A 57,671-nucleotide genomic window follows, 5' to 3' on the forward strand; every position below is an offset into this window, starting at 1 on the left:
TCCGCTGATCTAAGAAAGGCTTTATTTCAGGTAATGGATGTCCTAATTAAAACGCATCCTCAAGATGATCCTGTTTATCAGTTCTTAGATAAGAAACGGACTCAAGGCAAGCCTTACTATGTCTATATGACTGCAGGTGCCAACAAGTTTCTAAGAATCTACTACGGACGAGTGAAAGAATATCTTTCATCTCTTTCAGAATCCTAATTATCCACTAATATTTTCAGACCAGCACTGGTGTGGTGGTCTTATTTTGATACCCAATTTTCAACCTGTATAAAATTTTCAATGTTCTTTCAATTTAGCCTTGACTTTTTATTTGCAGGCTATTTTATTTTTCTGCTCGCTCAGCTCCAGTACATGATTCTCCGGAACCATAATCTCCATTGCCTTCTGAACATTCTCGATTTCCACATAATCCTGTTCTCCGCCGAACTCTCCATCCAGTGTCCACGGAATCTCTTCAACAGAATCAAAGGTAATTTTTTTTGTCTTAAATGTGTACATATGCTTTGTATCCACCTGCTCGATCAGGAGTGCTGCAATAATCTCCTGCAAAGCGATCGGATTCTTCGGTGTCTTGATCAGTGTCACTTCAAACAGTCCGTCGTCAAATACTATATTTTTCCCGACCATATTAGAAAAGCCGCCAACGGAACGAGAATTCGTCACCATACCGAAGATAAATTCGTCCTCGATAACTTCCCCGTCATGCTCCACCTTAATTTTATAGGAAGGAATGTTAAAGATTCTCTTTGCACCTTCCAATATATACGCCATATGACCAAGTACATTTTTTACTGCCTGATCTGTCTCATAAGACACATCTGTAAAAATTCCAAATGCTGCAATATAAACAAATACGTTGTCATTGAACTTTCCAATGTCGCACGGAAATGGAACTCCCTTCACCGCATTGTCTGCTGCCGCAAGGGGTTTTCTCGGAATGTGCAGACTCTTGGCAAAATCATTCGTCGTTCCTGCCGGAATATATCCTACCGGAACAACATCTTTTCTCATCTCACGGCGCTTCATCATTCCAGTCGCAACCTCGTCAATCGTTCCATCTCCACCGCTGCACGCAATCAGATCATATTTGCCAACTTCGTATTCCTTGATTTGATAATAAGCGTCCCTGTATGCCTGTGTCGGATGCACTGTCACTTCATATCCCGCTTTCACAAAGATATCAAGAACATCTGACAATCTTGGCTTTAGCATCTCTTTTCCTGCACGTGGATTATATACAAATAGAAGCTTTTTCATCTGACATTTCCTCCATGGTTTTACAATATATTCCAAAAAGAGGGCATGTGAGATGCCCTCTTTCGATTCCTCAATTATCTATGTATGTTATTGATTACTGTGCAAGCAGAAATGATTCCACTCCACTTACAGCCTGCTCCTCGTCGTCTCCCTCAGCAATGAGAGTAAGGTTGGTTCCTTTTCCCGGCTGGTGTGACTGTAATGCCATCATCCCCATAATACTTTTGGCATTAATCTTCATGTTGTCCATCTCAATGTACACCGTACTGTCATACTGACTTGCCTCCTGCACAAGATGTGCGATTGGTCTGGACTCCATGTCCAGGTCTGACTGAAGTGTAACAGGTTTCTTAATCATATAAATCCTCCTTAAACTAACCCCTTAACTTATCTGCCATCTTGCTAATCTTTCTCAGCCGGTGATTCACCCCTGATTTTCCAACCGGGTCTGCCATAAGACTCCCCAGCTCTTTCAGAGTTGCATCCGGATTCTCAAGCCGTGTAAGGGCAACGTCTCTTAATCCTTCCGGCAAATAATCCAAGCCAACTGTATCTCTGACATACACAATATCTTCCATCTGCCTTACGGCCGCCGATACGGTCTTGTTGATATTCGCTGTCTCACAATTAACTTTTCGATTCACTGAGTTACGCATCTCCTTCAGAATGCGGACATTCTCAAGTTCCATGAGGGCGATGTGCGCTTCCATAATGTTCAGGACATCCACAATCTGGGATCCTTCTTTCAAGTATACGACAAATGTCTTCTTACGCGTTACGATCTTAGCATCCAGGTCAAAGCTGTTGATCATATCTCTCACATACTCTGCCTGTGCAAGTTCCCCACACACAATCTCAAAATGATAAGACTTGCTCGGATCACTCATCGATCCTGCTGCAATGAATGCCCCCCTGATATAAGCACGCTTACAGCATACAGCCTGCACAAGTGCATTCTTTACCGCCAACAGTTCCCCCCCTGCCCAACGCATAAAATAACTTGTGCTTCCATTCGTCATATTCTTTCGGACTACGATGTCAGCTTCTATATTAAATGTTTTTGACATTAATGTAAAGCACTTTCTCGCTACCAGATAATTTTCTGATCGGAATCTAATCGTACATATACCATTTTTATCTTCTTCAAATTCCCCGCACATATGTAAAATCGCAGTCAGTTCTGCCAGATTACAATGCCGTGCTTTCGCGACATGCTCTGCGAGTTCTTCTTTTATTTTCCCCGAAAACGACATGATACTCACCTATTTTGCCTTCGTGATCGCATCTTTTCCGATATCACGGTGCTCAATGCGAACTCCATAGCTGTCTGTTTTTTTCAGCGCTTCATACAATTCATTTGCCAGTGTAACGGAACGATGCTTTCCTCCCGTACATCCAATTCCGATCACAAGCTGTGTCTTTCCCTCAGAAATGTAATTCGGTATGAGAAATTCTACCATATCCGTAAGCTTTGTCAAGAACTGTTTTGCTGTGTCGTTATTCATCACATAGTCTCTGACCGGCTGATCATTTCCACTCATAGGACGTAATTCTTCTATATAATATGGATTGGGCAGAAAACGTACATCAAACACCAAATCCGCATCATTCGGAATTCCATACTTAAAGCCAAATGACAACACCGTAATGTAAAGGTTCTTATATTCCTTGTTCTGGACAAATATCTTGTTCAGCTCTGCTTTCAGTTCTCTTGTAAGCATATGACTGGTATCTACAAGATAATCCGCTTTTTTCTTCAGGAATCCAAGAAGTTCTCGTTCTCTCTTCAGGCCATCTTCCACACGTCCGTCACTACCTGCCAGCGGATGAAAACGTCTCGTCTCTTTATATCTCTTTACAAGTACATCATCGCTGGATTCCAGATAAAGGATCTCATACTGGCAGCCGCCTTCATCCAGAACTTTTAGTACATTCGCAAGCTCCTGAAAGCTCTGTCCGCTCCGGATATCTACTCCAAGAGCGGCTTTATTCATCTCCGTACCCGGCACCGCCAGAAGTTCTGCAAATTTCGGAATCAATGGGACCGGCAAATTATCCACACAAAAATATCCCATATCTTCTAGCATCTTAAGTGCCGTACTTTTTCCGGCACCGGACATTCCAGTCACAATTACAAGTCTCATCTTATTCGTCCCCTAATCTCTTCACTTCCGGTTCCAGATCCACGCCGGAATTCTCCTTCACGCGGATCTGTACCTGTCTCATCAGTTCCATAATATCTGCTGCCGCCGCATGATCCCGATTGATTACAAAACCACAGTGCTTTTCGGACACCTGTGCTCCTCCGACCTGAAATCCCCGAAGTCCGGCATCCTCAATCAGTTTTCCTGCAAAATATCCTTCCGGACGCTTAAACGTACTTCCGGCACTTGGATATTCCAACGGCTGTTTCGTCACACGCTTCTCCTTCAGCTCATCCATATAAGTTTTGATCTTCTCTCCGTCTCCGCGCTCAAGCTTCAACACCGCCCCAAGCACAATATAACCTTTCTTCGCAATCACACTAGTGCGGTATCCAAGCTCCAGTTCATTACGGCCCAGTTCTATAATCTTACCTTCACCTGTAAGCGCTGTCACAGATTCCAGTACATCCTTCATCTCTCCGCCGTAGGCTCCTGCATTCATCACACAGGCACCTCCGATTGTCCCCGGAATTCCGGAAGCAAATTCAAAACCTGAAAGCTCTGCCCCCAGCGCTTTAGCCGCGATTCCTGAAAGCAATGCTCCAGCCTGTGCCTTTACAAGATCACCTTCTACCTTCACTTCATTCATTTCCTTATAAATCTGAACGATCACACCGCGGTATCCTGCATCAGACACAAGAAGATTACTTCCATTTCCTATAATATAATACGGCATTCCTGCTTCTTTACAGATACGGATCACATCTCTTACTTCTTCCTTCACCTTTGGTGTCACGAAGAAATCTGCCGGTCCGCCCACACGAAATGTAGTGTGACGGCTCATCGGCTCATCGATCAAAATGCTATCCTTTCCTATCACATTGTTCAATTTATCATAAAAGCTCTGATTCATAAAAATCTTCTCCTATACGAAACATTTTCGAATATCCTTATCATACAATAAAAAAGCAGGGAATTCAACGCCTGACATTCTTTACACTTTCACGGATTATAATTTCTGGTTGAAATGTAATACATTTTTTTATATGATTCGTACTTTCCACTTCATTTAATAATAGATTCATTCCCTCTACTCCCATTTCATAAACCGGCTGCCGTATTGTCGTCAAAGGAGTATCTAATATTTCCGAAAAGAAGATATCATCATATCCAACAACCGAAATATCATCTGGAACACTCAATCCATATTCTTTCAGTCCATTGTATACCCCATATGCAGACATGTCATTGAATGCAAAAATAGAATCTATTTCCAAGCCATGATTATAAAAATACTCTACTGCATTCTTTCCACTTTCTCTATCATAATTTCCTTCAAAAACCAACCGTTCATCATATGGTATCCCATATTCTTTCAGTGCTTTACAATATCCAAGCAAACGTTCCTTTGAATCCTCAAGTTCATCCGGGCCAGTAACACACCCTATCTTTCTATGTCCTTGTTCCAGCAAATAGTGCGTTGCTATATAGCCACCTTGCCTGTGATTAACAATTACAGAACTACATACCGATGCTTCTACATATCGATCTATCATTACAAATGAGATTTTTAATTTTTCAAGCAATTCTATGCTTTCTTGGGCTCTTTTTTTGTCACTATCCCGTGCCATGCAAAAAATAATTCCATCAACACCTTTATCAGCAAGAACCTGTATATATGATAAATCTCTCTCATGCTTATCATTCGTATTACATAAAATCAAATTCCTTCCTTGCTTCCTGCAGGTATCTTCCACTCCTTTTGCCAAAGTTGAGAAAAAGACATTACTAACATCCGATATAATTAACCCTATCGTTTGTGTTCTTTTCTTCACTAATCCAACCGCAACCTGATTTGGATGATAATTCAATTCTTCAGCAGCATCTAAAATAGCATTTCTGGTGCTTTGCGGAATTCTATTCGCCTTATTATTCAAAACCAATGATACTGTCGTCACCGAAAATCCTGTAAAATTAGCAATGTCTTTTATTGTTGTTCTCAAACCGATACTACCCTTTCTCACTACTTTTTTTCTTAATTTTATACCATATTGCATTCGAGTGGTTAAAATATTTTTCTTAAACACGAAATATATTCCATATAGTTTTTTAATTCAACGTATTCATTCGGTTTATGTGCCACATCCGGCTCCCCAGGACCATATAATAATACCGGCATCTCTGGTGTATCTCGAATAAGAATGGATGCATCTGTAAAAAAATTAATTCCAATAAATGAATTGTTATTCATTTTTTTAACCCATTCATTATCTTCCGAAATTTCAATTGGGAACCTGTCATTTTTCAACTCTATTTCTACTTTTAGAATATTCTCGGTCTCATTTTCATATTTTTGACATTCTTCCTCTGCTATTACAATAATCTGTTCTGTACTCATTCCGGGTACCGTCCTGATATCCATCAGAAACGTTGCCTTATCAGGCGTCATATTAGGAACTATTCCGCCTTGAAGCATCGTGATTTGTGCTGTTGCTTTCCCAAGCAGGTTATGCTCATGTTTACAAATTCTTCTTTTAATTTCTCGACATATTAAAAAGCCATATTCCACAGCATTAATTCCTTGTTCTGGATAAGCCCCATGGCTAGTTTTCCCATGGACATGCAATTGCAGCCATATACACCCTTTTTGAGCCATTCCCAATTTTAGTCCTGTCGGTTCACCTATCAGCATTAATTGGGCATTTTTTTGCATTCCATTTTCAAGCAAATATCTCGCACCCACTCCATTTTTTTCTTCATCGCAAGTCCCATAAAAAACAATCGTTTTTTCTGGCACATAATTTTCTTCTTTCATTTTGCACAGAGTCCATATCATACCTGCCAGACCACTTTTCATATCACTGGCACCTCTTGCAAAAATTTTTCCCTCCTTTTCTATTGGAGTTCTTGGATTTGTGTCCCATAATTGTTCATCACCATAAGGAACTGTATCCATATGTCCATTCCAAATAATGATTTCTGATGATTTTCCCTGTAATTTTGCAACTACATTTGCGTGTTTTTCATCAATGAATTGTATTTGTGCATCAATCCCACTTTCCACCATAAATTGTTGTATATATACAGCGATATCCTTTTCTGAATTTTCACCATTTACACTAGGAATACTTAACAAATTCATTAAAAATTCTTTTTCTGTCATTTTCATTATTTTTATCCTCCATTATAAAGCAAACGCCTGCAGCCTCAAAAGCCACAGACGTTATCCTCTATTCCGTAAGCCAGTCTACAATTCCAGCCCAGACATTATTATAATCTTCCCACTCACAAAACTCCGGCGGTGCCCAATGTGGAGCACAATCTGTTGTAAAAACGGCGCTCCGTCCTTTTCCATATTCTCCAAATGCAATAAACGGATCTCCTTCTATTGTCGCAACCACATCTGCCTCTGGTTTTGCAACGGTTTTGTTATAACCAAGAACTTCCGGCCAGTCACTTCCAACACCTTGCAGCGCTTTATGTTCCTTTATTGTCACCGGTTTTACTCCCTCACAATGCTCCATACGATCATCAACCGTCAATATTTCTACCGGAAGAACATCCTGCACTGCTGTATCATGCCATTTACCTTTCGCATCAACTCCAGAAAATGTCAAATATCCTCCAATCATAAGTAATGATCCGCCATCCAACACATAATCCCGGATAACCTTCGTTCGATTAGGCATTTTTACACTTTTGCTGAATGTAACCGCCGGAAGCAACAGCGTATTTGCTCCAATATCCGACAAAATTATGCAATCATATTCTTTTAACTCTTCTAATGAAAATGGAAATTTTTCTCCTGCAAGATGGTTCGGAAGAAATGTCACATCATAACCATTCGCTTCCAAGGCCTCGACGAGTCGTGTCTCTCCTGTCTCATATACTCCTGTAAAAAAACTGTCAAATCCTTTTGTATGAGTTGTATTACTCATCCATGATTCACCTGCTAATAATACTTTTTTACTCATAATTTTACCTTCCTTGTATTTATTTATTTTTTCCCCATGCAAGTATTAATTCTGCATATATCAAAATCGATTCTAAATACGCATCCATATCCAAATATTCGTTTACGGAATGACATTGTTCCAAATTTCCCGGTCCAAATTGAATGGTCGGACATTTTGCAACATTTTTCCATATTCTGGAATCACACCCAGATGGTGAACCGACAATATTAGGAGTTCTGCCTTTCGCTTGCTTATATCCTTCTGCAAATGCCTCAACAAATGGATGAGTTCTTTCCATTTCAAAGGCTCCACCTGCCTGATAAACACTAATTTCTGGCTTATGGTCTTTCAACCATTTATCGCCATTCGCAATGCCTTCAATAGTGTCTGTAAATTCTGATACTACTTTTTCATAACTCATAATTTCTGGCAAATAGTGAACACAAACCTTAAATTCGCATTCTCCTGCAACAGTAGAACCAGCTGTACCACCTTCTATTACTCCTACATTAAGGCTTGGAGCCGGAAGTAATGGATGTTTATATTCCATTAACCAACCATGTTCCAGTTCTTCTAATCCACGAATAAGTTTGATTGCTTTTTCGATTGCACTTACTCCAAGCCATTTGGCACCAGAATGATTTGCTTTACCTTCAATTTTTACATCGAAAAATACAAATCCCATGTGAGCAACAATCAATTCGTCGCTTGTACCTTCACATACGACAACTCCATCTGCTTTCTTTCCATTCATAGCAGCAAGCATCGAGCCATTGCCTCCGCCTTCTTCATCGCACACAGATGTAATTATCACATCTCCCGGAAGTTCTATTCCAGCATCTTTCAATAGTTTTATTGCCAGAACTGAAGCCATCAATCCGCCCTTCATATCTGCTGTTCCTAAGCCATACATTCTATTATCTCTAATATCCGGGCAATGTGGTTTTGTTATCCATTTACTCAAATCTCCCGGAGGCATTGTATCCATATGGCCATTAAACATTATGCTTTTTCCACCTTTTCCAGCAAATGTAGCATATACATTATAGCGATGATCATAATTATGACCCAGATTTCCTTCATTATAAAGCTGCAGACATTTTTTTATGGTCTCTTCTTCCAAAGCATCTTTTTCAATTTTATCTGCACCCATTTTTTCAAGCAACTTAATCAGATATTCCTGACCTTTTTCTTCTCTTCCACCATCAATTCCATGTCCCAAGTCCTGTGTGTCTATCGAAACTAGCTCTGACAAATATTTTATATATTCCTCTTTGTGCTCATTCAACACATTTTTTAGTTCTTTCATTAGATTGCCTCCTGTTTTACAACATTTAGGGAACTCTTCTTTCTATCTGTTGCTACTTTCTTTGAAATCATAGATATTGACAATACTACAATTGTAACTACATATGGCATTAACAGGACAAACTGTGAAGGCAATCCATATGCCTGCAGTCTGGCTCCAACAGAATCTGCCACACCAAACACAAGACAACCAACTGCTGTAAGAGCTGGATTTGCATGTCCAAAGTACATTGCTGCTACACCCATAAAACCTCTGTTACTTGTCATATTTTCTGTAAACATAGTACTATATCCCAGTGACAAATGAGCTCCGGCCAGGCCTCCTACCAAACCTGAAATAAGAATCGCCTGATATTTCATGGAAATAACATTTATTCCAGCTGTTTGTGCTGCCATAGGGAACTGTCCCACTGCTCTTAATCTCAATCCCCAACGGGTACGATATAATAAAAATGTCAAAATCAAGATTAAAACAATCATAAACCATTCCGTCACGGCCCAATCATTAAAAATATCTTTTAATATAGGAATATTTTTTATAAATGGAATATCCATTCGTGGAATTGCCTTCACATCTGGATCAGTAAATGTACCACTTGTATCAAAGATGACATTCAACATAAATTTAGTAATAGCAAGAGCAAATAAATTTATTCCCATACCAATGGCACAAATATCTGCTTTATATTTAATATGTCCCACTGCCATAATTCCAGATATCACAAATCCTGCCATCATGGCTGCTAAAATTCCCATAAGCCAGCTTCCAGAGAAATAACTGACTGCAACCGCTGCAAATGCTCCCGTCAGCATAATTCCTTCTGTACCGATGTTTAAAATATCAGCCTGTTGTGTAATCGCTGCACACAGCGCAGCATAAATAATTGGTGTAGCCGATCTAATCGATGCATATATCAAAGAGACACTAAAAATCTGTTCTAATTTCATGCATTTGCCTCCTGTTCTTTAACTGCCTTCTTCTTTTTCCGCTTTATCTTTATCTGAGACAACAATTCCATAGTTGCAATAATGATAAATACTGCTGTAATTGTATCAATAATAGATTTTGGCACACCGGTATTTTGTTGCATTCCCATAGCACCAGATTTTAATACTGCAAGGAAAAATGCCATAAATGGACCAAATACAATGTCATTTTTAACGATCAATGATGCCAGCATTCCATTTGTTCCCAAATTATATGCAAAATTATTTAAGAAATACCCATATGATCCAAGGACTTCTATGCAACCGGCAATTCCTCCAATTGCTCCACTTGCCATCATTGTTCCCACGAACACTTTTCTCGGATTAATTCCTACATATTCTGCGTGTTTTGGATTTAATCCAACGGTTCGGATCTTGTACCCGATATTAGTTTTATTCAACACAATTAATACTATAACAATTACGAAGATAGCAATAAACAAACCTACATTTGCGTTACTTGGTTTTAAAAATTTAGGTAATGTTACCTGTACAGGTGGGGTTTGTGCATTCGCTCCTCCAGCACTCATTGGTCCATTCACTAAATAAGAAGTAATATATAATGCGACTGTATTCATCAAAATAGTAGTACACACTTCATTTACATTGTATAAAGCCTTCAGTATCCCCGGAATAAAAGCCCAAGCAGCTCCTACAACAATTGCGCCTGCGAAACAAGCTATCAACAACAATGGCTTTGGCAAAAAAGTCCAATTAATTCCGATATATGCCGCTACAATTCCTCCAAGAAACACTTCACCTTCTACTCCAACGTTAAAAGCTCCCGCTTTTGCCGCCAAGGCAAATGCAACTGTAGTCAAAAGCAAAGGAGTTAAACTTGCCAAAGTTGTGCCAAATGCTCTTTTTCCCACAAATGCTCCTTTTATCAAAGCCGCATATGCTTCGATAGGATTTTGTCCAATTACAAGAATAATAATTGCTCCTACTCCCAGTGCAAGTAACATTGTAAGTAATATTTTTTTAACACTCTCTACTGCACTATTCATGACACTTCTCCTTTCTGCGTTTTCCTCCCATCATCAAGAGTCCTACTTTCTCTTCATCAGCTTCGTCCACTTGAAGATTTCCTGTAATTTCACCCTCATGCATTACGATTATTCTATCTGATAATGAAAATATTTCCTCCAAATCTGCTGATACAAGCAACACTCCGAGTCCTTTTTCTTTTACATCCATCAATATCGTTCGTATTGACTCTATCGCCCCGATATCTACGCCTCGAGTCGGTTGAGATGCAATTAATACTTTTCCGCCGATAGATACTTCTCGTGCAACAACAATCTTCTGAGCATTTCCACCCGACATTCCTTGAGTCAACGTTTGTGGATTTCGCGGACGAATATCAAATTTATCTATTAATTCATTTGTGTATTCCAACATCTTTGTATTATTCAACATAATTCCATTTGAAAACGGAGCATCTGAAATCTGGGCTGCAACAATATTTTCTTCTATTGTCATACTTCTATTTAACCCTCTGACATTTCTATCCTCAGGTATATGTGACAATCCTGCTTTTCTTATTTTTTTCACAGATTCATTAGTTATATTTTTTCTGTCTAAAAGTATGCTTCCTTTTTCTACTTTACGCAATCCACAGATTGCCTCAATCAACTCACTTTGTCCATTGCCATCTATTCCGGCAATTCCGACAATTTCTCCCGACTTAACCTCTAGAGAAACGCCTCTGATTTTAGACATTTCTTTTTCTCCAGAAGTCCATAGATTATCAATTTTCAGCACAGTATCTCCGATATGGGCCTGCTTTTTTTCAATATTCAAGAAAACTTCTCTACCCACCATCATCTTTGCCAGTTCTGCTTGATTCGTATCTTTTTTATTGACCGTGCCCATATATTCACCTTGTCTCATAACACTGATACGATCCGATATTTGCATTATTTCATTAAGCTTATGAGAAATAAATACAATTGATTTACCATCATTTTTCAAATTTTGAAGTATCTCAAACAATCGCTGAGTCTCTTGCGGAGTAAGTACTGCTGTTGGTTCATCTAAAATTATAATATTAGCTCCTCTTGTAAGAGTTTTTATGATTTCAACCCTTTGTGCTTCTCCTACTGATATCTGATTGATCTTTTTATTTAATTGTACATCCATTCCATAGTGATCAATGTATTTTTGAATATTTTTTCGTGCACTGTCAAAATCAATTGTCAGACCCTTTCTCGGTTCAAAACCTAAAATAACATTTTCCAATACAGTCAGTTCATCTACCAGCATGAACTCCTGATGTACCATACCGATTCCTTTTTCTATAGCAATTTTAGGTGATAAATTTTCTACCTTCTCTCCTCCAATGATAATTTCTCCATCATCAATACCATACATTCCGTAAAGCATTTTCATCATTGTTGATTTTCCTGCACCATTTTCACCGATCAATGAATGGATTTCGCCTTTTTTCAAATTAAATTCGCCTTTTTTTACAGCTTGTACTTCACCGAAAGTTTTTCGGATTTTTTTCATTTCCACGATATAATCATTCATTTTGTCACTTCCTCTTTGGGAAAAGGGGCCTTGGTCTGTACAAGCCCCCTTATTTCAATTTCAGATTCTATTTGTTTTCGCCAAATCCTTCATAATTATCAACTTTAATTTCGCCTGATTTGATTTTATCGGCAAGTTCATCAATTTTATCAACAATATCCTGTGGGAATTTATCACCCAATGATTCTTTCATAACACTGAAATCTGTTAATGATACGCCATCACCTGCAACATCCATGTATTTAACAGTTCCACCTTTAAATGTATCATTAGTAATAGATTTAATAACTTCATAGGATGCAGTATCTACTCTTTTTACCATAGATGTAAGTACATGTCCCGGCTGATCATTATCCTGATTCAAATCAACACCAATTGCATATTCATCTGCTTCTTTCGCAGCTTCAAGAACTCCTGTACCTGTTCCAGATGCAACATTCATAACAATATCTGCACCCTGCTCATACTGTGCAAGTGTTAATTCTTTTCCTTTTAAAGGATCTGACCAGGAACCTGCAAATGACTGAAGAATTTTTACATCTGGGTCAACATATTTTGCGCCCTGTTCATATCCTGTATAGAAATCATGCAATACTGGGACGTCCATACCTCCGACCCAGCCGATTGTATGATCTGCATTTACACCTTCAATATCTGTTTTCTGAGTGAACATTGCTGCTGCCGCTCCTGCTAAGAATGATCCTTCGTTCTGTGCAAAACTAATGGATTCTACATTATCGGCATCTACAGTAGTATCAATAATCGCAAATTTTACATCCGGATAATCTGCTGCATATTTCTTCAAATATTCTTCAAAGTTGGAGTTAGAACATAATACTAAATCATATCCACCTTCTGCTGCTGCAAGGAAATTAGCTTCCCACTCATCTGCTGTAGTTCCTTCAAGTGTCTTTACTTTTACACCCAATTCTTTTTCTGCTTTTTTTGCACCTTCATTGCATGAATCATTGTAAGATTTATCTCCAAGATTACCTGCATATACAACTGCAACTTTTTTCTGACCAGAAGCACTCTCATCTGATTTCTTCTCAGCACCCTTACTTCCACAAGCAGACATGCTTACACACATTGCCATAACCAGTAATACACTTACGATTCTTTTCTTCATTGTCCATTTCCTCCTCTTTTCTTGAATTTCCTTTTGGTAAAACGTTTTATCAATTAATGTATCTTTATCTTACCAACCAATTTTGCACGCGTCAATCGTCACATTTCACAATATTTCATTTTCATTTTTTTGCACTATGCAACATTATACATGTTAATTTTCTGACATTTTGTGCTCAATTCACAAGAACTAGTAAAACGTTTTATCTATTTTTTTATTAGCATCTGCCTGCTAACAGATGCTAATAAAAAAGCAAGACAAAAAAAATCATCTGACTTCTTTGTCTTGCTTTCTTCGATTGAATTAGTTACATTATATTCTTTTCTTTTTATTTGTCAAGTTTTTTCTTTCTTTTTTTGCAGCGGTAAAAATATTCTTTTCACTATAAAAGCAGTTTTGAAAGGTAAAAATAATTCACACTAATAGTTCTAAAAGAATAAGTTGATTTCTTTGCGATAAGTTAAAATAAAAGAAAAACTTTATCGCAAAGGAAGAAAAATGAGCAGAGAACAGGAAAGAGCCAAGAGAAAACACAAATTTATGCACATTTTTTAGAGAGGGAAGCAGTATAATCATTCAATGTGGATAACTTTCCTAAATTTACAAAAAATGTGTAAACATGTGAAATCACAGAATTGGCAGGCTATAAAATAAATTTACCTTTCAAAACTGCAATTAAAAACTGCGATACTTCCTTTCTTCTTGCAAAATCTCCGTAAATGCTGTATATTACTCTTAATTACACTATTATCAAAAAGGAGTGATTTATCATTGGACTCGAATGATACTATACTATTTATTGTACTGATTGTACTGTTAGCACTATCTGCTTTCTTTTCTTCTGCGGAGACTGCACTTACAACAGTAAACCGAATTCGAATCCGCAACCTTGCCGATGAAGGCAACAAAAACGCACAAACTGTATTAAAAATTACGGATGATTCTTCTAAGATGCTAACCGCTATACTGATCGGTAACAACATCGTGAACCTTTCTGCCGCATCGCTGACCACAACCCTGGCTTACAGTCTCGGAGGCTCCATGGTCGCAATCGCCAGCGGAATTTTAACTGTAGCGATTCTGCTTTTCGGTGAGATTACACCGAAGACAATGGCTACCATCCACGCTGAGAAGGTATCTCTGGCATACGCACCAATCATCCATATATTTATGAAGATCATGACACCGTTCGTCTTCATTATCAATGGTCTGACCAACGTTGTTCTTTTCATTTTACGCGTAGATCCGAATGACCACAAACGCGCCATGACCGAGAATGAACTTCGTACTATCGTAAATGTCAGCCATGAAGACGGCGTTATCGAATCCGAAGAGAAAGAAATGATCTACAATGTGGTAGATCTCGGAGATGCAAAAGCTAAAGATGTTATGGTTCCACGCGTTCACGTAACATTTGCAGATGTAAACTGCACATATGAAGAATTGATTGACATTTTCCGTGAAGATAAATTCACAAGGCTGCCGATTTATGAAGATACGACCGACAATGTGATCGGTACGATTAACATGAAAGACTTGTTGCTTTACGATTACGGAAACACAAAAGAATTCCATATCCGGGATATTATGCGAGAAGCTTATTTTACTTATGAGTATAAGAATATTTCCGAGCTTCTTGTGGAGATGCGTCAGGCATCCTTTAACATCGCAATTGTTCTGGATGAATATGGTGAAACTTCCGGTTTGATCACACTGGAAGATATCCTGGAAGAAATTGTCGGTGAAATTCATGACGAATATGACGAGAATGAAGAAGATTTTGTTCACAAAATTTCTGACAAAGAATATCTGGTAGAAGGTTCTGTCAACCTGGACGACTTCAATGACCGTCTGGAACTGAATCTGGAATCCGAAGAATATGATTCCCTCGGTGGATTTATCATCGAGCATCTGGACCGGCTTCCGGAACTCGGTGATTCTGTCACAACATCCGATGGTATTCGACTGGTTGTAGAATCTCTGGATAAAAACCGTATTGAGAAAGTTCATGTGTATCTGCCGGAGAAAGTGGAATATGATGAGGATTCTGAAGAATAATAAGTAGACATATCTACAAATTCTGTTTCGAACAGTTTTTGTAGGTATATAATAATTAAAAAGAAAAGGCAAGTTCTTAAAATTTCATGTCAGAACATGCCTTTTCTTTATATCTTTTGATGTAATTCAAAATATCTTCTATTAAGCCTCTATAATTTTTAACTCTTATAACTGTTTCCCGTTATGTCTGTGTATCAGAAATAAAAATCCACCGATCACTCCGCCGATCACTCCGGCATAAATAGCAACACACATTACATTTGCTATACAGTCAATCAATGCAATTTTTCCGATTGCCGTGCAGAAGAACATTCCAACTATAAATGTTGTAACACTCCACAGCAATACATTTGCTGATAAAAATGTTCCGTCCTGTGCTTCCGCTCCAAATATTTTTCCTGTCATTTCCCATAAAAATTTCATATTCATTCCTCCCTGCATATGAAACAACTATATCTTAGATGCTCTCACATCTTCATGTGGTCCGCACCATCTCTTTCTTTTCTTCATGTACATTATAGGAACTGCATGTTAAATCAGTTTACAGAGAAATGCTAAATCTTTGTAAAATGTACTCGTTCAGAGCCAGGCAGAATTTTATAAAACAACTGTAAAATGATTACATTTTTAAAGTTGTTTTTAAAATTCTATCTGGCGGATACGCCACACGTCACAACTGCTTTTTAGTTGGGACGTTGGGCTCTGAACGAATATGGGAATAATTCTATCTGGCGGATACGCCACACGTCACAATTGCTCTTTAGTTTGGACGTTGGCTCTGGGCGAGTATCTGAATAATTTTAGTTGGGAGGCTGGCTCTGAATGAGCACCTGAACAATTTTAGTCTGGGCGTTGGCTCAAAGCGAGTACCTGAATGATTATTGTATCAAAAGCGTCTCAAATCCGGCTCTCTTAAGTCTTCTCTGTGCCGCCACCGCTTCGTCCAGCATATCATATTCTCCGGAAATCACCCGGTAATATTGTTTCCATTGATCTATATATGCCGGAAATCCACGGTCTTCCAGTGTTTCCTGCTGCCTCGCTGCATTGTTCCGGTTCCGGAACAGTCCGACCTGAATACGGTACTTCGTCTGTTCCACCGGCGTTTCCGGTTCTTTCAGAACTCCGGCATTTTCCAATGTATCCAGGACTCCTGTTGCAATTGCCTGTGCAATATCCTGAAAATTAGAATCAAATAATTTATTATCCGTATCTGAATTGATAAATCCAGCCTCTACAAGTACAGCTGGCATCCGTGTCCGCTTCAACACTACAAGATTCGGTCTTGCTTTCACCCCCAGATCTACAAACCCCACCGTCTCCAATTGTTCATTGATTTCCTGCGCCATCTGATATTTAAGTCCAGACAAATCATAGATCAGACTTTCCACTCCCATTACTTTATTATCTGTCGGATAAGAGTTTCGATGGATCGACAGGAAAAAATCCACTCCTGCCTGATTTGCCTCTACTGCCCGCTCATATGGGGACAAATACACATCTGTTGTCCTGGTGTAAAGTACCTCAATTCCATTTTCCTGAAGAATCTCTCCCACTGCAAGCGTCAGCCTTAATGTATCATCTTTTTCACGGCGCCCCCGATAAACTGCTCCAGGATCACTTCCCCCGTGACCACTATCTAACATCATAGAATATGGCATATTTATTCCTCAAAATCTTTTTATATTATAGTATGACTCAAAAATCAGATCGGTGATTTTTCTAAAATGCGGAAATGTACAGATTTATAAAAAAATTTTCTGCACAGATAAACTTTCACTGGCAATTTCCTTCGAATACTTTTATAGCGCTAAAAAAGGTCCACCGGACCTTTTTGTCGCATGCTTGGCAACAAAAAAACTGCTGCTTCGTCAGATTATCCTTCACAAAGCAACAGTTTTGTTTACTGATTATTTTTACTGATTATTTTTTGCTTATTTATTCTCAATTGCTGTAATCATATCTACTCTGGTCTGGTGTCTTCCACCTTCGAATTCTGCGCTTAACCATTCATCGATGATCATCTTTGCAAGCTCAATTCCGATTACACGGGCACCGAATGCCAGAATATTGGTATTGTTATGCTGTCTGGAAAGTTTTGCAGAATATGGCTCTGAGCAAACAACTGCACGAACACCTTTTACTTTATTTGCTGCCAAAGAGATTCCAACTCCTGTACCACAGATCAGGATACCAAGATCTACATCTCCTGCTGCAACAGCTCGTCCGACTTTCTCGCCGTACTCTGGATAATTACAGCTCTCATATGTATCTGTACCAAAGTTCACAACTTCATATCCTTTTCCTTCCAGGTACTCTACTACCTGATTCTTCATGTCTACTGCAGCATGATCATTACCAATTCCGATTTTCATGACGTTATAGCCTCCTCTTTTCATTGTCGTCTTTTCTTTGACGCCTTTTTATATTATAATAGATAAGATTTCTATTATCAACACAGGTACGACAATTAATACATAAATACAGAAAGGGAACACTATGATACAATATATTGCCAGCGACGTAGACGGAACTTTACTTCATGGTCACGCGACGGAACTGAATCCAGAATTATTTGACATTATCCGTCAGTTAAAAGAACATGGAATACATTTTATTGCAGCCAGCGGCCGCCAGTACAAAAATCTCCGTCGTCTATTTGCCCCTGTAAAAGATGACATTTCCTATGTCGCAGAAAATGGATCTATGTGTGTGCATGATGATAAGATTGTCTCGTTAGGACATATTGATACTAATCTGATCTATGAGATTGCAGACGCAGCAAAAGAATATGGTCATTGCCACACTTTAATTTCCACAGCCCGGACCGGATATACCGACTCAAAAGATTCTGACTACATCGATCATATCCGTAACGATGTCGGTTATGACATGGACGTTGTTCAAAATGTGCGTGATATCAAGGAGCCTTTTATCAAAATCGCAGTATGTGATTTTGATGGAACCGAAAAACGTCTTCGCGCCTATTTTCAAGAACGTTTCGGTGATCGAATCAAGATTGTAACCTCCGGGAATATCTGGATTGATTTCATTGCACCGAATGCCAATAAAGGTTCTGCCCTTTCCAATATCGTATCTTCCCTTGGCATGGATCCAAAGAATGGTATCACATTCGGAGATCAGTACAATGATTTGGAAATGTTGCAGCTGTCCAATACAAGCTATGCTATGACGACTGCTGCCACCGGAGTAGCGGATTACGCTACACATACAACCGATTCCGTAGAAGAAACGTTAAAAGATTTGCTTAAAAATTTATAAATTTACTTCTTCATAAAATCCCCTGTTAGTTTTCATCACAGCACAAGTTAAATTCATGCAAACAACAGGGGATTTCTCATATACTAATATTCTATTTCTTTTAAAATATCATCAATAATACCAGCATTGATTATCGAAAACTCTCTTGAAACTGCCGGCTTTTCTTTGCCCTCAACACATCCCCCAAATTGTTCCACTTCCAAGCAATAATTTTGAGGTACCTGCACTGTCTTTATAACCTCTTTTTCTCCTGCTCTTTTCACAGAATAGCTCAATTCTCCGTCGCCATTAAATTCAAATCCTATTCCTTTTATAATTCCCTCACTTCCATGAATTTCAAACCGATCAATATGCCTGTTTTCTTCTATTTCAAGAACCATTCCACTAGAAAATGCTGCCATTTTTCCATCATTATACTCAAAAATAACTGACACATAATTATCAATTTCACCTTTTACGCCACTACTAATTGCCTTTATTTTTTGAGGTTTTTCTCCCAATATTCGAAGAATCAAACTTGTATTATATACTCCCAAATCATATGTGCAACCACCTAGCATTTCTTTTCTCATCCGGATATTGTTCATATTATAATCTGAAGTTATATATGCTGATTCCATATATCGTATTTTTCCAATTCCCCCATCTTGAATCTCTTTGCAAATTGCTTCAATATATGGACTATGATTTCATCCTTTCTCAAAACTTTATCCAAATTAGAAAAGCACCTTTAAAGATTGCCAGCATTATTATATGGCCTCTCCATGGTGCTTTTCTTATTTTATACTTTACTATGCTTTTTTTCTATTTTTTAACATATCCATTGTTACAGCAAATATAATAAGCACACCGCTTGTAATTTCAAGTACATGTGTATTTAATCCAAACTGTACACCAGCATTATTAATTAATACCATCAAAATAGTACCAAGCACTGTACCTGTAACAGTTCCTTTTCCTCCCGCAAGCGAAGCACCACCAATTACAGCTGCTGCGATTGCATTCATATCATATCCTTCTCCACCTGTTGGTAAAGCGCTCTGTACTCGAGCAGCAAGCATAATACCTGCAATACCATATAAAAGTCCTGCGCCTGCATATGTTGCATAGAACATTTTTCTAACTTTAATACCGCTTAATTTTGCAACCTCAACGCCACTACCAAGTACATATAAGCTTCGTCCAAAAATTGTATATTTAAGCATGAACCAAATCGCAATTGCAACAATTGCCCAAATAACAGCTAACACCGGAAGTCCTCCAAATAAGTTGGTATTTCCCATACTCAAAATTCTTTGATCAATTCCTGTAACTGTTAATGCATTACTAATAATCTTAACAAGTCCACGTACAATTGTCTGCATACCCAAAGTAGCAATCATAGGCGGAACCCGAAAATCATAAATAATAATACCATTTAAGAAGCCAACTGCAACAGAAATCACAATCGCAATAATTAAAGTCAACCACATATTCATTCCTGTATCTCTCTGTAAAAGAGCAAGTACCATACAAGACAAACCTGTAATTGCTCCACCACTGATATCAATTCCCCCAGTGATAATAATCATCGTCTGTGCTGCTGCCATAACTCCGATAATCGCACATTGTTTCGTTAAGTTTGTTACATTGTAAAGTGTACAAAAATTATCCGTAAAAACAGACGCCCCAACAAAAAGAATTACGATAATTAGACCTAATGTAAATTCTGTCTGTTGGAATATATTCGTTTTTTTCTTCATAGTTGCTTTTGCCATAATAAATTCCTCCTTATCCCTCAACAGATGCTTTCTTCAAAACATCCTCTTCTTTCAGAACTTTTATCTCATCATAATTAAATTCCCCAGTGATTCTTCCCTGTGCCATAACAAAAAGTCTATCTGACAGTCCCATGACTTCCGGAAGATATGAAGAAATCAAAATGATACCTTTCCCCTGTGCAGTAAGTTCTTCCATAATCTTATAAATTTCTTCTTTTGCACCTACATCAACTCCAACTGTAGGCTCATCAAAAATCAAGATATCTGGATTTCGGCAAAGCAGTTTTGCAATTACAACCTTTTGTTGGTTACCACCAGATAAATTCCCTGCTAATTGCATTATACTCGGTGTCTTTACTCGAACATCTTTAGAATATTTTTCTGCCCTCTCTGTCTCTTTTTTCAAGGAGATAACTCCTGCCTTGCTTATCATCTCATAGGAATTCATATTAACATTTGTCTTAATAGGAAGCGCCAAAGCAAGCCCATCTGAACGTCTATCTTCTGTCAAAAATCCAATGCCATGTTTAAGCGCATCCGCTGGATCCTTAATATCAACCTTTTTATTTTTCACATAAACATCACCACTCAGACGTTTATCCACACCACAAAGCGCTCTCATTATCTCACTTCGTCCCGCTCCAACAAGACCTGCAAAACCAATAATTTCACCCGCATGAAGGTTAAAATTAATATTTTTAAAATGTTTACTATCTGTAAAACCTTCAACTCTCAAAAGTTCCTTACCTGGTTTCTGCCTCTTAATATTATAAATATCAGACAACTCTCGTCCAACCATCATCGTAATCAACGAGTCTTTAGTAACTTCCTCAATCGGCTTCGTGTCTATATATGTACCATCTTTTAATATTGTAACACTGTCACATATATCCATAATTTCTTCCAATCGATGTGATATATATATAATACTAACTCCCTTAGATTTGAGCTCATCTATAAATTTATATAAAGTTTCGACCTTCTCATTTTCAAGAAGAGCTGTTGGTTCATCAAATATTACTATTCTCAAATCGTCACTGACAGAAATTTTACTAATAGTAACCATTGCCTGCATTGCAATTGGTAGACTAGAAATTTTCTGTCTCGGATTAACATTCATACCAAATTTATCAATTATTTTCTGACTATCATCATACATTTTCTTCCAGTCAACCATGCCGGTTTTAGTTTTTGGCTGACGTCCCAAAAAGTAATTTTCTGCTATACTAAGATCTGGTGCAATATTTACATGTTGATAATTTGCATATACACCGTGGCTTTGAGCCTCTAATGCACTTGTATTTTCAATCCAATTGCCATTATAATTCATCAACACTTTTCCTTCATCTGGTCTCTCAACACCCATGATGCATTTTATTAACGTAGACTTTCCAGCTCCATTTTCTCCACAAAGTGCTCTTGCTTCTCCAGCTTTTATCTCGAAACTCACGTTATTAAGTGCTGTTACACCAGGATAGAATTTACTGATATTTTCAATTTTTAAAATCGTGTCCTGCATAACCAATACCCTCTTTTTTAAATAAGGAGCGATGTAAAATCGCCCCTTACATCAATCATTATAAATGTTATTAAAGTGTAACTTCTATTTTCCTAAATTCTTATTTTTTAAGTCTTGTAGGATCAAGTAAATCCTGCATGTCACTCTGCTCCATGTTATCCTTAGTAATAACAACCGGTGGACAGTTAACTTGTTTCTTAGACTCTGGATTCTTTCCTGTAATTAATGTCTGAAGTGTATTTTCCATACATTTATATCCCTGTGCATATGCGTCCTGAACAATAATTGCATCCAATACACCATTTTTAAGTGCCTGAATTTCAATGTCATCTGAATCAACTGCTACATTAATAAATTTATCACCTACGTTAGAATCCGCAACTGCATTGCAAACACCATCACCTGTAATATTATTTCCAGAATACATACCAATCAGCTTATCTCCATATGTAGAAATGATATTCTCTGCATTCTTCTGTGCAGTTTCAACATCATTACCATTATAATATGTATCTGTTAATGTCAACTGAGGCGCAAGCTCTTTTATCTTGCTTCTAAATCCGTCAATTCTATGGTTAAGCGCTTCATTTTCAACATTTGTATTCATACCAAGGACACCATCTGTAATACCTTTTTTATCCATAGCGTCTTTGAATGCCTGCGCTGCCATCTCACCAATTGTATCATTTGAGCAATAATAGAATTCATTGTAATAATCTTCATTTGCCCCATCATCACCAGTTCCGATTCCACAGTTTACAAAGTTCAGTACAATACCTGCATTTGTAGCTTCCTGCGCTTTTGGCACTGTTGCATCAATTGCAAGCGTTGCTGTAACAATTGCATCTGGCTGTTTTCCAATACACTGCTCAAATGTTGTTACATAATCTTCTGTCTGACTCTCTTCAGCCGGTCCTACAACTTCATAATCAACTTTTATTCCTTCTTTTTCCTCAATATCTTTCATCGCATTCTCAATACCAATTCCAACATATGTCCAGAACTGAGATGCTGTAGATGGTGTAAGATAAATTACATGATAAGATTTCTTATCATCCCCACCTGATGAACCGTTGCTTTTTCCTGTTTTTCCGCTTGAACATGCTGCTAAGGAAAGTGTCATAACGCCTACCAATGCCAATGATACTAATTTCTTTAATTTCATGAATAATCCTCCCTTTTTCACTTTTTATGTTACACTTTAAAACAATTATGTAATTACAAACGACTACATAACACCTTTTTGTAAGATGAAACAACCATATGGCCTTGTCTCACTTGTGCACACTGTCAATACAGCTTTTCCAGCTTTATCATAAAATTTTGTTCTCTCAATTGGTCCTGCACAATTTTCATATCCGTTTCTCTTTGCAGCTGCAATTGCTTCATCCCATGTATCACACTGTTTCAAATCAACTCCTGAATCCGCATCCGGAACCATATACTCCAACGGTGTATCACAATACTCAACGTCCAATGGCATCAATTTTAAAATAGCATCAATCATTTCAGGTGCCGTATTTCCCTTTGCTTGTACACTAACTGCATTAGGAGACTTAGAATAAGGTGGATAGAAATGATCTGCAACCACTAAGATATCACCATGTCCCATGTCTGCCAGTGCCTTTAATAAATCTGATCCAATAATTTCCGGTATTCCTTTTAACATCTTTATATCCTCCTTTTATTTTAAATATTATTTTCTATTAAACCCCTGTTTTATTTATGCGCCTCCAGGAATTCATCTACCTCTTCTCTTGTTGGCATTGCTGGAGTAGTTCCTAGTCTCTGTACTGACAACGCTGCCAATGCATTTGCAAATTTAACCGCATCCCACAGTTCCTTCCCCTCTGAAAGAGCTGCAAGAAGACCACCATTAAATGCATCTCCTGCTCCAGTCGTATCAATAGCGTCCACTTTATATGCTGGCACAATCATCTCTTCACCTTTTGAAGAAACAAATACGCCTCTGGCCCCCAATGTAATAACAACATCTGTGACACCCTTTTCCCTAAAATAAGCTGCCGCTTTCTTTGCTGATTCAAGATCTTTCACAGAAACACCTGTAACTTCTTCTGCTTCTACTTCATTCGGAGTAACCATATAACATTTTGAGAGGAATTCATCTGTCATCGGTGCATATGGCGCTGTATTCATAATAACCTTACACCCATACTTATTGGCCATATCAACAAGCATTTCATTAGCATCTTGATTAACTTCTAGCTGAAGCAATACGTATTCACATTCTTTAATAATACTTTCAACACTTGCAACTTCCTCTGCAGTAATCGTATTACATGCTCCTGGAACAATAATAATTTCATTCTGACTCGTATTTTCATCTACTAAAATAAGCGCAATTCCTGTCTCTGTCTCTTCACTAACAAAAATATTATCCTTTGGCATTTTGAGTTCATCCATAGTATCCAACATTACATTTGCGAAGCTATCTGTACCAACCTTTGTCATCATCACAACATCTGCTCCTGCCTTATGCGCTGCCACACACTGATTAAATCCTTTCCCGCCAGGTCCCATTTTAAACATCGACCCTTTTACTGTCTCTCCCGGAACCGGAAGATGCGGCGACCTTGCCATAAGATCTACAACAAAACTTCCAAACACTGCGACCTTTTTCATGTTTTAGCCTCCTTTTATTTTTCAATCCGATTATCTCTTCCACCTCTCTATTTTGGAAGCGGTTTCTTTTCTATATTTCAATTTTACGTCCACCTCTCCTTCCAGTCAATTATTTTTTTGCTTTTTTGCATCTATTTGTATATATTCCTAATTAAGTTCTTTATTTTTAGTGCATTTTTCACAATTATTTTATCGGTAAATCCAAGAAACCGCTTTCTATTAATGTGGATATTTTAACAAAAAAAGGATAACTCCAACTTATTCTCTTCGTCATCCTTCTTTACATTATTTTTTCAATTTTTCCGATCCGCGAATAATCAAATTTGTTTTTACTATGTTTGTCCTCCTCATAATCTTTTCTTTTCCATTACCTGTCAGACTTTGAAAACTATATTCCAAAAGCTCTAGCGCTGCACAGCCCATTTCATATACCGGTCTGTCAACCGTAGTAAGATTTATATCCGTACAGCTTAATTCATGTATTTCATCGAAACAAACCATCGAAATATCTCTACCGATTTTCATATCTTTATCTTTCATAAACTTAAGGCATCCCAGCGTAATTAAATTATTAGAAGTAAATATCGCAGTTGGCGGTTCTTTTAAATCCATTAATCTTTGACAAGCTTGATATGCCGCATTCTCTTTAAAACTGCCTCCTACAATATAATCTGATTTTTTTTCAATCCCAGATTCTTCCAACGCCTTTTCATACCCCTTTAACCTCTCTCTTCCTGGTCTGGAGTTCCGTTCTCCTGTAATAATTGCAATCCTAGTATGTCCTGAATCAATAAGACATTTCACTGCTTGCCTTGCCCCCTCACAATCATCTGAAAATACTCCATCGAACTCGGCATGTATAATATCTCGATCTATCAACACAATCGGAATTTGATTTTTTTCTAGACTTTCCAATTTTTCCGCTGTTATTTTATCTTTATCACTGACCGGTATAATTACCAACCCTTTTATTCTTTCCTTTTGAACATCATTTAAAATACGATGTTCTATTTCTAGATTATCATTAGTTCCATACATAAACACATTATAACCGTAATGATTTGCAGTATCAGACAACCCGTGTAATATTTTACTAAAAAATGGATTTTCTATGTCTGGAGCTAGAAATGCTATGTTTCGCGTCTCACCAACACTCAAATTTCTCGCAAGAGAATTAGGTACATAATTTGTTTCTTCAATAATTTTTTGAACTTTTCTTCTAGTCTCTTCTCTAACACTTTTATTTCCATTTATTACTCTAGACACAGTAGCTGGTGATACATTGGCTTTTTCTGCTATATCATATATATTCATTTAGGTTCCCCACAATCCTTACTTTATGTAAGCGATTTCTATCTTTTAAAATAGCATTTAATAAAGATTATGTCAAACGTTTTTCTTTCTATCTTTCATTTTGTTTCATAAAAAAGAGCGTGTGAAAAAACAAGAGTTTTTTCACACGCCCTTTTCTTACTTTTCATATTTCAACAAATTAATTCAAAATTCCCGCTGCACTACTTGTACCAATTCTAGTTGCTCCTGCATCAATCATTGCCTGAGCTTTTTCAAAATCTCGCACACCTCCTGAAGCTTTCACACCCATATCTTTTCCTACTGTTTCTCTCATTAGACGGATATCTTCAACCGTAGCTCCGCCCGTCGAGAAACCTGTTGAAGTTTTGACAAAATCCGCTCCCGCTTCTTTCGCAATCTGGCACGCTTTTATCTTCTCTTCATCCGTAAGAAGACATGTCTCAATGATCACTTTAACAATAGCTTTTCCAGCAGCCGCTTTTACAACTGCCTCTATATCACTCTTAACATAATCCCATTCTCCGGCTTTAGCACGACCAATCTGAATAACCATGTCCACTTCATTTGCCCCTTTTTCAATACTATCAGCAGTCTCTGCCGCCTTTGACTCAGAAGTGCATGCTCCTAAAGGAAAGCCAATTACACAACACGTTTTTACTTCAGAACCAGACAGTTCTTTTGCAACTAATGGCACATAGCTTGAATTCACACATACAGAAGCACAACCATATGTCTTTGCCTCTTCACAAATTTTTACAATTTGCTCCGGTGTTGCATCTGCTTTTAATAATGTATCATCTAAATATTTTGCCATTTCTTTCTTATCCATTGTATTCTCCTCCTTATCCAGTTACATATGTGCATCTTTATGTAACTTTCGTTCCTTTATCTTGATACTAACACAACTATCTTTTTATGTCAACAATTATACCAACCTTTCTATGACATTCCCTGCCGTCTCTTCATCTGTAATTAGAATATTTATTATCCCTCCTCTAATTGCACCGCAAATACATTCAACTTTACTCTGTCCAGTTGCAACACCAATTCTTCTTTTCTTCTTTTTTAAATCTTCCAAAGTTACTGACACCGTACGTGAATCCAAATCTCTATCACATATTTCACCTTTTTCATTTATTATATGATCACATATATCTCCCACTGCACCTTTTTGCATTAATGCTTGCATTTCTTCATCACTAAGATATCCCGCACGATGAACTGCATTCTGAATCCCATATGCTCCCATAGTAATTAAAATTGTATCCGACTTATAACCATATTCCACTACTTTTTTCACATTAGAATCACTCACAAAAACCTCTTTAATCTCTTTACTATCCACAAGCGCTGGACACATTAATACATATGGTTTTGCATTCCATGCCTTTGCGAAATTTTTAGCAATTTCAGAAGAATAAATATTGTTTTGTACGTTACTAATTCCTCCGCACAACTGCACTACTATAACGTCTGACAATTCTCCTTTTTGACACAAAAAATTTGTTACTGCATACACCGTATTCCCCCAGGAAAAACCTATTACATCACCATTACGCACAACATTTTCCAAATATTCTGCTGCTGCTTTTGCAACTATATTTAATTTTGATGTATTATTTTTCTTTGGAACAATAATAACCTTATCAAGTCCTCCTAATTTTCTTAATTTTTGCTCCATTGCTTGTTCATAACCTTTGGGCGGTATAACTTTAACTTGAACAATCCCTGCTTCTTTTGCGTCAGCGAGCAATCTAGAAATATACGGCCTTGAACATTTAATTTCTTTTGCAATTTCTTCCTGACTCATTTCCTGTTCATAATACATCCTCGCAACTTTTATTAACTGTTCAACTTTTCTATCTCCATATCCCTTTTTTTCCACAATATACCCCTTCCTTTCAAATAATCTCCGCCCGACTTCCTCCGGCTTTTTCCTTTGTCACTATAATCTGTCTGTCAATTCTTTCCTTCAATTCTCCTACATGTGAAATAATTCCAACAAGTTTATTGCCTTCCGTCAATCCAGCCAGGGCTTTTATTGCCTGCTCCAGCGATTCTTCGTCCAACGAGCCAAAACCTTCGTCCACAAACATCGTATCCAGACGGATTCCTCCGGCTCTTGACTGAACTTCATCCGAAAGCCCCAGCGCTAATGAAAGTGAAGCTTTGAAAGACTCTCCTCCAGACAATGTCTTAACGCTTCGTCTTGTGCCATTATAATGATCAATGACATCTAGTTCCAGACCGCTCTGGCTTCGATTATTTCCAGCCACAACACTTCTTGCGAGTTCATATTGTCCCTCCGACATAACCATAAATCTTACGTTTGCCCGCTGTAAAATCCGTTCAAAGTACGCCATCTGAACATAAGTTTCCAGCATGATCTTTTCTTTCCCGGAAATGTTTCCATTTGCCGTATTTGACAGTGCTTTCACCAGCGCCCATTTTTGTTCCAAAACTATGATATCTTTCGACTTCTGTTCAATATTCAAAAGAGCTTTTTGATTTGTCGCCAGCCGTAGTTGAAGCTCTTTTAATATCCTTTCATAATCAGCTCTTTGTTCCACTAATCTTGTCTTTTTTTCCTGTTCGCACTCCACAAAAAATTCTCCGAGATTCTCAAGCTGCTTATGGCATTGCTCCAGTTTTCCTTCCAGCTTTCGCATATCGCCATTCCATTTTTGCAGATTTTTCTGAGCTGCTTCATATTCCGTCTGGCTGTTTCTTTTCAATGTCTGCAGGTTCTGAAGTTCTATTTCAGCCTGTTTCCAGTCTTCATACCTGAGATTCTGCTGTTGCTCTTCAAACTGTTTGTTTTCCATATCTATCTCTGCTTTTAAAGCTGCAATCTGACCAGATATTTTTTCTCGTTCCTCACGTTTCGTAGTAATCTGCTCTTGTATCTTCTGAATTTGATTTTGGAGTAATTGATATCTTTCAACCTTTTTCTTATTACTTTTCATTTGTTCTTGAAGTTCGTATTCTTCATCTGTGAGTCTTTTTTTCTGCTCCTCAATCTGCTTCTGATCCGCCGCCCGTTCTTTTTGAGCATTTACTTTTCCTAATAGTTCAGCCGCCTCCCGGCTGGCAGTCTCCATCTGATTCCTTGCCTGTTCCCATTTTCGCTTAACTTCTTCCAATTCTTTCTGTGACGGAATATATTCCGTACCACAAGCTTTTTTAGGATGCTCTTTGGAGCCACACACCGGGCACGCTTCTCCTTCTTTTAAATGCTTTGCCAGCACTCCTGCCTGCCCATCTAAAAAGGTCTGATATGCGAGATCATACTCTGTCTTTCTTTCCTTTGCAATCTGAGATTTATCCACATACTGCTCTTGAATCTCGGAAAGCTTTCCACAAAGGAAATGATACTTCTTTGTATTTTCCACAGCCTGTTTTAGTTCTTCTTTTTCAGAATCTAATTTTTCCTTTCGAAACAGTAATTCCGTCTTCCGTTCCGGCTCATTTTCCAATTGTATTTTCTCGCTTTCATCATCCTTCAGACGCTTTTGTAACTCTTCTCTTTCAATGTCCTGCGTTTGTAACCTTTCTTTCTCCTCTTTTAGAAATTTTTTTCTTTCTATTATTCTCTTTTTCTTTTCTTCTAGTTCTTGATAAATCGATATCTGTGTCTGAATTTGAGCAATTTTTACTTCCAGCTCCTCTCTATTTTCCTGCTTTTTCTTTTGTCCTTCCCACTCCTGTTGAATTTTCTCGCCTTGTTCCTGCACCTTTATATAATCAGCTTCAGCCAATTCAAGCGTACGAATCGTCTGTTCTCTCGTCTGCGCTTTTTGTAAATGCTCTTGTATCTGCTCCAACTCTTTTTGTAGATTCTGAAGCTTGCAATTTATATTTTCCGCTTCTTCCTGATCTAATCCTATCACGTCTTTTATCTCAGCAATTGCTTCTTCCATAGGAAGTTTTGCATAGTTGATCTCTTCTTTTCCCAACACTCCTTCTAAATATTGATTTACACTTCTTCTTGCAAATTCCAGCTCATCCGAAAGTTTACCAGATTCCGCTTTCAATTTTTCCTGCAAAATCTGATAACCGCCTGTCTTAAAAATCTCCCGGAAAATTACCTGTCTTTCTTTTGTATCTGCCAGTAATAATTTTTGAAAATCTCCCTGTGCGATCATCGCAATCTGAAGAAATTGATTTCGATTCAGACCTAAGATTTCAACAATTGCTTTATTCACTTCTTTTTGTTTTGTAACTACACGACCATCCGGATATGTCAATTCGGCCTCTGCTCTCTGAAGTGTCATTCCTCCACCTTTTTTTGCCGGTCGTTCATACTCCGGATTTCTCCGGACTTTATATTCCTGCCCCCCATTTTCAAAAAGAAGTTCTACCTCTGTCGGAACTTGCGCATCTGCATATTTTGACCGAAGCATTGCCGGTTCCCGATTCTCACCACTGGCCGCACCATATAATGCATAGACAATACCATCAAAAATTGTCGTTTTACCTGCTCCTGTATCTCCGGTGATCAAATACAATCCACCTGTTCCAAGCCTTTCCATATCCAGTTCCTCGCAACCTGCATACGGTCCAAATGCAGATAGTTTTAATTTTTTCGGTCTCAATTCTTATCCTCCCAGATTTTTTCAATTAACGAATGAATCAATTGCTTCTGTTCTTCATTCATTTCCTGATTATTCTGTTTTTCATATAAATCTTCAAATATATCAAACGGTGTTTTTTCTTCTACTTCCTGCACATCTGCAAATGATTTTCTTCCACGCGTCCTTTGATTGTCATAATCCAATTTCATAAGATTCGGATAAATGACTTGTAATTTCCGTACCGCGTCTGGTATATCTTCTTCATCTGTCAATGTAATATGCATATAACAATTTCTGTCCAGACTGTCATAATAAGATTTTTCCGCCACTTCCATATAGCTTCCTTTTATCTCATACCAGTCATGTAAAGGATTCATTTCTTTTGTTCGAATAACTACATTTCCCTTTTGTTTCATTTCTACGATTGTCACGGATTTTTTGTGATGAATCTCCGAAAAGGAATATTTTAATGGAGTTCCACAATATCGCACTGTCTCTCTGCTAATCTTCTGCGGTCCATGAATATGGCCCAGTGCTACATAATCAAAATTTTCGAATACATTTACATCTACATTATCTGTTCCCCCCACAGAAATCTCTTCCGACTCACTTCTCTTCGCCCCAGTTACAAACTGATGTGTCACGATTACATTTCTTTCATCCGGATTTACTTTCATCTGCTCCACTGCGATGCGCAAAGCATCTGTATAATTTTCCACCTGTTCATCTTCAAAAAAATGTTTTACGTTTACCGGCTTTACAAATGGTAACAAATAAATATTAACCGGTCCCCATTCATCCGTCAGTACAATCGCATCCGTCTTTCCAGAATATGCCGGTGCAACATACACACCACTTTCTCTCATCAATCGACCGCCAAATGCAATTCTCTCCGCACTGTCATGATTACCACTGATTATGAATGTCTGCACTTTTTTTCTTGATAACTGACACAAAAAATCATCAAATAACTGGATTGCCTCTATAGGCGGTATTGATTTATCGTAGACATCTCCCGCAATGAGAACTGCCTCCGGCTTTTCTTCGTCAACGACAGTAAGTATTTTCTTTAAAATATCTCTTTGATCTTCCAGCATCGAAAACTCATTCACACGTTTTCCCAGATGCAAGTCCGATATATGTATAAATTTCATGGCAGTCACACCTCATTCTTATTTTTAATCCCATGTGCTTTTATTATATCGATGTTTTTTTCTGTAATCAACCATTCTCTCTCCCGACTATATCACTCAAAATCTTTCCTGTGTAATAAATACAAAACCCCAGAGTTCCAAAGCTCCGGGGCATATATCATATGTGATTTTCATCTTAATTTTTCATCTTAAATTTTCATAAGAACATCTTTTCCTGAAATACCTGGTTCTGTCATATGAATTGGATCAAGAATTCGACTCAGTTCCTCTTCATCCATAATATTTTCTTTCAAAATCAAGCTTCTTACAGATTCATTGGAATTAATTGCTTTTTTCGCAATGTCTGCTGTTTTTTCATAACCTACATACGGACAAACCGCTGTAATGATTCCTACACTGTTTTCTACCAACTGACGACATCTTTCTTCATTGGCCGTAATTCCTACGATACAATTATCTACGAGTGTCTCAACTGCATAGCCAAGCGTATCGATAGACTGGAACATACAATAGAAAATGATAGGCTCAAATGCATTTAATTCTAACTGTCCTGCTTCGACTGCCATTGTAATTGTCATATCATTTCCAATAATATTAAACGCTACCTGATTAACTACTTCCGGAATAACCGGATTTACTTTACCAGGCATAATAGAGGAACTATTCTGTTTTGCCGGAAGATTAATCTCTCCAAAACCAGCACGCGGACCGGATGACATAAGTCGAAGGTCATTAGACATTTTTGAAAGTGTTACGGCACATGCTTTCACTGCACCGGAAACAGCAACAAAGGAATCCAGATTCTGTGTTGCATCTATCAGATCAAATGCCTGTATAAACTCCATTCCTGAAATTTCTGAAAGGTTAGGAACAATTCTTCTCAAATAATTCTCATCTGCATTGATACCTGTTCCAATGGCGGTTCCTCCCATATTGAGAGTACGCATCTCATCCATTGCCTTGTCCATTCTGTGGATATCTCGCATGATCGCTACTGAATATGCTTTAAATTCCTGTCCCAGACGAATCGGCACTGCATCCTGCATCTGCGTACGTCCCATCTTGATTACATGATCAAACTCTTTCGCTTTTTCATTAAGCGCATCATAAAGACGCAGAAGTTGTTTCTTTAAATTCTGCAACAGATGAAGTGAAGTCATCTTTCCGGCAGTTGGTATGACATCATTTGTCGACTGGCTACAGTTCACATCATCGTTCGGATTTACAATTGTATAATCTCCTTTTTTTCCTCCAAGAATCTCAATTGCACGATTGGCAATGACTTCATTGGCATTCATATTTAAAGAAGTTCCTGCTCCCCCCTGTATAGGATCTACTATATATCCAGATTTCTCTCGTAGAGGAAAGCAGCGCGAATCTTTCTCTGCTCCTCCAAGCAGGAAAACTAGATTTAATGATCGATAACTGTATTTTAGATGAGCAGATTTTTGATCACTATGTTTATCAAAAAGAACATCTTTTACTTGCCGTTCCCAAAAGCTACTCCGTAAATACCCGACTGCAAGAATATCAGATTCCTATTGAGACCATTCATGACGGTAGTTTCCTTTCTCCGGAGGTTCTTTCCGTTCCACTAAACAGTTTTGCAAATGAGTCCTTTATTATTCTACGTTCAGATAACGATACCGGTAAGCGTGCTCTAACGATTTGCCAGGAAAACAACTTTACTCCGCATACAATTTTTCGACTAGATCAACAGATGACCGCCTATAATATCGCCTGTTCTGGAATGGGGATCACTTTTATCGGGAATCTCCTGCTCGCAAGCGCACCGGCAACTTCAGAACTTATTTTTTATAAACTTCCCGGCAAGAACTGTAATCGAAATGTATCATTTTACTGGAAAAAAGGACGCTACATCAGCAGAGCTATGGAAGAATTTCTGAAAATTGCTCTCCCTCGATAACACTGGAAATGGAATTTCCTATGAAATAATAAAATCGGGAGCACCCGCCTCACAGATGATCCTGATTTTATTATTATATTTTTACATTCTATATAGCAAGAAGATTCTTGATTGCTTCCATATAAATCAGAACAGCTTCTTCCATCTCGGATACAAGAATATATTCGTCTGAACCATGGATACGATAATCTACTCCTAGTTTTTCCGGTCCAAATGCAATAATATTTTTCAATGTTTTTGCATAAGTTCCCCCACCAATTACCATTGGCTCATTTTCCGTATCTCCTGTCACATCAACATACGCTTTGTATAAGGCCTCTACCAGCGGTGACTCTCTTGGGAAAAACAATGGATTCCCGATACTGTTAATTTCAATTCGTCCATTTTCATCCTCTAATTTTCCTTCACACATACTGCGGATATCTTCCTCTTTAAATGTAACCGGAACACGGATATCAATTGTACAAGAGATCACACCATCTTCTGTTTTCACAATTCCGTTACAAAGTGTCAATTCTCCATATGCATCTTGGCATTTCAATCCAACTCCAACTCCATCACAAGAAGTTCCAATATGTGAATTATAGAATTTTACAAAGTCATCTTCGAATCCAACTTGCTCCAGACATTCAAATATCACGCCTGCTGCATTCACACCAAGTGTCGGTGTACTTGCATGTGCCGGAACACCTTTCGCTTCAATATGGATTTCTCCATTCTCTTCTGTAACTTTATATTCCTGAAGTTTTGTGTTAGCAAAAGCGGCTTCCAATGTTTCTTTCAGACCATCTTCTGCCGGAATAACTGCTGTGCAGTTATCACATACTGCATTAGATACAAAACCACCATTCATAGCAATAATCTTTGTGTTCTTAGAATACACAGTCATACCCATATGACCTTTTTCTCCATGAATACATGGGAAACTTGCATCTGGAGTAAATCCACAGGATAACTCCTCAGCTACTTCATTATAATGCTGCATACATCTAGAACCTGTTTCCTCATTACATCCCATAATAAGACGAACACGTTTATTAAGTTTTACGCCTGAATCACGCAGTAATTTCATCGCATAAAGAGCTTCCATCACAGGTCCTTTGTCATCTGTAGTTCCACGTCCATACACATAATCACCTTTACGTGTCAATTCGAATGGATTATAGCTCCAATCTCCACCTACAGGTACAATATCAAGATGTCCGGCGATACCAACAATTTCGTCTCCTTCTCCCATCTCTGCATAACCACAATAATTGTCCAAATTCACTGTACGGAATCCCATCTCTTCCGCAATTTGAAGTCCTACGCTAAGTGCTTTAGCTGGTCCTTCTCCAAATGGCTTTCCTTCTTCCGGTGTGCCAAGCTGTGAATCAATTGCTACCAATCTTCCCAAATTAGCAACCATCTCTTCTGATAATGCATGAATCTTTTCTTTCATCTTAATTTATCCTCCAATTTTTTTATTATTATTGTTAAAATTTTTAATTCTATAACGTATATAATCCATGTAGGATCACGTAATAGTCCCCTCGCTCGTTGCATCGTCTTTACGCATCAAAATCGGCTTCAAATACTCCTTCCGGTGTGCGCATTGTCAAAATACCAAGATTAAAATCTTCATCTCGGATTGTAATATGATATTCAAAAATAACTTCCTCATCAAATTTAGACAATAACAAATACTCTCCATTTTCTTTTCTGGCCAACTATTATTATCCTATCATAACTTCCTGTAGAATACAATTTATATGCTACAGCGTTCTCACTTTTCTATTATATTAAAAACCCCAGAAGCCTAAGCTTCTGGGGTATATATTTGAGTTAATATTCTGATAACAGATTATAATTACTCGATGATTGTAGCAACACGTCCTGATCCTACAGTACGTCCACCTTCACGGATAGCGAAACGAAGTCCCTGCTCCATAGCAACTGGGTGAATCAGTTCGATTGTCATCTCTACGTTATCTCCAGGCATGCACATCTCTGTTCCCTCTGGAAGCTCGCAAACACCTGTTACGTCTGTTGTTCTGAAGTAGAACTGTGGACGATAGTTGTTGAAGAATGGAGTATGACGTCCACCCTCGTCTTTTGTCAGTACATAAACCTGAGCTGTGAATTTCTTGTGGCATGTAACTGAACCTGGTTTACAAAGAACCTGTCCTCTTTCGATGTCTGTTCTCTGGATACCACGAAGAAGAGCTCCGATGTTATCTCCAGCCTGAGCCTCATCAAGAAGCTTACGGAACATCTCAACACCTGTTACAACTGTTTTCTTAACATCCTCATGGATACCAACGATTTCAACTTCGTCAGATACATGAAGAACACCACGCTCTACTCTACCAGTAGCAACTGTTCCACGTCCTGTGATAGAGAATACGTCCTCTACAGGCATAAGGAATGGCTTATCTGTATCACGCTCTGGATCTGGGATATAAGAATCTACAGCATCCATAAGCTCCATGATCTTATCTCCCCACTCTGACATTGGATCCTCAAGAGCTTTAAGAGCAGATCCCTGGATGATTGGTGTGTCATCTCCTGGGAACTCATACTCGTCTAACAGCTCACGGATTTCCATCTCAACGAGCTCAAGAAGCTCTGGATCGTCAACCATGTCACATTTGTTCATGAATACAACGATGTAAGGTACACCTACCTGACGGGAAAGAAGGATATGCTCTCTTGTCTGAGCCATAACTCCGTCTGTAGCAGCTACAACAAGGATAGCTCCGTCCATCTGAGCAGCTCCTGTGATCATGTTCTTAACGTAGTCAGCATGTCCTGGGCAGTCAACGTGTGCATAGTGACGTTTCTCTGTCTCATACTCAACGTGTGCTGTAGAGATTGTGATTCCACGCTCTCTCTCTTCTGGAGCTTTATCGATGTTCTCGAAATCTACAGCTGCGTTACCCTCAACTCTTGCTGCAAGTGTCTTTGTGATAGCAGCTGTAAGAGTTGTTTTACCATGGTCAACGTGACCGATAGTACCGATATTACAATGCGGTTTTGTTCTTTCAAATTTAGCCTTTGCCATTTTGAATATCCTCCTTAAATATATGCTTTTAAAGCATTTTCTAAAAATATTTTACGATTACTCGGCTAGTTTTGATTATATTTCAAATCATACAGTTTTTCAAGCCTTTTTGCGCCTTTTTACAAGGAATTAAGCATTTTTATTGGATAATACCTTCTCCTGTACAGACTTTGGTACCTGCTCGTATTTCTCGAAGAACATTGAGTAGTTACCACGTCCCTGTGTTCTGGAACGAAGGTCTGTAGAGTATCCGAACATCTCTGCAAGTGGTACATAACCATGTACGATCTTACCACCGCCAAGATCATCCATGCCCTCGATACGTCCACGACGTGAGTTGATATCACCGATAACATCTCCCATGTACTCTTCTGGCATTGTTACCTCAACCTTCATGATAGGCTCAAGAAGTACCGGATCTGCCTTCTTCATAGCATCTTTAAATGCAAGTGATCCTGCAATATGGAAAGCCATCTCACTGGAATCGACCTCATGGTACGATCCGTCATATACGTTAGCGTGAATACCAACAACCGGGAATCCTCCAAGAAGACCTGACTGCATAGCTTCCTCAATACCTTCTCCGATCTTCGGAATGTACTCTTTCGGAATAGCTCCACCAACTACAGTAGACTCGAATTTGAATGTCTCCTCACCGTTAACATCCATAGGCTCAAATTTAACTTTACAGTGTCCGTACTGTCCACGTCCACCAGACTGTTTAGCATATTTGCTATCTACATCAACAGCCTTAGTAAATGCTTCTTTGTATGCAACCTGTGGTGCACCAACGTTAGCTTCTACTTTGAACTCACGAAGAAGACGGTCAACGATGATCTCCAGGTGAAGCTCACCCATTCCGGCGATGATTGTCTGTCCAGTTTCCTGATCAGTGTGTGCACGGAATGTAGGATCCTCTTCTGCAAGTTTTGCAAGGGACTCACCAAGTTTACCCTGGGAAGCCTTTGTCTTAGGCTCGATAGCGAGCTCGATAACTGGCTCTGGGAATTCCATAGACTCCAGAATTACTGGGTGCTGCTCATCACAGATTGTATCACCTGTTGTAGTGAACTTGAATCCGATAGCCGCAGCGATATCTCCGGAATAAACCTTATCCAGCTCTTCACGCTTGTTGGCATGCATCTGAAGGATACGTCCAACACGCTCTTTTTTGTTCTTTGTAGCATTCAGTACATAAGAACCAGAGTTCATTGTACCAGAGTAAACTCTGAAATATGCCAGTTTACCAACGAATGGGTCTGTCATAATCTTGAATGCAAGTGCTGAGAATGGCTCCTCATCTGAAGAATGTCTTACAACATTGTTTCCATCCTCGTCCACACCTTCGATTGGTGGGATATCTGTTGGTGCCGGCATATACTCGATAACTGCATCAAGCATCTTCTGAACACCTTTATTTCTGTATGCTGATCCACATGTTACAGGTACTGCTGTACACTCACATGTTGCTTTTCTTAAAGTTGCTTTTAACTGCTCGATTGAAGGAATCTCGTCTTCAAGATACATCATCATAAGCTCGTCATCCAACTCACAAATCTTCTCAACCATCTCTGTGTGATAAAGCTCAGCATCATCTTTCATATCTTCCGGAATATCAGTGATTGTGATATCATTTCCCTTATCATCGTTGTAGATGTAGGCTTTCATTTCCATCAAATCAATGATTCCCTTGAAATCATCTTCTTTACCGATTGGCAGCTGAAGAACGATTGCATTTTTACCAAGTCTTGTTCTGATCTGATCTACAGCATTGTAGAAATCAGCACCAAGAATATCCATCTTGTTGATGAATGCCATTCTTGGAACGTTGTATGTGTCAGCCTGACGCCATACGTTCTCTGACTGTGGCTCTACACCACCCTTAGCACAAAATACACCTACTGCTCCGTCCAGTACACGAAGTGAACGCTCTACCTCAACAGTAAAGTCAACGTGTCCCGGAGTATCAATGATATTGATACGATGCTCAAGAGCACCCGGCTTCGGCTTACAGTTCTCTTCCAATGTCCAGTGACATGTTGTAGCTGCAGAAGTAATTGTGATACCTCTTTCCTGCTCCTGCTCCATCCAGTCCATAGTAGCAGTACCTTCATGAGTATCACCAATCTTATAGTTTACACCGGTATAGTAAAGAATACGCTCTGTCAGTGTAGTCTTACCAGCATCAATATGAGCCATGATACCGATGTTTCTGGTTCTCTCTAATGGATATTGTCTCTCAGCCATTATTGCCTCCTAAAATATTAGAAACGATAGTGAGCAAATGCTTTGTTTGCCTCAGCCATCTTGTGCATGTCTTCTTTCTTCTTTACAGATGCACCAGTGTTGTTTGCTGCATCAAGAATCTCATTTGCCAGTCTTTCTTCCATTGTCTTCTCGCCTCTCTGACGGGAATATGTTGTAAGCCAGCGAAGCGCTAAAGTCTGTCTTCTGTCTGCTCTTACCTCGATTGGCACCTGATAGTTTGCTCCTCCGATACGTCTTGCCTTTACCTCAAGTACTGGCATGATGTTGTTCATAGCCTCTTCGAATACTTCGATTGCTGGCTTCTCGGATTTGTCTGCGATTCTTTCGAATGCTCCATATACAATCTTCTGTGCAACACCCTTCTTACCGTCTAACATGATGTTATTGATAAGCTTTGTTACCACTTTACTATTGTACATTGGATCTGCTAATACGTCTCTTTTCTGAGTATGTCCTTTACGTGGCACGGTCCTTCCCTCCTTAAACATTTTGATTAATTCATAGGTACTCACATGTGTCGTTCTGATGATACAGTGTAGTGCAAAGACATAACTCAACATCTATATGTCTCGCAACTTACTCAATCATAGTTCTGTTTGTGAATATAAATTCATATGGCAGTTCTTCTTACTAAGCTCGTGAACTACCTCGCTAAGTTCCGAAGAACAATCTTCGTACTAAATTCACATTCCCCTTGCGGTCATGCTCATTAAGTGCTCAGGATTTATTTAGCGTCTTTTGGTCTCTTAGCGCCGTATTTAGAACGAGCCTGTCTTCTCTTAGCAACACCTGCTGTATCAAGTGTTCCTCTGATGATGTGGTATCTTGTTCCTGGAAGGTCTTTTACTCTTCCTCCACGAATCAGTACAACACTATGCTCCTGAAGGTTATGTCCTTCTCCTGGGATATAGCTTGTTACTTCGATACCGTTAGAAAGACGAACTCTGGCGATCTTTCTAAGAGCTGAGTTAGGCTTCTTAGGTGTAGCTGTCTTAACAGCTGTACATACGCCTCTCTTCTGTGGAGCAGACTCATTAGTTGCTCTTTTCTTAAGAGAATTGTACCCTTTCTGAAGTGCAGGAGCTGTAGACTTCTTTACAGATGTCTGACGTCCTTTTTTTACTAACTGGTTAAATGTTGGCATTCTCTTTCACCTCCTATGATAGTAATAAGTTGCCTCGTTTACACGAAATATGCGCACTAAAAACTAATGCCTTTTTATGCACGCTAGATTATAGTATTATGAAACCGCTTAATTGTCAAGGGGTTTTGCAAGATTTTTACAGAGTTTTTCTACGGATTTACATAACGTTTTTCATGGATTTTCCCCTTGTCATTTAAATTATCTTTCTCTATAATAAAAAAGATTTCTTTTCTGGAATCAAAGTATTTTACAAAAGACAGGAGAACACTTGATATGAATATCACACTTCATACATTTTTAGTCGTATGCCCGCTTGTTTTTCTCGCCGGGCTCGTCGACGCCATCGGTGGTGGCGGCGGTCTGATTTCACTTCCAGCTTTTTTAATTGCCGGGCTTCCGCCTCATGCAGCAATTGCCACGAATAAAATATCCAGTCCATTCGGAACTGCACTTGCCACTTACCGTTTTGCGAAAGCAAAACTCATTAATTTAAAGCTGGCAGCGCCTGCGGTAGTCGCTGCGATCTGCGGTTCTTTCATCGGTGCACAGATCTCCCTTCGCGTCCCGGAACACATTCTTTCCTATGTATTAATGGTAATCCTTCCGGTATCTGCATTTCTCGTATTAAACAAGAAATTATTTAACGATGAAGGGAGCGAAGAGATCACTCTGAACCGAAGAACTTACTTAACTGCAACGATAGCTGCATTTATCGTCGGATGTTACGACGGATTCTATGGACCGGGAACCGGAACATTTTTAATTATCGCGTTCACAGTATTTGCTCATCTGAACATCCAGACCGCAAATGCACAGGCAAAAGTCATCAACTTGACTACGAACCTGACCGCTCTTGCAATCTTTCTTTACAATGGACAAGGCGTTTTAAGTCTCGGACTTGCATCTGCAGCCTGCAATATGCTTGGCGGATACATCGGTGCCGGACTTGTGATGAAAAACGGTTCTAAAATTGCCAGACCAAGTATTGTATTCGTATTATTCCTGCTTGCACTAAAAGCACTTGGGGTTTATTAATTCAGCACAATCACCAAAAGGGACAGCCTTAATCAGCGATGGGGACGTAGTACTTTGTTAAAGTGCTACGTCCCCCATTTAATTTTTATACTTTAAATCTGTATCCCACGCCCCAGATTGTCTCAATGTACTGTGGGTTTGATGTGTCTACTTCTACTTTTTCTCGGATTTTTTTGATATGAACAGTCACAGTCGCAATATCTCCGATAGATTCCATATCCCAGATTTCCCGGAACAGTTCTTCTTTTGTATATACGTGATTCGGGTGGCTTGCAAGGAATGTGAGTAAATCAAATTCTTTTGTTGTAAATGTCTTCTCTACATCGTTGACCCATACGCGTCTTGCAGTTGTGTCGATACGGAGTCCGCGAATCTCAATAATTTTATTCTTTTCCACTGCGCTTCCTGTCAGGCGGTCATATCTTGCGAGGTGTGCTTTTACTCTTGCTACCATCTCGCTCGGACTGAATGGTTTTGTCATATAATCGTCTGCACCGAGTCCCAGCCCACGGATCTTGTCAATATCGTCTTTCTTTGCGGATACCATGATGATTGGTGTATTTTTTTCTTCTCGGATTTTCCTACAGATTTCAAATCCGTCCACACCCGGAAGCATGAGATCCAGTATGAACAAGCTGTATTCATCTTTCAAGGCTTTTTCAAGTCCTGTCTCTCCGTCATTTGCAACTTCCACCTCAAATCCGCTCAGTTCCAGATAATCTTTTTCCAGATCTGCAATTGTCTCTTCATCTTCTACGATTAATATTTTACTCATTTACTGGTACCTCCTGATACTTTCTAAGCACAAAATACATGGTCGTCCCGGTATGTTCCCGGCTCGTTGCCCAGATTTTTCCACCGTGTTCTTCTATAATCTTCTTTACAATAGAAAGACCAATACCGCTTCCTCCTTTTGAGGAATTTCTTGATGCGTCCGTCCGGTAAAATCTCTCGAACACATTTGGCAGATCTTTTGATGCAATTCCTTTTCCGTTATCTTCGATTTCGACCTGAACAAAATCCCCTACATCTTTGACGCGCAAATTAATCTTTGGCTTGTCTTTATCCATATATTTTACAGAGTTATTCACAATGTTATGCACCACTCTCTTAATTTGTTCCGGGTCTGCAATAACCTTGACCTCAGGTTCTACATAATTAAAATAACCAAATTCCACATTTTTTGCCTCTAGATCCAAAGATAAATCCTCTGAGCAATCATTAAAATAATCATTCACAGATAAAATTGTGAAATTGTACGGAATACGGTTCGTGTCAATTTTTGAATAAAGAGTCAGCTCGTTGATCAGTACGTCCATCTCACTCGCTTTATTGTAAATGGTCCGTACATATTTTGCCACTTTGTCCGGAGTATCTGCCACACCGTCCATGATTCCTTCTGCATAACCTTTGATGGTCGTCACAGGTGTCTTTAGATCATGGGAAATGTTACTGATCAATTCTTTATTTTCTTTGTCAAATTTCAGTTTCTCTTCTGCCGTATTCTTCAGACGTTTTCGCATGTCTTCCAGATCCCCACAGAGCTGTCCGAGCTCGTCATCTGTCTCAACCGGCAGTTCAAAGTCAAGATTTCCTTCTTTTATACTCTTTGTTGCCTCCCGCATCTTTCCGACCGGTCCCATGACACTTCTGTAAATCCAGATGATCAGCACACATGCGGTAAATACAAGTACCAGGAAAATGCATACGATAATCTCCACGAACAGATTTTTCACTTCCGGAATCAGGCTTCCTACATTTGTCACAATAAATGCACTGCCTTCACTTCCATCCGAATACTGAAAATCAATCTGTTTTAGAAGGACTTGTGCTTTTCCTCCAAGATACATGCCATTTTCTGATGTCGTCTCGGCCGCTCCATACTCCGGGAGCTGGCTGATGACTTTCTCAGCTTTAGAAGCCTCCGTACCAATATAGGCAATCGTATCATTCTTTCTCACAAGAAGATAAGATTTTTTATCTTGCAGTTCACCATTCAGACTTTCCAGTTGTGCTGCATCTTCCATTTCTTCCGGATTTTTCCGTATCAATGCCTCCAGCTCACGATATGGCTGTTCTGTCAGCCGTGTAAGAACGGTTACAGAACTAGCCAGACTCTCGACTGTCGTATTCTTGATCCCATAATTTTTCTCAATAGAACTAAGTTGATATTTTCCAACCATACACACGAGCGCCGAAGATAATACAAGTGGAATTAATATAATTGTAAAAAACGCTACTACCAGCCTGGTCTTAAATTTCATAAAATAAATCTCCTTTTAAGTTCAGGTCTCACTCAAAATGCACTTTTGCATCTAAAATCAAGTATAGCATGAAAAAGGACGCTTCACACGAAAGCGTCCATAAACATTTCTAAAAATTTTATAAATCAATCTTACAGATAACTTTTCAGTAACTCTGCTTTGTCTGTCTTCTCCCATGGAAGATCTACATCTGTACGTCCAAAGTGACCGTAAGCTGCTGTCTGTTTGTAAATCGGTCTTCTTAAGTTCAACATCTGGATAATTCCAGCCGGACGAAGATCGAAATTCTCACGGATGATTTCAACAAGCTTCTCATCTGAAATCTTACCTGTTCCAAATGTATCTACCATGATAGATGTCGGGTGTGCAACACCGATCGCGTAAGATAACTGGATTTCACATTTCTTAGCAATTCCGGCTGCCACGATATTCTTAGCAACATAACGTGCTACGTAAGCTGCAGATCTGTCTACCTTTGTACAATCCTTTCCGGAAAATGCTCCACCACCGTGGCGAGCCATTCCACCGTAAGTATCTACAATAATCTTTCTTCCAGTCAGTCCGCTGTCACCGTGTGGTCCACCGATTACAAAGCGACCTGTCGGGTTGATGAAAAATTTTGTATTCTCATCTACCATTCCTTCCGGAATGATCGGGTCAAAAACATATTTCTTAATATCTTCGTGAATCTGCTCCTGTGTCACATCCGGATCGTGCTGTGTAGAAAGTACAACTGCATCCAGACGCTTTGGCGTACCATTCTCATCATATTCTACAGTAACCTGAGTTTTTCCGTCTGGTCTTAAATATTTTAATGTACCGTCTTTTCTGACTTCTGTCAGTTTTCTTGCAAGCTTGTGTGCCAGTGAAATCGGATATGGCATCAGTTCCGGCGTCTCATCGGAAGCATATCCGAACATCATTCCCTGATCTCCTGCTCCGATTGCTGCAATCTCTTCTTCAGACATTTTATTCTCTTTTGCTTCCAGAGCTTTGTCAACTCCAAGCGCGATATCTGCAGACTGCTCATCGATTGCTGTAATCACACCACATGTATCTGCATCAAATCCATATTTTCCACGAGTATACCCAATCTCGCGGACTGTATCTCTTACAATCTTCTGAATATCCACATAAGCATTTGTTGTGATTTCTCCCATGACCATAACAAGACCTGTTGTTGTGCATGTCTCGCAGGCAACACGGCTCATTGGATCCTGCTCCATAAGGGCATCCAGGATTGCATCTGAAATCTGGTCGCACATCTTATCCGGATGTCCTTCAGTTACTGATTCTGATGTAAATAAATGTCTTTCCATTCTCTTCTCCTTTTCATGTTCTTTACTCTTATTCTGAGATTCGCTAAAACCCTGAAAATGCACATAGCATGGCGGGTTCATTGCACAAAGAAACAGCCCACACTAAGTGGACTGTTTATATTTCATAAGCCAATCCTCTTATTGTTCGATTACTCGCTCAGGTCGGCACCTTCCCGAACCGGGGGTTGCCGCAGCTTCACAGGTCCTTTGTACCTCCACTGCTCTGAATAAGAGAAAAATATTATTATTATCTTGTAACATATATGACTTTATCGCAATACATAAGAAATGTCAATATACATATCTTACTTTCTGTTGTATTAGCTGACTTTCAGCTTGAACTTCTGAATCTCACGCTCTGTAGACACACGTTCAATGATTCCGCCGATTCCACGGATCTTCTCCTCGAAACGCTCATATCCTCTCTGGATATACACAATGTCGTCAACAATCGTGATTCCGTCAGTTGCAAGACCTGCAATGCAAAGTGCTGCTCCTGCTCTAAGATCCGGTGCGCTTACCCTTGCTCCTGAAAGCTTCTCAACACCTTCAATCGTTGCAGAATTTCCTTCTACTTTGACATTTGCACCCATTCTTGCGAGCTCGTCAAGATATTTAAAACGATTCTCGAAGATACTCTCTGTCACAATACTTGTCCCTTTGCATAAAGCCAGTGTAACGCCCATCTGTGGCTGCATATCTGTCGGGAATCCCGGATATGGTAATGTCTTCACATGTGTGCTTCTTAAGTCCCCCTTTGACACTACACGAACTGCATCGTCAAATTCCTCTACTTCGCAGCCAATTTCAAGAAGCTTTGCAATTGTTGCTTCCAGATGTTTCGGGATTACATTCAACACTGTCACATCGCCTTTTGTAGCTGCTGCCGCAAACATAAATGTTCCGGCTTCAATCTGATCTGGGATTACAGAATAATCTGTTCCGTGAAGTTTCTGAACACCACGGATCTTGATCACATCTGTTCCGGCACCACGGATATTTGCTCCCATGCTGTTGAGGAAGTTTGCAACATCAACAACGTGAGGTTCTTTTGCAACATTCTCCATAATGGTAAGTCCCTCTGCCATTGTAGCTGCCATCATAACATTAATGGTTGCTCCAACACTGACTACATCAAAGTAAATGTGCTTTCCGACCAGGCGGTCCGCTTCAGCAAGAATCTTACCATATTCAATCTCTACATCTGCTCCAAGTGCACGGAATCCTTTCAGATGCTGATCAATCGGTCTGCTTCCGATATTACATCCTCCAGGCAGTGCAACTTCTGCATGCTTATACTTTCCAAGCATAGCTCCTAACAGATAATAAGATGCACGAATCTTTTTAATATAATCATATTCAATATTGAAATCATGAATTGCTTTCGAATTGATCTTAACAGTGTGGCGGTCTGTACGCTGTACCATTGCTCCAATACCTGCAATCGCATCCAGAAGTACATTAATATCATTAACATCTGGAAGGTTCTCAATACGGACTGTCTCATCTGTCATAATTGCTGCAGCAAGAATCGCAAGTGCCGCATTCTTCGCTCCACCAATCTCCACCTCGCCTACAAGCGGGTGACCTCCCTTAATAATATATTGCTCCATAGATAACACCTCTATATATTCTACCAATATTCTCTAAAATATTATGCATCTTTCCTTCTCTCAAGCTCCTTATCCCTGAGCGAGACAAAAATGCATGGTCGAGGGACAGTATATTATATAAACTCCCCATATGTCAAGTCATATTTTTATGACATGACAATAACACGCCCTCTTATGGGTACCACAACAGTATAGCACAAAACACTTGCCACGTAAAATATTTTTTACATTTACGTAATGTTTTTGTAACATTTGAACCTGACAAGCCATGCGACGGAAGATATAGCCTGGCTGAAGGAAAGCTCGCTTTCACGGCAGGCTGGGTATATCTTGCGGTATATGGCGCTCAGCCATAAGCGAACGAACCTGTTTCGTGAGCTTCGCATGGATTAGCTATATCGAGCGAACTTGCTTCGTGAGCTTCGCATGGATTAGTTCAGACTCGCCAACACTTTCTCAATCGTTTCTTCCAGTTCCAATCCATCTTCGCACACTGTCACATCTGCATATTTTTCAAACAATTTTACACGTTCTTCGTATAAATCCTTCAATGTCTGTCCGTCACGCAGTACGACTCCACGGCTCTTTGCATTTCTAAGTCTCTTATTTATTGTTTCAAATGATACCTGCAAATATACGACTTTTCCGATTTCTTTGTAATGTTTCATTGCATTTTCACAATATACAACGCTTCCGCCCGGTGCGATCACTGTTTTTTCCGCCTCGATTTCAGCATTGATCCTATCTTCAACTTCCAGGAACCCGTCCGGTCCAACCTCCGCTATAATCTCTCTAAGAAGCTTTCCTTCCTTTTCCTGGATGACCAGATCTGTATCTACAAAATTATAACCCAGGCGCTTTGCAACAATAACACCCACGGTGCTTTTTCCAACTGCTGGCATACCTATTAAAATGATGTTATCCATGATGTTTTTATCCTTCTATTTTTGCTTTTCTTCCTTTATAATAAATGTGCTTTCATCTTTTCCTTTTATTATATACAGCCTCTAATGGACAGGTGACTTTTCTACTCGCCAAATACAACCTCCTCCAATATGCAGGCTGCATCTTTCACACAATCCGGACAGGCTTTTGCCGGCGTTCCTGTCTCGACTCCCTTTAATTCCTTACAGATTACGCTGCCGCTCTCCTCTTTGAATCTACGCACAATTTCTTTGGATATTTTATAAGTTGCCCCTTTACTTCCCGGACCACCCATTTCCACAGTACTATTCTTGGCACCGGCAATTACACAGGCTGCTGTGACAGCTCCACATGTTCCTTCCATGCCGCCCATTCCAAGGCCAAGCCCTTCTGTCAAACGAAACATCGTTTCTTCATCAATTCCAATCAGATCACAATATGCACACGCTACTGCCTGTGCACAGTTGTATCCACTCTTATGTTTTTCTGCAACTTTGTCTACTCTTGTTTCCATTCCTATCTCCTTATCTTTTCCATAATTTATAGTATATCAGCCCATCTCACGACATATGATATGCATGACTTAATTGCATTTATCCGCTTTTCCAACAAGATATGTCACTTATGCATTCCGTGTTCCTTCACTTTTAATTTTCAAGCTATAAAAGATACTGTATATTTTATCACGAATCTTTTCTTTTTCCTATCCCTTATCTTTTTCTTCTTTATTGAGAATTCTAATAATACCCGATTTTAAACAGCTAAATCAATAATATTTCCGCCTCATACTTCTGTTTTCCCGTCTTCTCTGACACAGTTCCTGATAAGTCATGACCTGGATCAGATTCTGGAGCCACTCGCCTGTTTCCTCGCCTTCTTTTGCTTCATCTTTCTTTGTTTCATCTTCTTTCGCGCGATTATAAATTCTTCTGCAAAGCAGCAGCAACTGCAGCCGGTCCGGATATTCGTCATACATAACGCTCCCCGTATACTCCAGACGATCACATTCCTCTTCGATATATGGTATCAGACGCTTTGCCGTTCCTGGATATACACTCTTCATATATTCATAATCCCTCTGGTTCTGACGCTCATCATCATATAATAGCGGCATTGGATACGCCATATAGTAAGGAAGTTTTTCATCCATGTTCATACACTCCCACAAAATTCATCTGCTTTATCATATGCAGAAAGGAAAAAAGCGGAACAACAATTGCTGTTCCGCTCAAATTTTTCTGTATTCTGTTTTTTATTAGCCTAAGAGCAGTAAGCCGAATACCAATGTGAAGAGGGCTACTGTCTCTACGATACCTACTACGATGAAGTAGTTAGCTGTACCTTTTCCGGTTGCTCCTAATGCATCAGATGCTCCAGCGGCACATTTACCCTGGAATAATGCTGAAAGTCCGATTGCGAGTCCACAGAAGATACCAACACCAAGTGCCAGTCCTGCGTCTGCTCCGCCTTCTACTGCTGATTTGATAAAGTTCATAAGAAGGAATCCGTAGATTGTCTGTGTAAGAGGTGCTCCAGCGAACGCGATCATGATGAACGGTGCCGGTTTTCCACTTGCATAACACTTTTTCCATGCTCCTACTGCTGCCTGTCCTGCAAATCCTGCACCGAATGCTGATCCTGAAGCAGATAAACCAAGTGCAGCTGCCATTCCAACAAATGCTAAATTCATAATTTTTCTCCTTTAATTAAATACTATTTAATAATTTTATCGTTTACTTTAAATGGTTCGTATGCAATTCCTGTCCACTCCAGTCCTGCCTGTCCTGAGAACTCCAGAACATTCAGTCTGACACCGTGTACTACGACTGACAGGAAACACATGATAATATTCAGTCCGTGTCCGATAAGTACAACTACAACAGCGAGAATAATAAGCGGTCCGTGGAATCCTGCTGCGATTCCGTTAAAGCTCTGAGAAATGGCAAGTCCTGCCATACCTACTGCGAACAGACGGATATAACTCATTACGTTACCGAAGCAGCTGATCGTATTCAGGAATACGGTAAACGCATCTGCAAGACCAGCTTTCAGTCCCTGTGCGAATGTACGATCCGGTGACATTGCACCGAAGAGAACAACGAGTAAAAATGCTACACCAATCATTGCAAATACCGGTGTGATGTTAATGCTCTCTCCGATTACCAGATAAAGTGATAATAAATACATTGCTACAATTGCTACGAGCCAGCCAAGGTCTGCAACCCAGCTCAGGTTCTTCTCAGCAATCTTTTTCTTAATAGAAATCAGACTACCAAGCGCCATCTGAATTGCTCCTACAGAGAATGAGAACTTCATAATCGTGTTCTGCTGTGCAAGAGCTGTAACTCCGAAGTAATCCGGATAGTTTGCAAAGCTTGGAATTACCAGTGCTTTCAGGAACGGAACATTCATTGCTGACTCCATTCCGAACCAGGTACCGGTAATCGCTCCCCATATAACGGTTGCAATTGAAAGTACAAATAATAAGTAAACTATGTTGCTATATTTCTTTTCGCCTTTTGTCTTCACTGCAAATACTATTGTTCCGATCAGAATCAGCATACCATATCCGGCATCACCGATGATCATTGCAAAGAACAGTGTGAAGAACAGGAAGAACCAAAGCGAGATATCAGACTCTCTGTATCCCGGAAGGATTCCTAAGATGTCAAATACCGGCTGGATCAGTCCGGAGACTTTTCCGTATTTAACTTTCGTAGGCACCTGATCGTCGTCCTCTGCTACGTCTTCCTGCGCCCAAGCCCATTTATTTGCTGAAGCCGCTTCTTTGAATTTTGTAAGGTCTTCCTCTGGAAGATATCCTGAAATCCATACGAAATCCTCATCACTTTCTGCGGTCTCACTTGCGGAAGAATAATTCTCCTCGTTCTGAGCTTTGAGCATCTGAGCCTGAAAACTGGCATCATATACAGCAGCTTTTTTAAGGATCTCGTCGCACTCTGCGTTCTGACGCTGGCACTCCTCAATCTCTTTTGTAAGTTCACTGATTCCTTTTTCCGGAATTGCGAACTCTGCTGCCGGAATTGTTGCCGGTAAAGCTCCGATTACAGCAACGGTATCCATCTTATCAATAGTAGCAAGACGGATCATCTTAACTTCCGGATCCTGCTCAGCCATCTCAAATTCATTTTTTGCCAGACGGTAAAAATGAAGATCATACCCTGCTTCTTTTAATTCTTTTAATTCAGCCGGTGCGAAATCGCCCCATGCTTTTACTCGTTCTATCTCTGCACCTGCTGCACTCATTTCCTGGGACAGCGCTGACTTTTTGTCTAGTGCTGCAAGCACGCCCTGATACATCTCTTCAAACTGTTCGTCTGAAAGGATCGGAGCTTCTTCTTTCCCCTTGGATTTTTTTTCCGGCGCATAGTCTAATAATACTCCGGCAGTCTTAGAAAGTGTTGTAAATCTTTCTGACGCTGCGCGTGCCGGACTTTTCTTCTCTGCCAGATGCAGAAGTCCGAGATCCCGAAGTCCATCGAGCATCTCATCTTTCTTGGAGACGGATGACACGACATAGACCATTTTCATCTTTTCAATCATTTTGCCGCCTCCACAAGTTTTTTCTTTGAAATCTTTCCGCGAACAACTGCCGCTGTCTGCTGATCTCCAAGGAATACACCGATCACACGGATATTCTCCTTTGCCTCCGGAATCTTAACTTTCTCGAACAGATTTACTCTCTGAGATGTAGCACGAAGCTCATTCTCAAGAAGTGTTTCCTGTTTTCGAAGTGTAGATACCAATGCATCCAGACGAGCAATCTCACGAAGTTTTACAATTGCAGTATCAACCCACAAAGGATAGTCGTCAACATCGTAAACAATGTCTTTAAATGTCAGCTCCTGAAATGTTGGAACCGTTACACCTGCGATGTTCTCATTCTTACAGATAACTGTCTCTGGCTGTACCAGGTGATCGAGTTTTTTCTCTTCATCGAAGATTTCATTCTCCGCGAAAACTGCAACCCAGTCATCCAAGTCTCCAATCATCTGAGCACGTTCGACTTCCTTCTGCTCCAGTTCAGCTTTCGTCTTCATAATTACCGATTGCAACTGCTGTTTTTTAAGCTGCAGAGTAGGAAGATAGCGCTGATACTGTTTCAGGTGGTCTTTCTGCACCTTCTGCTCATTTTTTGTAAGTTTGATAGCCATCAACTACTCCTTTTAGTTTAATGCCTCTTTCTTTGGCCATCTTTCTTTCAGAAGACTTGTCTTCAAACCAGTCTCATTTGGCTCGAAGCACTCTGCAAGAATTTCCCAACCAAGATCAAGTGCATTTTCAAGTGGGATATTAACACTAAGGTCCATTAATTTTGTTTCGAACAATTCACCGTATTTCAGGAGTTTCTCGTCCCATTCACTCATAAGGAATCCCATGGATTTCTTCTCGAGAGCTTCCTTGTACTGTGAGTACAGACGAATCATACCATCCATCAGTGCACGGTGGTCATCTCTTGTCTTACCATTTACGTTCTGTTTCAGACGTGAAAGAGAACCGAATGGCTCGATATGTCCATTTTTCAAATAATACTGACCTTCAGTGATATAACCTGTATTATCAGGTACCGGATGAGTTACATCATCACCTGGCATTGTTGTAACACCAAGGATTGTGATAGAACCTGCACCCTCGATATCAACCGCCTTCTCATAACGAGATGCAAGGCAACTGTAAAGGTCTCCCGGATAACCACGGTTTGATGGTACCTGTTCCATCGTGATAGCCATCTCTTTCTGTGCATCTGCGTAGTTTGTCATGTCAGTAAGAAGTACAAGTACTTTCTTTCCGGCAAGAGCGAACTGCTCTGCAACAGCAAGAGACATATCTGGAACCAGTGTACACTCAACGATCGGGTCAGCTGCTGTATGAATAAACATAACTGTGTGGCTCATTGCTCCACCTTTTTCAAGTGTATCGCGGAATGTAAGGTAATCGTCATATTTCAGACCCATACCTCCAAGTACGATAACATCTACTTCTGCCTGAAGAGCGATACGTGAAAGTAACGCATTGTAAGGCTCACCTGAAATAGAGAAAATCGGGAGTTTCTGGCTCTCTACCAGTGTATTGAACACGTCGATCATCGGAATACCTGTACGGATCATATTCTTAGGAAGAATACGTTTTGCAGGGTTAAATGAAGGTCCACCGATCGGAATCATGTTCTCTGTAAGTGCCGGACCGTGATCTCTTGGAACTCCTGCTCCGTCAAATACACGTCCGAGCAGATGCTCTGAGAAGGAAACCATCATAGGTCTGTCAAGGAAACGAACAGAATCGCTGGTTCCAACACCCTGTGCACCTGCAAATACCTGAAGAGATACAATGTCTCTGTCAAGTTTAATAACTGTCGCGTAACTGTCACCTACTAAAGCAAGGTCGCCAAGACGAACACCTTCTGCTTTAACAGTAACAACGTTACCGACGATTGATTCAATTTTTGTATATACTTTCTGCACTTTAGAACCTCCTACTCAACTGCTTTTGACTTGTAGAATTCCTCAATCTTCTTCGCCTGCTCATGGTATTCTGGTGTCTCAAAGACAGTACCATGCCAGTCAAGGAATTCCTGTCTCAACTGGTTGAAGAAGCTTCGAATTTCATTCTTGTCTTCCAAATCATAGGACGCCATTAATGCTTCATAAAGTTTATCGAATTCCTGTCTCTGTCTCTCCGGTGGGCATGCTGCGTCAATCGGATCGAATGAGTTCTGCTGAAGATATACAGCATCAAGAAGTTCGCCTTTCTGATAAATGATGTAGTCTTCTGCGGATGTTCCTTCCTCACCAACTACCTTCATCATCTGATTGATCTCGTTTCCTCTTGTAAGGATTGCACGAGCCTCTTCGATACGTCCCATATCTACAACACCGGTATATTTAGACCATGAATCCATCGGATGGATTGCAGGGTATTTACGAGCATCTGAACGCTCTCTTGAAAGTCCGTGGAATGCTCCAACTACCTTCAGTGTTGCCTGTGTTACAGGTTCCTCAAAGTTACCACCGGCTGGTGATACTGTACCACCGATTGTAACAGATCCGACTTTACCATTCTTAAGTCTTACTTTACCAGCTCTCTCATAGAAAGAAGCGATTGTAGACTCAAGGTAAGCCGGGAATGCCTCTTCACCTGGAATCTCTTCCAGACGTCCTGACATCTCACGCATCGCCTGTGCCCAACGGCTTGTAGAATCTGCAAGAAGAAGAACGTCAAGTCCCATCTGTCTGTAGTACTCTGCAAGTGTTACGGCTGTGTAGCAGGAAGCCTCTCTGGCCGCTACCGGCATGGAAGATGTATTACAGATGATGATTGTTCTTTCCATAAGAGATCTTCCTGTCTTAGGATCTTCCAGTTCAGGGAACTCTTTCAGAATCTCTACAACCTCACCGGCACGCTCTCCACAAGCTGCCACGATAACGATATCTGCCTCACCATTCTTTGCTTCCATATGCTGAAGAACTGTCTTACCAGCTCCGAAAGGTCCAGGAACGCAGAATGTTCCACCTTTTGCTACCGGGAGGAATGCGTCTACACAACGAAGCTGTGTTACCAGCGGCTCGTCCGGACGAAGTCTCTCATCATAGCATTTTACAGCCTGTTTGATCGGCTGTGAGATTACCATGCTGAGTTCTTTCTCCTCACCTTTGCTGTTTGCGATCACGCAAATTGTTGCTCTTACATTATAAGAGCCTTTTTCTTTAATAGATTTAACTGTCCAGTCACTACCTTTCAGTGTGAACGGAACCATAATTTCATGTTTAAATAATCCTTCAGGAACACTACCGATTGAATCTCCTGCTTCTACGGAATCTCCAACTGCTACAGATGGTGTGAACTCCCACTCTCTATCTGGAATAGGATCAAGATACACACCTCTCTCAAGGAAGAATCCACACTGCTCTGCAAGATCCGGCAACGGGTTCTGAAGTCCATCAAATACCTGGGTTAACAGACCTGGTCCAAGTTCTACGCTCATCAGCTCACCAGTAAACTCTACCTGATCTCCGACTTTGATACCATTTGACATCTCGTAGATCTGCATGCTGGCAACACCATTGTTGATTCGGATAACCTCTCCTTTAAGACGTTTTCCATCAACAAGAATATAAGCAACTTCGTTCTTATGAACTGCACCATCAAAGCTGACATTTGCCAGGTTTCCGTTAATACCAGTTACATATCCTGTTACTGTTTCCATCAATTCTCTCCTGTTATAAGCTATATACGCGTTGCTGCACCTGATCAAAAAGACGTTTGAATTCCTTCTGTCCTTTTGACTGAACAAAACAGCTCTGGCGTTCAAGCAATTTTAATTTAATCGCATACCCGAATAAATATACGTCATCGAAAGTATGCAAGCCTACCAATGAATCAAGATTATCAAATTCATAATCCAACAAGATCTTCTCTGCTTCCAGCGGATTCTTTGCAGCCAGCGCTGCTCCTGCTACCTGTGCAGTCACAGAATCCTTATCATAGGATGCCAGATATGGTCTTCCCAGATTTACACTTCTCTGATAGTTGAGTTCGCTCATAAGATTCTTATAAGAGGCAGCCCACTCTTTCATGATTGGTCCCTCTTCTGACGAAAGTGTCAGGTTCTTTAAGCACTCATACTTTGATTCACTTACATTTGACTGGCACATGCCAAGAAATTCCTCATAGGAAAATGGCATCTCCCCGTCTGTTCTCAGGTCCGGCAGGCTTGATATCAAGTAATAATATGAAGCCATAGGCACCTCCTGTTAGAAATCGAGATCTCTGAAGTATGGCATCAGCATCTGCATGATCTCATCATCAGAACAGTCGAAATAACCTGAACCGTCTTTTGCAGCCAAACGGAATCCTGCTCGAACACCCTTTGTAGGTCTGATCTCAAGTCCATTCTTGATCTCTTCTGCAAGTTCTGCTTTGAGTGAATCGTTCACTTCTGAAACTTCAACTGCATAATTCTTCACATCTTCATCTGATACTACAGCGTGGATCAGCTTTCCAAGAGCTGCGTCTGAGAGATTGTTCTCAATCTTTGCTGAAAGAATCTTTTCAAATTCAGCCTGTACCTCAGTTTTGAATGCAAGCATAGCATCTCTTTTTGCCTGCTCTGCACTGATTGCAGCGCTTTCTTTAAGAATACCGATCTCTTTTTCTGAAGCTTCCTGAACACTCTTAGCCTCAGCCTTCGCATCTGCTACAATTGTTTCTGCTTTTTTCTTAGCTTCTGAAATAATTGCTTCTGCTTCTGCATTAGCCGCCTCAATTCCGTCTTTGCGGATTGACGAAACTAAGTCTTGAATCTGTAATTCCATAAGTTCACTTCCTTTTCTTTATTTTCTTGGTTCTGTTATGCCACAGCATCTGCTGTTATGGCATTTTTCGGACTTTTAATTCTTCTTTCAGGCTTTCATCCCATTGTCCGTGTCTGGGACTCAGCAGTATAAAGCTTCCCCAAGCTTCACATTAAGAACTCCAGAGGTTTTTCGTTCCCCCTTCTTCTCAATGGCTGCTTCTGCCGTTTGCTCACCACCTCTCCCTTTAGATAGAATAAACCTTCTAATTGAAATTATAATATACCAAACCTGGAAAATCTATAAATTTATCATTTTTTCATATATTTACAGAGTGTTTTTATATTTTCATGAAGGCTATTATAATAGTTTCCCTGAGTCTCCCCAGTGTAATCTGTGCAGATGTCCTTCCAGATTCATCCCTGCAAAGCCATTTTGCCGCAGAGCTTCATAAAGAACAATCGACACGGAATTGCTTAAGTTTAAAGATCTGATATCACCCACCATCGGAATTCTTACACAGTCTTCCTGATGTTGTACCAAAATCTCCTCCGGTATCCCCGCACTCTCTTTTCCGAACATAATATAGCAATCCGGTTCATAACTCACTTCCGTGTACACCTTCGGTGCCTTGGTCGTCGCCATGTAGATCTTTGCTCCTGGATTGCGTTCCAGAAAATCCGCATAATCAATGTATGTAGTCACATCCAGACTTCCCCAGTAATCCATACCGGCCCGTTTCAGGTTTTTCTCATCCAGACGAAATCCTAATGGTTCGATCAGATGTAATCTGGTATTAGTTGCCACACATGTGCGTCCGATATTCCCAGTATTCGCTGGTATCTCCGGTTCGTGCAGTACGATATTTAGCATTTATCTATCACCTTTCTGCATTTATTCAAAAAAACTATTTGTACAAAATTGTACTTAATTTTGTACAATAAGTCAATGGTTTTTCTAGTAAAAATGTGTTTTTCTTTCTATCCTAATTGATATTTTTTGCATATTATGAACAAATTACTTGCAGAAAGAGACATACCTGTATGCTTGCAGATATGTCTCTTCCCTTTCATTTTTTCTTTATTTTCAGGCTTTATTAGCATTTTTTTAACAATATCAAAGCCTCTATTTTTTTCTCAGTTTTTCGATAAAATGATTTACCCGTCCGAGCGCTTCTTTCAAATCGTCCAGTGAATATGCGTAGGAAATTCGGATATATCCTTCTCCACTTGCACCAAATGCACTTCCCGGAACAACTGCGACCTTCTCCTCTTGAAGCAGTTCCGTCGCAAATTCTTCAGACGTCATCCCAAACTCCTGAATGTTCGGGAACACATAAAATGCTCCAAATGGCTCAAAGCAACGAAGCCCCATTTCTTTAAACGTATGCATAAGATAACGTCTTCTCTCATTATATGCTGTGCGCATCTTCTGGATCTCATCATCACAGTTCTTCAATCCCTCGATTGCTGCATACTGACTGTTTGTCGGTGCACACAGGATTGCGTACTGATGGATCTTCACCATCTGCTCCATGATGATCTGCGGTCCGCATATGTATCCCAGTCTCCATCCCGTCATGGCAAGACCTTTTGAGAATCCATTTACGACCAGCGTCCTCTCCCGCATACCAGGAAGGGATGCAATGGAAACATGGTCTGTCTTATAAGTCAGTTCTGAATAAATCTCATCAGACAATACATAGAGATCATATTTCTCTACAAGTTTGGCAATCGGTTCCAGGTCTTCTTTTGTCATGATCGCACCGGTCGGGTTATTCGGGAACGGAAGCACCAGAATTTTTGTCTTCGGTGTGATTGCAGCTTCCAGTTCTTCTGCCGTTAGTTTGAATTCATTCTCCTCTTTCATCGGAATCGGCACCGGCACACCATCTGCCAGCGTGACACACGGTGCGTAGGATACATAAGACGGCTCAGGCACAAGCACTTCATCTCCCGGATTTAGCATAGCACGCATGGTAAGGTCAATTCCCTCACTTCCGCCAACCGTTACCATAACCTCATGCACATAGTCATAACGCACATGGATCTTTCTGTCCAGGTAGTTGCTGATTTCCTGACGCAGTTCCTTAAGTCCTGCATTTGACGTATAAAATGTACGTCCTTTTTCCAGAGTATAGATTCCTTCCTCCCGTACTCTCCAAGGAGTGTCAAAATCCGGCTCCCCCACTCCAAG

53 protein-coding genes, 2 pseudogenes and 1 riboswitch (1 of these 56 running past the window's edge) are annotated in these 57,671 nt (G+C 39.7%); of the genes and pseudogenes, 5 read left to right on the top strand and 50 right to left on the bottom strand.

Going from position 1 to position 57,671, the window contains the following annotated elements; translation table 11 throughout:
* Nucleotides 1–207, top strand: a pseudogene (locus tag G593_RS20595) (IS110 family transposase); the annotation flags it as partial.
* Nucleotides 208–315: 108 nt separating this feature from the next.
* Here G593_RS20595 and G593_RS0104725 read toward each other — a convergent pair.
* From G593_RS0104725 to G593_RS0104785, 13 genes are all read right to left on the bottom strand, one after another.
* Nucleotides 316–1,266: a diacylglycerol/lipid kinase family protein gene (locus G593_RS0104725; RefSeq protein WP_029730945.1), complete on the bottom strand. Its 951-nt coding sequence runs from the start codon at nt 1,264–1,266 to the stop codon at nt 316–318.
* Nucleotides 1,267–1,360: 94 nt separating this feature from the next.
* A complete protein-coding gene (locus G593_RS0104730) occupies nt 1,361–1,624 on the bottom strand; it encodes an HPr family phosphocarrier protein (protein WP_005338598.1) in 264 nt (87 codons plus the stop codon).
* Nucleotides 1,625–1,640: 16 nt separating this feature from the next.
* Nucleotides 1,641–2,519, bottom strand: coding sequence for a DNA-binding protein WhiA (gene whiA / locus G593_RS0104735; protein ID WP_029730946.1), 879 nt, complete (start codon nt 2,517–2,519; stop codon nt 1,641–1,643).
* A gap of 9 nt (nt 2,520–2,528) precedes the next feature.
* Complete coding sequence (rapZ, locus tag G593_RS0104740; RefSeq protein WP_005331962.1) at nt 2,529–3,410, bottom strand: RNase adapter RapZ; 882 nt, start codon at nt 3,408–3,410, stop codon at nt 2,529–2,531.
* A 1-nt stretch (nt 3,411) separates the two neighbouring features.
* A complete protein-coding gene (murB, locus tag G593_RS0104745; protein ID WP_029730947.1) occupies nt 3,412–4,323 on the bottom strand; it encodes a UDP-N-acetylmuramate dehydrogenase in 912 nt (303 codons plus the stop codon).
* 64 nt (nt 4,324–4,387) lie between these two features.
* On the bottom strand, nt 4,388–5,413 hold the full coding sequence (locus G593_RS0104750; protein WP_029730948.1) for a LacI family DNA-binding transcriptional regulator: 1,026 nt from the start codon (nt 5,411–5,413) through the stop codon (nt 4,388–4,390).
* 62 nt (nt 5,414–5,475) lie between these two features.
* A complete protein-coding gene (locus tag G593_RS0104755) occupies nt 5,476–6,579 on the bottom strand; it encodes a M20 family metallopeptidase (RefSeq protein ID WP_029730949.1) in 1,104 nt (367 codons plus the stop codon).
* 61 nt (nt 6,580–6,640) lie between these two features.
* Nucleotides 6,641–7,384 (bottom strand): glutamine amidotransferase, encoded by a 744-nt coding sequence (locus G593_RS0104760; protein WP_029730950.1) that lies wholly within the window; start codon nt 7,382–7,384, stop codon nt 6,641–6,643.
* A gap of 19 nt (nt 7,385–7,403) precedes the next feature.
* The gene (locus tag G593_RS0104765) at nt 7,404–8,675 is read right to left on the bottom strand and encodes a M20 family metallopeptidase (RefSeq protein WP_029730951.1); all 1,272 of its coding nucleotides are present in this window, start codon (nt 8,673–8,675) and stop codon (nt 7,404–7,406) included.
* Entirely contained in the window at nt 8,675–9,622 is a 948-nt protein-coding gene (locus G593_RS0104770; protein WP_029730952.1) for an ABC transporter permease, read from the bottom strand. Before G593_RS0104770 ends, G593_RS0104765 begins: the two co-directional genes overlap by 1 nt.
* On the bottom strand, nt 9,619–10,668 hold the full coding sequence (locus tag G593_RS0104775) for an ABC transporter permease (protein ID WP_029730953.1): 1,050 nt from the start codon (nt 10,666–10,668) through the stop codon (nt 9,619–9,621). Before G593_RS0104775 ends, G593_RS0104770 begins: the two co-directional genes overlap by 4 nt.
* Nucleotides 10,661–12,193, bottom strand: coding sequence for an ABC transporter ATP-binding protein (locus G593_RS0104780; RefSeq protein WP_029730954.1), 1,533 nt, complete (start codon nt 12,191–12,193; stop codon nt 10,661–10,663). The genes G593_RS0104775 and G593_RS0104780 overlap by 8 nt, the downstream gene beginning before the upstream one ends.
* A 67-nt stretch (nt 12,194–12,260) precedes the next feature.
* Nucleotides 12,261–13,322 carry a BMP family ABC transporter substrate-binding protein gene (locus G593_RS0104785; RefSeq protein WP_029730955.1) on the bottom strand — a complete coding sequence of 354 codons (1,062 nt, stop codon included), beginning with the start codon at nt 13,320–13,322 and terminating at the stop codon, nt 12,261–12,263.
* Between the two features lie 771 nt (nt 13,323–14,093).
* On the opposite strand from G593_RS0104785, the gene G593_RS0104790 reads away from it, so the two are divergent.
* A complete protein-coding gene (locus tag G593_RS0104790) occupies nt 14,094–15,380 on the top strand; it encodes an HlyC/CorC family transporter (protein ID WP_005342854.1) in 1,287 nt (428 codons plus the stop codon).
* A 165-nt stretch (nt 15,381–15,545) separates the two neighbouring features.
* Here the strand turns inward: G593_RS0104790 and G593_RS0104795 are convergent, their stop codons facing one another.
* The 3 genes from G593_RS0104795 to rpiB form a co-directional block, all read right to left on the bottom strand.
* Complete coding sequence (locus G593_RS0104795; protein ID WP_021840240.1) at nt 15,546–15,803, bottom strand: hypothetical protein; 258 nt, start codon at nt 15,801–15,803, stop codon at nt 15,546–15,548.
* Between the two features lie 455 nt (nt 15,804–16,258).
* Entirely contained in the window at nt 16,259–17,041 is a 783-nt protein-coding gene (locus tag G593_RS0104800; RefSeq protein WP_029730958.1) for an N-acetylmuramoyl-L-alanine amidase, read from the bottom strand.
* 273 nt (nt 17,042–17,314) lie between these two features.
* On the bottom strand, nt 17,315–17,755 hold the full coding sequence (gene rpiB, locus G593_RS0104810; RefSeq protein ID WP_005337976.1) for a ribose 5-phosphate isomerase B: 441 nt from the start codon (nt 17,753–17,755) through the stop codon (nt 17,315–17,317).
* A gap of 124 nt (nt 17,756–17,879) precedes the next feature.
* Here rpiB and G593_RS0104815 point away from each other — a divergent pair, with 124 nt between their 5' ends.
* On the top strand, nt 17,880–18,662 hold the full coding sequence (locus G593_RS0104815; RefSeq protein WP_029730960.1) for a Cof-type HAD-IIB family hydrolase: 783 nt from the start codon (nt 17,880–17,882) through the stop codon (nt 18,660–18,662).
* A gap of 83 nt (nt 18,663–18,745) precedes the next feature.
* On the opposite strand, the gene G593_RS0104820 is transcribed toward G593_RS0104815, so the two are convergent.
* From G593_RS0104820 to G593_RS0104875, 12 genes and pseudogenes are all read right to left on the bottom strand, one after another.
* Nucleotides 18,746–19,336, bottom strand: a complete 591-nt coding sequence (locus G593_RS0104820; RefSeq protein WP_330360801.1) for a Gfo/Idh/MocA family protein — start codon at nt 19,334–19,336, stop codon at nt 18,746–18,748.
* A gap of 117 nt (nt 19,337–19,453) precedes the next feature.
* Nucleotides 19,454–20,419 carry an ABC transporter permease gene (locus G593_RS0104825; RefSeq protein ID WP_029730962.1) on the bottom strand — a complete coding sequence of 322 codons (966 nt, stop codon included), beginning with the start codon at nt 20,417–20,419 and terminating at the stop codon, nt 19,454–19,456.
* A gap of 13 nt (nt 20,420–20,432) precedes the next feature.
* Nucleotides 20,433–21,941, bottom strand: coding sequence for a sugar ABC transporter ATP-binding protein (locus G593_RS0104830; protein ID WP_005337983.1), 1,509 nt, complete (start codon nt 21,939–21,941; stop codon nt 20,433–20,435).
* A 100-nt stretch (nt 21,942–22,041) separates the two neighbouring features.
* Entirely contained in the window at nt 22,042–23,106 is a 1,065-nt protein-coding gene (locus G593_RS0104835) for a substrate-binding domain-containing protein (protein WP_029730963.1), read from the bottom strand.
* A gap of 63 nt (nt 23,107–23,169) precedes the next feature.
* Nucleotides 23,170–23,610, bottom strand: coding sequence for an RbsD/FucU family protein (locus G593_RS0104840; protein ID WP_005337987.1), 441 nt, complete (start codon nt 23,608–23,610; stop codon nt 23,170–23,172).
* A 50-nt stretch (nt 23,611–23,660) separates the two neighbouring features.
* Nucleotides 23,661–24,584, bottom strand: coding sequence for a ribokinase (gene rbsK, locus G593_RS0104845; RefSeq protein ID WP_005337989.1), 924 nt, complete (start codon nt 24,582–24,584; stop codon nt 23,661–23,663).
* Between the two features lie 285 nt (nt 24,585–24,869).
* A complete protein-coding gene (locus G593_RS0104850; protein ID WP_005337991.1) occupies nt 24,870–25,898 on the bottom strand; it encodes a LacI family DNA-binding transcriptional regulator in 1,029 nt (342 codons plus the stop codon).
* 178 nt (nt 25,899–26,076) lie between these two features.
* A complete protein-coding gene (gene deoC / locus G593_RS0104855; protein WP_029730965.1) occupies nt 26,077–26,727 on the bottom strand; it encodes a deoxyribose-phosphate aldolase in 651 nt (216 codons plus the stop codon).
* A 96-nt stretch (nt 26,728–26,823) separates the two neighbouring features.
* Entirely contained in the window at nt 26,824–27,783 is a 960-nt protein-coding gene (locus G593_RS0104860) for a sugar-binding transcriptional regulator (protein WP_005337995.1), read from the bottom strand.
* A 16-nt stretch (nt 27,784–27,799) separates the two neighbouring features.
* The gene (locus G593_RS0104865; RefSeq protein ID WP_029730966.1) at nt 27,800–30,493 is read right to left on the bottom strand and encodes an AAA family ATPase; all 2,694 of its coding nucleotides are present in this window, start codon (nt 30,491–30,493) and stop codon (nt 27,800–27,802) included.
* Complete coding sequence (locus tag G593_RS0104870) at nt 30,490–31,626, bottom strand: exonuclease SbcCD subunit D (protein WP_029730967.1); 1,137 nt, start codon at nt 31,624–31,626, stop codon at nt 30,490–30,492. Before G593_RS0104870 ends, G593_RS0104865 begins: the two co-directional genes overlap by 4 nt.
* A 188-nt stretch (nt 31,627–31,814) precedes the next feature.
* Nucleotides 31,815–32,969 (bottom strand): annotated as a pseudogene (locus G593_RS0104875) (aspartate ammonia-lyase); the annotation flags it as partial.
* A 41-nt stretch (nt 32,970–33,010) separates the two neighbouring features.
* On the opposite strand from G593_RS0104875, the gene G593_RS0104880 reads away from it, so the two are divergent.
* Nucleotides 33,011–33,553, top strand: a complete 543-nt coding sequence (locus tag G593_RS0104880; protein ID WP_242827042.1) for a LysR family transcriptional regulator substrate-binding protein — start codon at nt 33,011–33,013, stop codon at nt 33,551–33,553.
* A gap of 88 nt (nt 33,554–33,641) precedes the next feature.
* Here the strand turns inward: G593_RS0104880 and G593_RS0104885 are convergent, their stop codons facing one another.
* The 6 genes from G593_RS0104885 to rpsL form a co-directional block, all read right to left on the bottom strand.
* Nucleotides 33,642–34,994, bottom strand: coding sequence for a M20 family metallopeptidase (locus tag G593_RS0104885; RefSeq protein ID WP_005338004.1), 1,353 nt, complete (start codon nt 34,992–34,994; stop codon nt 33,642–33,644).
* Nucleotides 34,995–35,103: 109 nt separating this feature from the next.
* On the bottom strand, nt 35,104–35,262 hold the full coding sequence (locus G593_RS20475) for a hypothetical protein (RefSeq protein WP_005338005.1): 159 nt from the start codon (nt 35,260–35,262) through the stop codon (nt 35,104–35,106).
* Nucleotides 35,263–35,402: 140 nt separating this feature from the next.
* Complete coding sequence (tuf, locus tag G593_RS0104900; RefSeq protein WP_005338007.1) at nt 35,403–36,596, bottom strand: elongation factor Tu; 1,194 nt, start codon at nt 36,594–36,596, stop codon at nt 35,403–35,405.
* A 129-nt stretch (nt 36,597–36,725) separates the two neighbouring features.
* The gene (gene fusA, locus G593_RS0104905; RefSeq protein WP_005338009.1) at nt 36,726–38,843 is read right to left on the bottom strand and encodes an elongation factor G; all 2,118 of its coding nucleotides are present in this window, start codon (nt 38,841–38,843) and stop codon (nt 36,726–36,728) included.
* A 17-nt stretch (nt 38,844–38,860) separates the two neighbouring features.
* Entirely contained in the window at nt 38,861–39,331 is a 471-nt protein-coding gene (gene rpsG, locus G593_RS0104910) for a 30S ribosomal protein S7 (protein ID WP_207635665.1), read from the bottom strand.
* Between the two features lie 257 nt (nt 39,332–39,588).
* The gene (rpsL, locus tag G593_RS0104915; protein ID WP_005331923.1) at nt 39,589–40,008 is read right to left on the bottom strand and encodes a 30S ribosomal protein S12; all 420 of its coding nucleotides are present in this window, start codon (nt 40,006–40,008) and stop codon (nt 39,589–39,591) included.
* A 273-nt stretch (nt 40,009–40,281) separates the two neighbouring features.
* On the opposite strand from rpsL, the gene G593_RS0104920 reads away from it, so the two are divergent.
* Nucleotides 40,282–41,043 (top strand): sulfite exporter TauE/SafE family protein, encoded by a 762-nt coding sequence (locus G593_RS0104920; RefSeq protein WP_005338012.1) that lies wholly within the window; start codon nt 40,282–40,284, stop codon nt 41,041–41,043.
* Nucleotides 41,044–41,128: 85 nt separating this feature from the next.
* On the opposite strand, the gene G593_RS0104925 is transcribed toward G593_RS0104920, so the two are convergent.
* The 16 genes from G593_RS0104925 to G593_RS0105005 all read right to left on the bottom strand — a co-directional run.
* Nucleotides 41,129–41,818 carry a response regulator transcription factor gene (locus G593_RS0104925; protein ID WP_022279469.1) on the bottom strand — a complete coding sequence of 230 codons (690 nt, stop codon included), beginning with the start codon at nt 41,816–41,818 and terminating at the stop codon, nt 41,129–41,131.
* A complete protein-coding gene (locus G593_RS0104930) occupies nt 41,811–43,307 on the bottom strand; it encodes a HAMP domain-containing sensor histidine kinase (RefSeq protein WP_022279468.1) in 1,497 nt (498 codons plus the stop codon). The genes G593_RS0104925 and G593_RS0104930 overlap by 8 nt, the downstream gene beginning before the upstream one ends.
* Nucleotides 43,308–43,438: 131 nt before the next feature.
* The gene (gene metK, locus G593_RS0104935; protein WP_029730971.1) at nt 43,439–44,626 is read right to left on the bottom strand and encodes a methionine adenosyltransferase; all 1,188 of its coding nucleotides are present in this window, start codon (nt 44,624–44,626) and stop codon (nt 43,439–43,441) included.
* Between the two features lie 135 nt (nt 44,627–44,761).
* Nucleotides 44,762–44,860: riboswitch (SAM riboswitch) on the bottom strand.
* 86 nt (nt 44,861–44,946) lie between these two features.
* Nucleotides 44,947–46,239, bottom strand: coding sequence for a UDP-N-acetylglucosamine 1-carboxyvinyltransferase (locus tag G593_RS0104940; RefSeq protein WP_029730972.1), 1,293 nt, complete (start codon nt 46,237–46,239; stop codon nt 44,947–44,949).
* 431 nt (nt 46,240–46,670) lie between these two features.
* Nucleotides 46,671–47,165, bottom strand: a complete 495-nt coding sequence (locus tag G593_RS0104945) for a shikimate kinase (protein ID WP_005338021.1) — start codon at nt 47,163–47,165, stop codon at nt 46,671–46,673.
* A gap of 101 nt (nt 47,166–47,266) precedes the next feature.
* A complete protein-coding gene (locus G593_RS0104950; protein ID WP_005338023.1) occupies nt 47,267–47,677 on the bottom strand; it encodes a C-GCAxxG-C-C family protein in 411 nt (136 codons plus the stop codon).
* A gap of 252 nt (nt 47,678–47,929) precedes the next feature.
* Nucleotides 47,930–48,313: a hypothetical protein gene (locus G593_RS0104955; RefSeq protein WP_005338039.1), complete on the bottom strand. Its 384-nt coding sequence runs from the start codon at nt 48,311–48,313 to the stop codon at nt 47,930–47,932.
* A gap of 105 nt (nt 48,314–48,418) precedes the next feature.
* Nucleotides 48,419–48,853, bottom strand: a complete 435-nt coding sequence (locus G593_RS0104965; protein ID WP_005331894.1) for an ATP synthase subunit K — start codon at nt 48,851–48,853, stop codon at nt 48,419–48,421.
* Nucleotides 48,854–48,876: 23 nt separating this feature from the next.
* Nucleotides 48,877–50,727 (bottom strand): V-type ATP synthase subunit I, encoded by a 1,851-nt coding sequence (locus tag G593_RS0104970; protein ID WP_005338041.1) that lies wholly within the window; start codon nt 50,725–50,727, stop codon nt 48,877–48,879.
* Entirely contained in the window at nt 50,724–51,338 is a 615-nt protein-coding gene (locus tag G593_RS0104975) for a V-type ATP synthase subunit D (RefSeq protein WP_005331891.1), read from the bottom strand. The genes G593_RS0104970 and G593_RS0104975 overlap by 4 nt, the downstream gene beginning before the upstream one ends.
* A 12-nt stretch (nt 51,339–51,350) precedes the next feature.
* Nucleotides 51,351–52,646: a V-type ATP synthase subunit B gene (locus G593_RS0104980; protein ID WP_005338043.1), complete on the bottom strand. Its 1,296-nt coding sequence runs from the start codon at nt 52,644–52,646 to the stop codon at nt 51,351–51,353.
* 11 nt (nt 52,647–52,657) lie between these two features.
* Complete coding sequence (locus tag G593_RS0104985) at nt 52,658–54,388, bottom strand: V-type ATP synthase subunit A (RefSeq protein ID WP_005338045.1); 1,731 nt, start codon at nt 54,386–54,388, stop codon at nt 52,658–52,660.
* Nucleotides 54,389–54,401: 13 nt separating this feature from the next.
* Nucleotides 54,402–54,923 carry a hypothetical protein gene (locus G593_RS0104990; protein WP_005331888.1) on the bottom strand — a complete coding sequence of 174 codons (522 nt, stop codon included), beginning with the start codon at nt 54,921–54,923 and terminating at the stop codon, nt 54,402–54,404.
* A 12-nt stretch (nt 54,924–54,935) separates the two neighbouring features.
* The gene (locus tag G593_RS0104995) at nt 54,936–55,496 is read right to left on the bottom strand and encodes a hypothetical protein (RefSeq protein ID WP_005331887.1); all 561 of its coding nucleotides are present in this window, start codon (nt 55,494–55,496) and stop codon (nt 54,936–54,938) included.
* 339 nt (nt 55,497–55,835) lie between these two features.
* Nucleotides 55,836–56,348 carry a tRNA (cytidine(34)-2'-O)-methyltransferase gene (locus G593_RS0105000; protein WP_005331883.1) on the bottom strand — a complete coding sequence of 171 codons (513 nt, stop codon included), beginning with the start codon at nt 56,346–56,348 and terminating at the stop codon, nt 55,836–55,838.
* Nucleotides 56,349–56,600: 252 nt separating this feature from the next.
* Nucleotides 56,601–57,671, bottom strand: the 3' portion of a protein-coding gene (locus G593_RS0105005) for an aminotransferase class I/II-fold pyridoxal phosphate-dependent enzyme (RefSeq protein WP_005338049.1). The gene runs 96 nt beyond the window's last position; 1,071 of the gene's 1,167 nt are visible here — the last part of the coding sequence; its start codon lies beyond the right edge, outside the window; it ends in the stop codon at nt 56,601–56,603.

Origin of the sequence: Dorea sp. AGR2135 (assembly GCF_000420885.1) — a bacterium.
GTDB classification, from domain to species: domain Bacteria; phylum Bacillota; class Clostridia; order Lachnospirales; family Lachnospiraceae; genus Dorea; species Dorea formicigenerans.

Excerpts from the sequence above, each read along its gene's own strand:
- G593_RS0104725 (WP_029730945.1), bottom strand. The coding sequence starts at position 1,266 with ATGAAAAAGCTTCTATTTGTATATAATCCACGTGCAGGAAAAGAGATG.
- G593_RS0104730 (WP_005338598.1), bottom strand. The coding sequence starts at position 1,624 with ATGATTAAGAAACCTGTTACACTTCAGTCAGACCTGGACATGGAGTCC.
- whiA (WP_029730946.1), bottom strand. The coding sequence starts at position 2,519 with ATGTCGTTTTCGGGGAAAATAAAAGAAGAACTCGCAGAGCATGTCGCG.
- rapZ (WP_005331962.1), bottom strand. The coding sequence starts at position 3,410 with ATGAGACTTGTAATTGTGACTGGAATGTCCGGTGCCGGAAAAAGTACG.
- murB (WP_029730947.1), bottom strand. The coding sequence starts at position 4,323 with ATGAATCAGAGCTTTTATGATAAATTGAACAATGTGATAGGAAAGGAT.
- G593_RS0104755 (WP_029730949.1), bottom strand. The coding sequence starts at position 6,579 with ATGAAAATGACAGAAAAAGAATTTTTAATGAATTTGTTAAGTATTCCT.
- G593_RS0104760 (WP_029730950.1), bottom strand. The coding sequence starts at position 7,384 with ATGAGTAAAAAAGTATTATTAGCAGGTGAATCATGGATGAGTAATACA.
- G593_RS0104765 (WP_029730951.1), bottom strand. The coding sequence starts at position 8,675 with ATGAAAGAACTAAAAAATGTGTTGAATGAGCACAAAGAGGAATATATA.
- G593_RS0104770 (WP_029730952.1), bottom strand. The coding sequence starts at position 9,622 with ATGAAATTAGAACAGATTTTTAGTGTCTCTTTGATATATGCATCGATT.
- G593_RS0104775 (WP_029730953.1), bottom strand. The coding sequence starts at position 10,668 with ATGAATAGTGCAGTAGAGAGTGTTAAAAAAATATTACTTACAATGTTA.
- G593_RS0104780 (WP_029730954.1), bottom strand. The coding sequence starts at position 12,193 with ATGAATGATTATATCGTGGAAATGAAAAAAATCCGAAAAACTTTCGGT.
- G593_RS0104785 (WP_029730955.1), bottom strand. The coding sequence starts at position 13,322 with ATGAAGAAAAGAATCGTAAGTGTATTACTGGTTATGGCAATGTGTGTA.
- G593_RS0104795 (WP_021840240.1), bottom strand. The coding sequence starts at position 15,803 with ATGAAATTTTTATGGGAAATGACAGGAAAAATATTTGGAGCGGAAGCA.
- G593_RS0104800 (WP_029730958.1), bottom strand. The coding sequence starts at position 17,041 with ATGCCATATTCTATGATGTTAGATAGTGGTCACGGGGGAAGTGATCCT.
- rpiB (WP_005337976.1), bottom strand. The coding sequence starts at position 17,755 with ATGAAAATCGGAATTGGTAATGATCATGCTGCAGTAGACATGAAGAAT.
- G593_RS0104815 (WP_029730960.1), top strand. The coding sequence starts at position 17,880 with ATGATACAATATATTGCCAGCGACGTAGACGGAACTTTACTTCATGGT.
- G593_RS0104825 (WP_029730962.1), bottom strand. The coding sequence starts at position 20,419 with ATGGCAAAAGCAACTATGAAGAAAAAAACGAATATATTCCAACAGACA.
- G593_RS0104830 (WP_005337983.1), bottom strand. The coding sequence starts at position 21,941 with ATGCAGGACACGATTTTAAAAATTGAAAATATCAGTAAATTCTATCCT.
- G593_RS0104835 (WP_029730963.1), bottom strand. The coding sequence starts at position 23,106 with ATGAAATTAAAGAAATTAGTATCATTGGCATTGGTAGGCGTTATGACA.
- G593_RS0104840 (WP_005337987.1), bottom strand. The coding sequence starts at position 23,610 with ATGTTAAAAGGAATACCGGAAATTATTGGATCAGATTTATTAAAGGCA.
- rbsK (WP_005337989.1), bottom strand. The coding sequence starts at position 24,584 with ATGAAAAAGGTCGCAGTGTTTGGAAGTTTTGTTGTAGATCTTATGGCA.
- G593_RS0104850 (WP_005337991.1), bottom strand. The coding sequence starts at position 25,898 with ATGAATATATATGATATAGCAGAAAAAGCCAATGTATCACCAGCTACT.
- deoC (WP_029730965.1), bottom strand. The coding sequence starts at position 26,727 with ATGGATAAGAAAGAAATGGCAAAATATTTAGATGATACATTATTAAAA.
- G593_RS0104870 (WP_029730967.1), bottom strand. The coding sequence starts at position 31,626 with ATGAAATTTATACATATATCGGACTTGCATCTGGGAAAACGTGTGAAT.
- G593_RS0104885 (WP_005338004.1), bottom strand. The coding sequence starts at position 34,994 with ATGAAAGAAAAGATTCATGCATTATCAGAAGAGATGGTTGCTAATTTG.
- tuf (WP_005338007.1), bottom strand. The coding sequence starts at position 36,596 with ATGGCAAAGGCTAAATTTGAAAGAACAAAACCGCATTGTAATATCGGT.
- fusA (WP_005338009.1), bottom strand. The coding sequence starts at position 38,843 with ATGGCTGAGAGACAATATCCATTAGAGAGAACCAGAAACATCGGTATC.
- rpsL (WP_005331923.1), bottom strand. The coding sequence starts at position 40,008 with ATGCCAACATTTAACCAGTTAGTAAAAAAAGGACGTCAGACATCTGTA.
- G593_RS0104920 (WP_005338012.1), top strand. The coding sequence starts at position 40,282 with ATGAATATCACACTTCATACATTTTTAGTCGTATGCCCGCTTGTTTTT.
- G593_RS0104925 (WP_022279469.1), bottom strand. The coding sequence starts at position 41,818 with ATGAGTAAAATATTAATCGTAGAAGATGAAGAGACAATTGCAGATCTG.
- G593_RS0104930 (WP_022279468.1), bottom strand. The coding sequence starts at position 43,307 with ATGAAATTTAAGACCAGGCTGGTAGTAGCGTTTTTTACAATTATATTA.
- metK (WP_029730971.1), bottom strand. The coding sequence starts at position 44,626 with ATGGAAAGACATTTATTTACATCAGAATCAGTAACTGAAGGACATCCG.
- G593_RS0104940 (WP_029730972.1), bottom strand. The coding sequence starts at position 46,239 with ATGGAGCAATATATTATTAAGGGAGGTCACCCGCTTGTAGGCGAGGTG.
- G593_RS0104945 (WP_005338021.1), bottom strand. The coding sequence starts at position 47,165 with ATGGATAACATCATTTTAATAGGTATGCCAGCAGTTGGAAAAAGCACC.
- G593_RS0104950 (WP_005338023.1), bottom strand. The coding sequence starts at position 47,677 with ATGGAAACAAGAGTAGACAAAGTTGCAGAAAAACATAAGAGTGGATAC.
- G593_RS0104955 (WP_005338039.1), bottom strand. The coding sequence starts at position 48,313 with ATGGATGAAAAACTTCCTTACTATATGGCGTATCCAATGCCGCTATTA.
- G593_RS0104965 (WP_005331894.1), bottom strand. The coding sequence starts at position 48,853 with ATGAATTTAGCATTTGTTGGAATGGCAGCTGCACTTGGTTTATCTGCT.
- G593_RS0104970 (WP_005338041.1), bottom strand. The coding sequence starts at position 50,727 with ATGATTGAAAAGATGAAAATGGTCTATGTCGTGTCATCCGTCTCCAAG.
- G593_RS0104975 (WP_005331891.1), bottom strand. The coding sequence starts at position 51,338 with ATGGCTATCAAACTTACAAAAAATGAGCAGAAGGTGCAGAAAGACCAC.
- G593_RS0104985 (WP_005338045.1), bottom strand. The coding sequence starts at position 54,388 with ATGGAAACAGTAACAGGATATGTAACTGGTATTAACGGAAACCTGGCA.
- G593_RS0104990 (WP_005331888.1), bottom strand. The coding sequence starts at position 54,923 with ATGGCTTCATATTATTACTTGATATCAAGCCTGCCGGACCTGAGAACA.
- G593_RS0104995 (WP_005331887.1), bottom strand. The coding sequence starts at position 55,496 with ATGGAATTACAGATTCAAGACTTAGTTTCGTCAATCCGCAAAGACGGA.
- G593_RS0105000 (WP_005331883.1), bottom strand. The coding sequence starts at position 56,348 with ATGCTAAATATCGTACTGCACGAACCGGAGATACCAGCGAATACTGGG.